The 56,247-nt window shown below is 59.8% G+C and carries 52 protein-coding genes and 3 pseudogenes (2 of these 55 running past the window's edge); 32 read left to right on the top strand and 23 right to left on the bottom strand.

Features of this window, described 5'->3' with window-relative positions; all coding sequences use genetic code 11:
* The 3 genes from JVX98_RS31415 to JVX98_RS31405 all read right to left on the bottom strand — a co-directional run.
* Positions 1-26: the 5' end (the start) of an NUDIX hydrolase gene (locus JVX98_RS31415; protein ID WP_192448571.1), read on the bottom strand. The gene continues 481 nt to the left of window position 1, outside the view; 26 of the gene's 507 nt are visible here — the first part of the coding sequence; it begins with the start codon at positions 24-26; the stop codon falls past the left edge of the window.
* 93 nt (positions 27-119) lie between these two features.
* A complete protein-coding gene (locus tag JVX98_RS31410) occupies positions 120-1,703 on the bottom strand; it encodes a Na+/H+ antiporter (protein ID WP_205239708.1) in 1,584 nt (527 codons plus the stop codon).
* Between the two features lie 641 nt (positions 1,704-2,344).
* Positions 2,345-3,658, bottom strand: coding sequence for an MFS transporter (locus JVX98_RS31405; RefSeq protein WP_205239707.1), 1,314 nt, complete (start codon positions 3,656-3,658; stop codon positions 2,345-2,347).
* 202 nt (positions 3,659-3,860) lie between these two features.
* Between JVX98_RS31405 and JVX98_RS31400 the strand changes: the two genes are divergently transcribed.
* The 5 genes from JVX98_RS31400 to JVX98_RS31380 are packed head-to-tail and all read left to right on the top strand — an operon-like array spanning position 3,861 to position 9,029.
* The gene (locus JVX98_RS31400; RefSeq protein WP_205239706.1) at positions 3,861-4,700 is read left to right on the top strand and encodes an inositol monophosphatase; all 840 of its coding nucleotides are present in this window, start codon (positions 3,861-3,863) and stop codon (positions 4,698-4,700) included.
* A 56-nt stretch (positions 4,701-4,756) separates the two neighbouring features.
* Entirely contained in the window at positions 4,757-5,377 is a 621-nt protein-coding gene (locus JVX98_RS31395; RefSeq protein WP_205239705.1) for a dual specificity protein phosphatase, read from the top strand.
* Positions 5,370-7,070, top strand: a complete 1,701-nt coding sequence (locus JVX98_RS31390) for a metallophosphoesterase (RefSeq protein WP_205239704.1) — start codon at positions 5,370-5,372, stop codon at positions 7,068-7,070. Before JVX98_RS31395 ends, JVX98_RS31390 begins: the two co-directional genes overlap by 8 nt.
* A 1-nt stretch (position 7,071) precedes the next feature.
* Entirely contained in the window at positions 7,072-7,362 is a 291-nt protein-coding gene (locus JVX98_RS31385; RefSeq protein ID WP_205239703.1) for a MurR/RpiR family transcriptional regulator, read from the top strand.
* A gap of 20 nt (positions 7,363-7,382) precedes the next feature.
* Positions 7,383-9,029, top strand: coding sequence for a Na/Pi cotransporter family protein (locus JVX98_RS31380; RefSeq protein WP_205239702.1), 1,647 nt, complete (start codon positions 7,383-7,385; stop codon positions 9,027-9,029).
* A 10-nt stretch (positions 9,030-9,039) separates the two neighbouring features.
* Here the strand turns inward: JVX98_RS31380 and JVX98_RS31375 are convergent, their stop codons facing one another.
* Entirely contained in the window at positions 9,040-10,029 is a 990-nt protein-coding gene (locus JVX98_RS31375) for a LacI family DNA-binding transcriptional regulator (protein WP_192448563.1), read from the bottom strand.
* A gap of 584 nt (positions 10,030-10,613) precedes the next feature.
* Here JVX98_RS31375 and JVX98_RS31370 point away from each other — a divergent pair.
* From JVX98_RS31370 to JVX98_RS31345, 6 genes are all read left to right on the top strand, one after another.
* Positions 10,614-12,464: an iron ABC transporter permease gene (locus tag JVX98_RS31370; RefSeq protein WP_192448562.1), complete on the top strand. Its 1,851-nt coding sequence runs from the start codon at positions 10,614-10,616 to the stop codon at positions 12,462-12,464.
* A complete protein-coding gene (locus tag JVX98_RS31365) occupies positions 12,464-13,597 on the top strand; it encodes an ABC transporter ATP-binding protein (protein ID WP_205239701.1) in 1,134 nt (377 codons plus the stop codon). Before JVX98_RS31370 ends, JVX98_RS31365 begins: the two co-directional genes overlap by 1 nt.
* Before the next feature lie 54 nt (positions 13,598-13,651).
* A complete protein-coding gene (locus tag JVX98_RS31360; protein WP_205239700.1) occupies positions 13,652-14,788 on the top strand; it encodes an ABC transporter substrate-binding protein in 1,137 nt (378 codons plus the stop codon).
* 65 nt (positions 14,789-14,853) lie between these two features.
* The gene (locus JVX98_RS31355) at positions 14,854-15,951 is read left to right on the top strand and encodes an ABC transporter substrate-binding protein (RefSeq protein ID WP_246765140.1); all 1,098 of its coding nucleotides are present in this window, start codon (positions 14,854-14,856) and stop codon (positions 15,949-15,951) included.
* A gap of 119 nt (positions 15,952-16,070) precedes the next feature.
* Entirely contained in the window at positions 16,071-16,913 is an 843-nt protein-coding gene (locus tag JVX98_RS31350; protein WP_371826601.1) for an inositol monophosphatase, read from the top strand.
* 17 nt (positions 16,914-16,930) lie between these two features.
* A complete protein-coding gene (locus JVX98_RS31345; protein WP_205240093.1) occupies positions 16,931-17,563 on the top strand; it encodes a dual specificity protein phosphatase in 633 nt (210 codons plus the stop codon).
* A gap of 266 nt (positions 17,564-17,829) precedes the next feature.
* On the opposite strand, the gene JVX98_RS31340 is transcribed toward JVX98_RS31345, so the two are convergent.
* Complete coding sequence (locus JVX98_RS31340; protein ID WP_192448557.1) at positions 17,830-18,030, bottom strand: hypothetical protein; 201 nt, start codon at positions 18,028-18,030, stop codon at positions 17,830-17,832.
* Positions 18,031-18,418: 388 nt separating this feature from the next.
* On the opposite strand from JVX98_RS31340, the gene JVX98_RS31335 reads away from it, so the two are divergent.
* The 3 genes from JVX98_RS31335 (at position 18,419) to JVX98_RS31325 (ending at position 22,447) form a co-directional block, all read left to right on the top strand.
* Entirely contained in the window at positions 18,419-19,696 is a 1,278-nt protein-coding gene (locus JVX98_RS31335) for a pilus assembly protein TadG-related protein (RefSeq protein ID WP_205239697.1), read from the top strand.
* 247 nt (positions 19,697-19,943) lie between these two features.
* Complete coding sequence (locus JVX98_RS31330) at positions 19,944-20,564, top strand: pentapeptide repeat-containing protein (RefSeq protein WP_205239696.1); 621 nt, start codon at positions 19,944-19,946, stop codon at positions 20,562-20,564.
* Between the two features lie 539 nt (positions 20,565-21,103).
* Positions 21,104-22,447: a hypothetical protein gene (locus JVX98_RS31325; protein ID WP_192448554.1), complete on the top strand. Its 1,344-nt coding sequence runs from the start codon at positions 21,104-21,106 to the stop codon at positions 22,445-22,447.
* Between the two features lie 119 nt (positions 22,448-22,566).
* On the opposite strand, the gene JVX98_RS31320 is transcribed toward JVX98_RS31325, so the two are convergent.
* A complete protein-coding gene (locus JVX98_RS31320; protein WP_205240107.1) occupies positions 22,567-22,713 on the bottom strand; it encodes a hypothetical protein in 147 nt (48 codons plus the stop codon).
* A gap of 178 nt (positions 22,714-22,891) precedes the next feature.
* Between JVX98_RS31320 and JVX98_RS31315 the strand changes: the two genes are divergently transcribed.
* The 4 genes and pseudogenes from JVX98_RS31315 to JVX98_RS31300 form a co-directional block, all read left to right on the top strand.
* Positions 22,892-23,029: a hypothetical protein gene (locus tag JVX98_RS31315; RefSeq protein ID WP_192448553.1), complete on the top strand. Its 138-nt coding sequence runs from the start codon at positions 22,892-22,894 to the stop codon at positions 23,027-23,029.
* A 285-nt stretch (positions 23,030-23,314) separates the two neighbouring features.
* Entirely contained in the window at positions 23,315-23,884 is a 570-nt protein-coding gene (locus JVX98_RS31310; RefSeq protein ID WP_205239695.1) for a helix-turn-helix transcriptional regulator, read from the top strand.
* Between the two features lie 159 nt (positions 23,885-24,043).
* Complete coding sequence (locus JVX98_RS31305; protein WP_205239694.1) at positions 24,044-25,240, top strand: MFS transporter; 1,197 nt, start codon at positions 24,044-24,046, stop codon at positions 25,238-25,240.
* 228 nt (positions 25,241-25,468) lie between these two features.
* Positions 25,469-25,696 (top strand): annotated as a pseudogene (locus JVX98_RS31300) (ATP-binding protein); the annotation flags it as partial.
* Between the two features lie 534 nt (positions 25,697-26,230).
* Here JVX98_RS31300 and JVX98_RS31295 read toward each other — a convergent pair.
* The 6 genes from JVX98_RS31295 to JVX98_RS31270 all read right to left on the bottom strand — a co-directional run bounded on the left by JVX98_RS31295 (position 26,231) and on the right by JVX98_RS31270 (position 30,779).
* Positions 26,231-26,764 carry a hypothetical protein gene (locus JVX98_RS31295; RefSeq protein ID WP_205239693.1) on the bottom strand — a complete coding sequence of 178 codons (534 nt, stop codon included), beginning with the start codon at positions 26,762-26,764 and terminating at the stop codon, positions 26,231-26,233.
* A gap of 43 nt (positions 26,765-26,807) precedes the next feature.
* On the bottom strand, positions 26,808-27,338 hold the full coding sequence (locus JVX98_RS31290) for a hypothetical protein (RefSeq protein WP_205239692.1): 531 nt from the start codon (positions 27,336-27,338) through the stop codon (positions 26,808-26,810).
* A gap of 93 nt (positions 27,339-27,431) precedes the next feature.
* Positions 27,432-28,139, bottom strand: a complete 708-nt coding sequence (locus JVX98_RS32435) for a hypothetical protein (protein ID WP_371826588.1) — start codon at positions 28,137-28,139, stop codon at positions 27,432-27,434.
* Positions 28,140-28,496: 357 nt separating this feature from the next.
* On the bottom strand, positions 28,497-29,069 hold the full coding sequence (locus JVX98_RS31280) for a CYTH domain-containing protein (protein WP_205239691.1): 573 nt from the start codon (positions 29,067-29,069) through the stop codon (positions 28,497-28,499).
* Between the two features lie 34 nt (positions 29,070-29,103).
* A complete protein-coding gene (gene ppk2, locus JVX98_RS31275; protein ID WP_246765138.1) occupies positions 29,104-29,883 on the bottom strand; it encodes a polyphosphate kinase 2 in 780 nt (259 codons plus the stop codon).
* 197 nt (positions 29,884-30,080) lie between these two features.
* A complete protein-coding gene (locus tag JVX98_RS31270) occupies positions 30,081-30,779 on the bottom strand; it encodes a VIT1/CCC1 transporter family protein (RefSeq protein WP_246765087.1) in 699 nt (232 codons plus the stop codon).
* A gap of 311 nt (positions 30,780-31,090) precedes the next feature.
* Between JVX98_RS31270 and JVX98_RS31265 the strand changes: the two genes are divergently transcribed.
* A complete protein-coding gene (locus JVX98_RS31265) occupies positions 31,091-33,196 on the top strand; it encodes a mechanosensitive ion channel family protein (RefSeq protein ID WP_205239689.1) in 2,106 nt (701 codons plus the stop codon).
* Positions 33,197-33,435: 239 nt separating this feature from the next.
* Complete coding sequence (locus JVX98_RS31260; protein WP_371826587.1) at positions 33,436-34,539, top strand: DUF2254 domain-containing protein; 1,104 nt, start codon at positions 33,436-33,438, stop codon at positions 34,537-34,539.
* 36 nt (positions 34,540-34,575) lie between these two features.
* On the opposite strand, the gene JVX98_RS31255 is transcribed toward JVX98_RS31260, so the two are convergent.
* Positions 34,576-35,403 (bottom strand): MarC family protein, encoded by an 828-nt coding sequence (locus JVX98_RS31255; RefSeq protein WP_246765086.1) that lies wholly within the window; start codon positions 35,401-35,403, stop codon positions 34,576-34,578.
* Between the two features lie 540 nt (positions 35,404-35,943).
* On the opposite strand from JVX98_RS31255, the gene JVX98_RS31250 reads away from it, so the two are divergent.
* Positions 35,944-36,303, top strand: coding sequence for a hypothetical protein (locus tag JVX98_RS31250; RefSeq protein ID WP_192448545.1), 360 nt, complete (start codon positions 35,944-35,946; stop codon positions 36,301-36,303).
* A gap of 349 nt (positions 36,304-36,652) precedes the next feature.
* On the opposite strand, the gene JVX98_RS32430 is transcribed toward JVX98_RS31250, so the two are convergent.
* Positions 36,653-36,916 carry a GNAT family N-acetyltransferase gene (locus JVX98_RS32430; protein ID WP_371826600.1) on the bottom strand — a complete coding sequence of 88 codons (264 nt, stop codon included), beginning with the start codon at positions 36,914-36,916 and terminating at the stop codon, positions 36,653-36,655.
* Between the two features lie 321 nt (positions 36,917-37,237).
* Positions 37,238-38,269, bottom strand: a pseudogene (locus JVX98_RS32425) (zinc-dependent alcohol dehydrogenase family protein); the annotation flags it as partial.
* A 335-nt stretch (positions 38,270-38,604) separates the two neighbouring features.
* Here JVX98_RS32425 and JVX98_RS31240 point away from each other — a divergent pair.
* From JVX98_RS31240 to JVX98_RS31225, 4 genes are all read left to right on the top strand, one after another.
* A complete protein-coding gene (locus JVX98_RS31240) occupies positions 38,605-40,545 on the top strand; it encodes a DUF3604 domain-containing protein (protein ID WP_205239687.1) in 1,941 nt (646 codons plus the stop codon).
* Between the two features lie 82 nt (positions 40,546-40,627).
* Positions 40,628-41,479, top strand: coding sequence for a peptidyl-prolyl cis-trans isomerase (locus JVX98_RS31235; protein WP_205239686.1), 852 nt, complete (start codon positions 40,628-40,630; stop codon positions 41,477-41,479).
* Complete coding sequence (locus tag JVX98_RS31230) at positions 41,476-42,471, top strand: HupE/UreJ family protein (RefSeq protein ID WP_205239685.1); 996 nt, start codon at positions 41,476-41,478, stop codon at positions 42,469-42,471. The genes JVX98_RS31235 and JVX98_RS31230 overlap by 4 nt, the downstream gene beginning before the upstream one ends.
* A 100-nt stretch (positions 42,472-42,571) precedes the next feature.
* Positions 42,572-42,895 (top strand): hypothetical protein, encoded by a 324-nt coding sequence (locus tag JVX98_RS31225; RefSeq protein ID WP_205239684.1) that lies wholly within the window; start codon positions 42,572-42,574, stop codon positions 42,893-42,895.
* Positions 42,896-43,012: 117 nt separating this feature from the next.
* On the opposite strand, the gene JVX98_RS31220 is transcribed toward JVX98_RS31225, so the two are convergent.
* From JVX98_RS31220 to JVX98_RS31205, 4 genes are all read right to left on the bottom strand, one after another.
* Entirely contained in the window at positions 43,013-44,047 is a 1,035-nt protein-coding gene (locus tag JVX98_RS31220; RefSeq protein ID WP_192448539.1) for an ABC transporter ATP-binding protein, read from the bottom strand.
* A gap of 521 nt (positions 44,048-44,568) precedes the next feature.
* Entirely contained in the window at positions 44,569-45,072 is a 504-nt protein-coding gene (locus JVX98_RS31215) for a universal stress protein (protein WP_205239683.1), read from the bottom strand.
* 230 nt (positions 45,073-45,302) lie between these two features.
* Positions 45,303-45,557: a cation-transporting P-type ATPase gene (locus JVX98_RS32790; RefSeq protein ID WP_205239682.1), complete on the bottom strand. Its 255-nt coding sequence runs from the start codon at positions 45,555-45,557 to the stop codon at positions 45,303-45,305.
* Positions 45,558-45,588: 31 nt separating this feature from the next.
* Complete coding sequence (locus tag JVX98_RS31205) at positions 45,589-46,245, bottom strand: BON domain-containing protein (RefSeq protein ID WP_192448536.1); 657 nt, start codon at positions 46,243-46,245, stop codon at positions 45,589-45,591.
* A gap of 135 nt (positions 46,246-46,380) precedes the next feature.
* On the opposite strand from JVX98_RS31205, the gene JVX98_RS31200 reads away from it, so the two are divergent.
* Positions 46,381-46,833 carry a pyridoxamine 5'-phosphate oxidase family protein gene (locus JVX98_RS31200; protein ID WP_205239681.1) on the top strand — a complete coding sequence of 151 codons (453 nt, stop codon included), beginning with the start codon at positions 46,381-46,383 and terminating at the stop codon, positions 46,831-46,833.
* Between the two features lie 65 nt (positions 46,834-46,898).
* On the opposite strand, the gene JVX98_RS31195 is transcribed toward JVX98_RS31200, so the two are convergent.
* The 3 genes and pseudogenes from JVX98_RS31195 to JVX98_RS31185 all read right to left on the bottom strand — a co-directional run bounded on the left by JVX98_RS31195 (position 46,899) and on the right by JVX98_RS31185 (position 49,437).
* On the bottom strand, positions 46,899-47,732 hold the full coding sequence (locus JVX98_RS31195; RefSeq protein ID WP_192448534.1) for a universal stress protein: 834 nt from the start codon (positions 47,730-47,732) through the stop codon (positions 46,899-46,901).
* A 247-nt stretch (positions 47,733-47,979) separates the two neighbouring features.
* Positions 47,980-48,375: pseudogene (locus tag JVX98_RS31190) on the bottom strand (response regulator); the annotation flags it as partial.
* A gap of 321 nt (positions 48,376-48,696) precedes the next feature.
* The gene (locus tag JVX98_RS31185; RefSeq protein ID WP_205239679.1) at positions 48,697-49,437 is read right to left on the bottom strand and encodes a helix-turn-helix domain-containing protein; all 741 of its coding nucleotides are present in this window, start codon (positions 49,435-49,437) and stop codon (positions 48,697-48,699) included.
* Positions 49,438-49,574: 137 nt separating this feature from the next.
* Here JVX98_RS31185 and JVX98_RS31180 point away from each other — a divergent pair, with 137 nt between their 5' ends.
* Positions 49,575-50,315, top strand: a complete 741-nt coding sequence (locus JVX98_RS31180) for a response regulator (protein WP_205239678.1) — start codon at positions 49,575-49,577, stop codon at positions 50,313-50,315.
* A gap of 34 nt (positions 50,316-50,349) precedes the next feature.
* Here JVX98_RS31180 and JVX98_RS31175 read toward each other — a convergent pair whose 3' ends face one another.
* Positions 50,350-50,781 carry a hypothetical protein gene (locus tag JVX98_RS31175; protein WP_205239677.1) on the bottom strand — a complete coding sequence of 144 codons (432 nt, stop codon included), beginning with the start codon at positions 50,779-50,781 and terminating at the stop codon, positions 50,350-50,352.
* A 216-nt stretch (positions 50,782-50,997) separates the two neighbouring features.
* On the opposite strand from JVX98_RS31175, the gene argF reads away from it, so the two are divergent.
* From argF to JVX98_RS31150, 5 genes are all read left to right on the top strand, one after another.
* Complete coding sequence (gene argF / locus JVX98_RS31170; RefSeq protein WP_205239676.1) at positions 50,998-52,020, top strand: ornithine carbamoyltransferase; 1,023 nt, start codon at positions 50,998-51,000, stop codon at positions 52,018-52,020.
* A gap of 72 nt (positions 52,021-52,092) precedes the next feature.
* On the top strand, positions 52,093-53,688 hold the full coding sequence (locus tag JVX98_RS31165; RefSeq protein ID WP_205240089.1) for an MBL fold metallo-hydrolase RNA specificity domain-containing protein: 1,596 nt from the start codon (positions 52,093-52,095) through the stop codon (positions 53,686-53,688).
* A 40-nt stretch (positions 53,689-53,728) separates the two neighbouring features.
* Positions 53,729-54,139: a hypothetical protein gene (locus JVX98_RS31160; RefSeq protein ID WP_246765085.1), complete on the top strand. Its 411-nt coding sequence runs from the start codon at positions 53,729-53,731 to the stop codon at positions 54,137-54,139.
* A gap of 215 nt (positions 54,140-54,354) precedes the next feature.
* Positions 54,355-55,677 (top strand): trypsin-like peptidase domain-containing protein, encoded by a 1,323-nt coding sequence (locus JVX98_RS31155; RefSeq protein ID WP_205239675.1) that lies wholly within the window; start codon positions 54,355-54,357, stop codon positions 55,675-55,677.
* A gap of 53 nt (positions 55,678-55,730) precedes the next feature.
* Positions 55,731-56,247, top strand: partial view of a site-2 protease family protein gene (locus tag JVX98_RS31150; protein WP_205239674.1) — the 5' end (the start) only. Its footprint extends 596 nt past the window's final position; 517 of the gene's 1,113 nt are visible here — the first part of the coding sequence; its start codon is at positions 55,731-55,733; the stop codon falls past the right edge of the window.

Raw genomic sequence — 56,247 nt, 5'->3', positions numbered from 1 at the left:
GCCTTTGACTTTTTGATCGCTCTCAAGCTCCTCGATACTTGGCGCCAATTGGCGGACATCTAGGACATCCGCCCGTTAGGTCAAAGGACAAAATGGAAAGAAACGTTCAGGCAAGAGCCTCATGCCTTGGCTGATATTGCGCTCAACTCTTCAAGGTCGAGATCCCGTTCCAGTTCGTGCAGCGTCTCATCGTCGATTTCGCCGGCGCGATGAAGCCGGATGAGTTCGCGCCGCCCGGTCGCGACCGCTTCGAGCACAACATCGAAATGGGCGTGCAGGATCGGCGTGTAATGCTCCGTGCGTGCGGCATAGTCGACGATCGAAACCGCGCGGCGCTGATAGCGGTCGAGTAATTGCGGATGGATGAGATTGCCCGCCGTGTCATAGGCGCGGCTTTGAATCGTGACGAGCTGCGCCTGGGCCATCGCCGCCTCGGCCTGGCTTAAGGTGAGGGGCGCCTTTTCCGACGAAGGCTCGACGAGCTTCGCCCAGGCAATCACCCGCCCGAGCGTCGTTCCCTGGATCAGCACCGTTCCGAGGATCACGGCAAAGGAGGTCACCAGGATGAAGTCCCGGCCGGGGAAGCCCTCGGGCACGCTCAGCGCAAGCGCGAGCGTCACCACGCCGCGGACACCGGTCCAGGAAAGCACGGTCGCACCGCGTGCGCCGACCGGCGTATAACGTTTAAGCCCCAGCCGGTTGCCGAGCCAGATTGCGAAGTCGGACCCGAACACCCAGAGGAAGCGGGCGACGGTGAGCGCGATCAGGACCATGAGGATCGGCCATCCCAGGGTCGCAGCGACGGTCTCGAACCCGCCGCCACGCTCGACCACGCCGCGAAGCGACAGGCCGATCAGGATGAAGACCGCGGCCTCCATCAGGAAGACGATGACGGCCCAGAAGGCGGAGCCGCGCATACGGGTGGCGGCCGAAAGCACGGTATGCTGATGCCAGCTGGCGACGAGGCCGGTGGTGACCGTCGCGATCACGCCGGAAACATTCAGGAACTCACCGAGCAGATAGGACGTCCAGGACAAAAGGGCCGTGGCGGCGATGATCAGGTACTCATCCCCGAGACGGCGGGCAAGCAGGACCCAGGCCGTACCGATGACGACGCCGACGAGGGCGCCGCCGATCGCCAGCAGGAAGAAGTTTCCGACCGCCTCGCTGGCACTGAAAGCGCCTGTGATGCCGGCGGCGATCGCAAAGCGGAACAACACCAGGCCGCTTGCGTCGTTGAGCAGGCTTTCGCCCTCGAGCAGGATCTGCAGCCGTCTCGGCAACTTCACGCGCTGCAGCACGGCCCGTGCCGAGACGGCGTCGGGCGGCGAGACTATTGCCCCGAGTGCGGCGCATGCGGCCCAAGGCAGGGAGGGGAAGATGAGGTGGGTCACGACGGCAACGACGGCCGCGGTAAAAAACACTGCGCCGATCGCTAGCGAGGCGATGCCGATCAGGTGACGGCGCAGACGGCCGAGCGCGATCGTCCAGGCGCCATCGAGGAGCAGCGGCGGCAGGAAGATGACGAGCACCAGTTCCGGATCGACCGCGATGGCCGGCAGCCCCGGCACGAAGGCGAGCATCGCGCCACCGCTAAGAAGCGCTACCGACGGCGGCAGGCCGAGCCGATGCGCGACGTAGTGCAGCGCGATGATCGCGACAAACATGCCGATCACCAGTTCGAACAGATGTGTCGGTTCCACCGGTCCCCCGCCTCCATCGCTCAATGACGCGGCCCATTACAGAACACGTCTTTTCGAAACGCAATTGCGCGTGCAGTAAGAGTGGCGTGGAGCCTTGCCGAAGGTGAAGGGTCGCAGAAAAGAAAAAAGGGCCAGCGGAAGACCGCGGCCCATAAAGGTGTGAAGGTCAAAAACCTCCAGAGGGGAACAGCTGCTGCGGCGGACTGGGAGGAGACCCGCCATGTGCATCAGCTGTGTGCTTTATGCCTGATTTTTGACCAGCTGGAAAACATTTATTGTGCAATGCAGCTATGCATAAACGGAAGACGTGCAGCGCGGTCGTCAGCCTGAACTGCCAAACGGTGCCAAAATGAGCGTTCGGTGGGAGGAGGGGGACGTCGCCAAGGACAGTCGCCCCGGCAGACAATCGGGACCGGCACACGTGCCGGTCCCGATGAGATAGTTGCTACACTAACGGTCGTGAGCTTGACCGCACAGCCATTCTACGACCGCTTTCACGATCGAACAGCGGACGGCAGGACTTCGAGCACTGTCCGCAGCCGGTCCACAGGTTGTTCACAGGCAAGGGAGGGGCTAACGCCTTGAAACGCTGTTCCGTTTTCCGAACTGTGACTAACTGCCCCTGGAAAGAACGCACCGCCTCAGGTCAGCGACACCTCGCGGGTTTCCGCATCGATCAACGCAGCGGCGATCGCCGCCACAAGCAGCAAGCCGGCAAAGGTGCCGATCGCCAGGCCGAAGCCCTTCGCCACCAGCAAGCCGATGAGCGATGGCGCAAGCAGGCCGCCCAGCCGGGCCATGCCGCCGGCCGCCCCCATGCCGGTCGCGCGCGAGGCGGTCGGATAGAGTTCCGGTGTGTAGGCATAGAGTGCACCCCAGGTGCCGAGCAGCGCAAAGCTCATGATCAGCAATGCGGCAGCAACGACCGAGGCCGCGTCCGCGACGACGAACAACAGGCAACTGAGGGCAGACAGCAAGCAAAAGCCGACCAGCGTCGGTCGCCGTCCCCACGTCTCGACGCCGTAGGCGGCAAGCGCATAGCCCGGGATCTGGGCCAGAGCGATGAGAACGAGGAAACCGTAGCCCCGCACGAAGCCGAAGCCTTCGCCGGCTAGCCGCGGCGGCATCCAGGTAAAGACGCCGTAATAGGAGACCGAGACGAGGAACCAGACCGAAAGGATCAGGAGGCTGCGCCGACGCAAGTCCTTCGAAAATATGCCGACAGCGGCGGTCGCCGCGGGCAGGGCGATCGAAACGGTCGGCTCGAGTTGGGGCCGACCGTTGACTGCCAGCATGCGATCGACGATCGCCCTGGCCGCCTCCGCCTTGCCCGTTCGCAACAGGTAAAGCGGCGATTCCGGCACGAGGAAGCGAAGTCCGACGCCAATGACTGCCGGAATGGCCGTGACGGCGAAGATATAGCGCCATCCGTCCGCAAGGCCGGCAAGAGAGATAAGCCATGCCGCCAAAGCGACGATCAGCGTGCCGACAGCCCAGAAGCCTTCGAGCATCACCAGCCATCGCCCGCGGCTGCGCACGGGCAGGAACTCCGACATCATCGCATAATCGACGGGAAGTGTGCCGCCGACAGCAGCGCCAGTGAGGAAGCGCAGGACAAGCAGGACTGCGAAATTCGGCGCAAAGATCGACAGGATGCCAAAGACCGCGTCGCAGGCAACGGTTACGATCAGGACCCGCCGGCGACCGATCCGGTCGGCAAGCCTGCCGAAGCCGACGGCGCCGATCAGCATGCCCAGGAAAAACAGCGTGCCCGTCTGCAGCGCCTGCGGAACCGTCAGCCCGAATGTTGCAGCAATGGAGGCGGCTGTGAACCCGACGGCGAGCACCTGCATGGCATCGGCCGTCCAAACCAGGCCGAATATGCCCATCAGGCGCCGCTGATAGGGGCCCGTGCCCGCCCGGTCGAGCGCTTCCTGTATCGTGATCGTCGTCATTCGACCCTGCCTTGAGATTCGACGCGTGGACACTACGTCGACGGCGCCTGCTTGGATATTGCAGAAATGCCGCAGATGCCCCCCTGAGTGCGGCCGCGACGACCGATCAATCTTCCGGGCGCCTGGCACGAACCGGCAATTTCGACTTGCATGAAATGCACACGCGTGCAAATATGCACGCGTGTGCAATGGAGTTTCGCCGATGAACGATCACAAGCCGCGCTATTCGAACGACCTTTCCGGACGGGCCCTGTTGTGTCGGGATGTCATCCGCTCTGCCGGCGCCCTGGTACTCGACGGTTTCAAGGCAAGCGCCCAGCGCGGTTATTCCTTAAAAGGCCCGCAGGATTTCCTGACGGAAACCGATGCGGCTTCCGAGGCCCATATTCGCGCCGCGATTGCCACCCATTTTCCAGCCGATGCGTTCCTGGGCGAGGAAGGCGGCGGCACCATTGCCGATCGCGTCTGGGTCGTCGATCCCGTCGACGGAACGGCGAATTTTGCGCGCGGGATCCCGCACTTCTGCATTTCCATAACCTATGTCGAGCACGGGCACGCAGAGATCGGCGCAATCTACAATCCGGCCCACGACGAACTTTATTTCTGCCGCCGGGGAGACGGTGCAACGCTGAACGACAAGGCCATCACGGTCTCGTCGACGGCGACCTTCGATGCCGCGTCGGTCGAAATGGGCTGGTCGCGGCGGGTACCGGACGAGACCTATCTGGAGACGATGCGACAGATGCTGGAGAAGGGCGCCAATGTGCGGCGCGGCGCTTCGGGAGCTCTCGCGCTCGCCTATGTCGCCGATGGTCGGTCGGATGCCTATGTCGAACTGCACATGAACTCGTGGGATTGCCTTGCCGGACTGTTGCTCGTTGCCGAGGCGGGCGGCACTGTGTGTCCCTTCATGGAGATCGGCAGCCTGCTCGACGGCGGGCCGGTGCTTGCATCGACACCGGCGATCGCCAGCGGCGTGAGTGTGGCTTCAGGCATCCCGGTGCGGGAAAGCGAACAAGCCGCCGAGCTCCAGCTGGCCTGAAACGGCGATAGCCTGACGACGCCTTCCACCCGTTCGCATAGGAAAGAGGAAATCCAATGGACGCAACGGTCTATACCCGGCCCGCTATCAGCCTGATCGCCAGAGAACTCGGACCGCACAGCGCCGATCTCTATATCGGCGGCAGTGACGGCGCGCGTGACCTCGACCTGCTCAAGCGTCACAGGATCTCCATTGTCGTCAATTGCGCGATCAACCTGGACATCAACCTCGTGCGCGAAGAAGAGGTCAGCATCAATGATGATCTTTGTGCAAGCGGCTATGCGGCCGTCCGCTATTACAAGCTCGGCATGATCGACGGTGATGGCAGCCCCGACACGATGATGCTCGGTGCCTATTACATTCTCGACGGCGCACTGCGCCAGACGATGCCGAAGCGCGCAACCTATCCCTTTGCCGATGGCGGAAACATCCTCGTCAATTGCCGCGGCGGACGCAGCCGCTCCGTATCGCTGGTGGCGCTGTTCCTGCACAAACAGCAGCCGCATCTGTTTCCCACACTCGACGCGGCCATCGCCCATATCCGCGAGCATCGAGAACTGCGGCCGGATGAATGGTTCGAGACGCCGAAGCCGATGCTCTATGAAGCAGCGCGCCGCGCTTCGGCCTGGATCGATCTCGTCGAAGCCTCCCGCCTGGAGGCGAAAGCCGATGTCTGAATTGCCGAAGATCGCCATCATCGCCGACGCGCATTTCCATGATCTTGAAAGCGACTTCGAATTCCCTGGGATAGAGATCGACGGCGATAAACTGGCGGTCAGAAGCTGGACCGACACGCGAGAATCCACCCGCGTCTTCAACGAAAGCGCCAAAGCCCTGGACGAGGCGCTTGGGGAGGTTGCGCGCCGCGGCATCCGCCACGTCGTCCTTTTGGGCGACTACACGGACGACGGGCAAAGACAGACAACGGCGCGCCTGCGCACCATTCTAGATGGGCACGAGAGCACCCATGGCACGCGCTTCTATGCGCTTCCGGGCAACCACGACATCTTCGGGCCCAAGGGGCGGCACCACACCAAGCAATTTCTTGATCGGAACGACGTGAGGGTCCTCGTCACGAGCGACGAAGGAAAGGCAGCCCCCGGCAGCCACGCAACGCCGCGCATGTATTGCGAGGGATATCCGACGGGCCTTGCCCCCGTGGCTACCCATGGGTACTTCCGACGGCCGGACTATCTTCATTGGGAAACCCCGTTCGGGGCGCCTGACCGCGTCGAGGATCGGCTCTACCCGGTCTCGTCTCCGGACGGCCGGAATTGCTACCGGCTGATGGATGCCTCCTATCTGGTCGAGCCCGAGCCGGGTCTCTGGTTGCTGATGATCGACGCCAACGTCTTCGAACCACGCGACGGCCTGTTTGAGGAGGGCGATGAAGCCGCTTTCGTCGACAGCACCGGCGCGGGCTGGAACGCGCTTATCAGGCTGAAACCGTTCATCGTCGACTGGATTGCCGACGTGTCCGCGCGCGCAACGAAGCTCGGAAAAACGCTGCTCGCATTCTCGCATTATCCGGTGCTCGACCCCTTCGATGGCGCAACCGGAGCCGAAAGCGTTCTTTTCGGCGAGACCAACATCGCCCGCCGGACGCCGCAGCAGGCGGTCGCAGATGCACTGATCACCGCCGGCATGACGCTGCATTTTAGCGGGCACCTGCATGTCGAAGGCGTAACGCGCCGCACGCGCGGAGGCCACTCGCTCATCAATGTCGCCGTTCCTTCGCTCGTGGCCTTTCCGCCGGCCTTCAAGATCGTCGAACCGTCTCGATCGACGTCGTCCATTGAGACCGTTGAACTGTCACACATGACCGTCGATCAGCGCGTGCTGCGCGCCTATCGTCGCGAGGTGGCGCGCGCCGGCGATGACGCGGATCCAGCCTTTGCCGCAGCGGACTATGGCTCCTTCCTGAAGGCACACAAGCGCACCCTGGTCCAGCATCGCTATTTTCCGAAGGAATGGCCCGGGGATGTCGTCCACGAGATATCCGGGCTGTCGGTCGCTACCGTCTGCCAGCGGCTGATTGACGCCGGTGAAATGACGTGCGCTTCCGGGCAGGTATCGATCGCTATCCCTGAGGACGCCGCCAGCCTCGACATGATCGAGGTGATCGCCGATTGGTACTGCCTGCGCCAAGCCGGTGTGCTGGCGCTCGACAAGATCGCTCAGCCGCGCCGCGCGCTTTATCGCCTGCTCGCCAAGCACTTTGGCCGTGAGCCCGCGACCGGATGGGACGGATCGACATCAGGCTTTCTCGCCATCTTCTTCGGGGCCTTCGACGCCTTCCTCGATCGTGCCGAAGCGGGAAGCCGGCGCATCCGCATCGAAAGCAATTCCGACACCGAAGAGGCTGCCTGACATGGACCAGTCGCTCTCCACGGCCACTTCCTCCGCGCCGCCGGCGACCTTCATCGAGTTGCGGGAATCTTGCCGTCTGGGCCGGCGCCACCTGAAGGGTGGGCGCCTGGAAGTGGCCAAGTTCGTGCTTGCCCATCCGTACGACGTCGCCTTTGCTAGCGCACGGGAAGTCGCCGTGCGCAGTGGCGTCTCGACGACGACGGTCATGCGGCTCGTCAGCGACCTCGGCTTTGACACCTATGCTTCCTTTCAGCAGCTCTTTCGAGCGGAGTTGCTGCGCGGCCGGCAGTAAGCAGCATTGGGGAGGGAGCCATGAGCACTGCAATCGTCAGCATCAACCTCTTCGGCGCAGTGGCGCTCCTCCTGTTCGGCCTTGGCCAGGTTCGCGACGGCATGCAACGCGCGTTTGGCGGGCGTCTGAAAGCCGGACTGGCGGCCGGGACGCGTGACGGACTTCGTTCGTTTTCAAGTGGCCTCATTGCAACCGTCGCTCTCCAGAGTTCCACCGCTACCGCTCTCATGGTCGCGTCCTTCGTCGAGCGTGATCTCGTCGTGCCGCGCATGGCGCAGATCGTGCTTCTCGGCGCGAACGTCGGCACGGCGATGACGGCCTGGATCGTCGCTCTAGGGCTCGGCTGGCTCTCGCCGCTCTTGCTGCTTTGCGGCTTCGTTGTCGGGCGCGGCAGCTCAAACGCACGCAAGGGATCAGGTGCCGCCCTCGTCGGCATCGGGCTGATGTTGCTGTCGCTACATCTGATTGGCGGCGCGACCGAGCCGTTGCGAACCTCTGCCGCCCTTTCTGCCTTTTTCGGGACGCTCGACAACGCCTGGCCGGTGGCGCTCGTCATTTCGGCAGCACTTGCAGCGCTTGCGTCATCGAGCTTGGCCGTCGTTATGCTGATCCTGTCGCTTGCGACCTCTGCCAGCCTTTCGCCGGGCCTGCTCATCGCGCTCGTCCTCGGCGCCAATCTCGGCGGTGCTGTGCCTCCGGTTCTCGCCACCTTCAAGGCTGCGGCGAGCGCCAGGCGGGTTGCGCTTGGCAACCTGATCGTGCGGGCCGTTGGCTGCCTGGCTGCTCTGGCGCTCGCCGGATACGTCGCCCCACTAATCGACCGGTTGCCTGTCTCACGCGGCAATCTGCCTGTCGATGTGCATCTCGCCTTCAATCTCGCGCTGGCGCTTCTGGCTGCTCCGCTTGCGCGGCCACTATCGCGTCTCACCATGCGCCTGCTGCCGGACGAGCCGAAGGCGACGGACGGCCCGCTTTTCCTGGAACAGAACGATCTCGGCACGCCGGTCGCAGCGCTTGCCGGCGCAAGCCGCGAAGTTCTAGGCGTCGGCGACCTGGTGGAGCGCATGCTGGTCGAAGCAAACGATGCCCTGCAACAGACGGATCCTTCCAGGCTTGCTGCGATCAGCACGCTCGAAGGACGCGTGGATCGCGTGCAACACGAGATCAAGGTCTATGTTTCGCGTGTCGGCCAGTGCGAAATCGCCGAGGAACAGCGCCGCCGCGCCATGGACATCGTCGACTATGCAATCAACCTCGAGCATATCGGCGACATCATCGAGAAGGGACTTCTTGCCGAACTTGCAAAGAAGATCGCCCGCGGCCTGGCTTTCTCCTCCGATGGGCACCAGGAGCTGTCGCGCCTCTTCGCCGTCACGATCAACAATCTGCGCATGGCCCAGGCCGTGTTTGCCACACGCGACAACGCGATGGCACGGCGCCTGGTGGAAGCCAAGGAAGATGTCCGCAGATTGGAGCGGCAGTCGGCTGAGCGGCACCTGCAGCGCCTGCGCGATGGCCGCGCCGAAAGCATCGAAACCAGTTCGCTTCATCTCGACATGCTGCGCGACCTCAAGCGCATCAACGCGCATATCGCAACCGTCGCGCACCCCATTCTTGATCAGAGCGGGCTGTTGATCGACAGCCGCATCCGGCGGGCGGCCTCCTAAGTGTTCCGGCCTAGCGTCGGGCGGTCTTGCGCTCAACCATCGTAACGGGAACGACCTGAAGTCGCGTTTCCATCTCGTCTGCTTCCAGCGCTTCGAGAACATGCTCCGTCAGGGCGGAAAAGGACTGCGCAACCGTGGTGAGCTCGTAACTCTTCCACCCGGCCTGCGGAATATCGTCGAAGCCGACGACGGAAAGGTCGGCCGGCACGCGACGGTGCATTTCGGTGCGGGCCGCGTCGAGAAAGCCGAGAGCCAAGAGATCGGTCACGCAAAACGCGCCGTCGATCGTCTCGTCGACGAGCACTTCGCAGCCGGCCTGGTAACCGCTTTCATAACTCGTCGTTCCGCCCGACCAGGCGACCACTTCGACGCCGGCGGTCGCCATCTTCTTTTGGAAGGCAGTGGTGCGGCGAACCTGCGCCGGGGTCTGGCTGCCGCTCGAAATCACCGCAACCTTCTTGCAGCGCGCTTCGATCAGGCGCAGCGCGGCAAGATCCGCACCGCGGGAATCGTCGCTCAACACCATGCTGGTGTCGGTGCGGTCGATTTTCTGGTTGATCAGGATCAGGCGCACACCGTTGGCAATGCACTGGTCGACGATCGATTCCGGCGGCTCTCCGGAAAGGACGATAATCGCCTGCGCCCGGAACTCGAACAGCAGCTCGATCAGCGGTGCGATATCCTTTCGCGCATCCGCGGCATTCAGCAACAGGCACTGCAGACCGCGACGCAACAGGCCGATGCTCAAGAGATCGAGCTGTTTTGCATGAAAGGGCGCACTGAGATTGGCGCCGACAACTCCAATAAGATTGGAGCGATCGTTGTTCAGCCCCTGCGCCAGCCGGTTGACCCGGTAACCGAGTTCCCGGGCGGCCTTGAGAACCTTGCGGCGCACAGCCTGGGAAACGCTGGCTCCGGGCGTAAAGGTTCGCGAGACCGCCGAGCGTGAGACGCCCGCGCGTTTTGCAACCTCTTCGGCCGTCACAAAGCCCCTTGCCATGCCTTTCTCCTGCAGAATCAGATGCTTTCCATCAGGGCCACAAAAGCAGGTCCATTCCAACGAAAAAGTTCGAGCTTACACGCTCAGTGAACCAATCGATGAGGCTTGCGAACGGGCGCTTTCGCTCCATGCATGTCGGCTCTTCAGCCCTGCTGGAACCATTCGCCCGACCCCAATGATCACGCGTTCGCAAAATAGTGCATTATGATCACAAAATATAGATGAAAAACAATATGTTATGCCATTGCGCACGTGTGCATTTTTTTGTTGACAACAGCGCCCCGTCATTGGATCATACATTCCATAGGCGGAGCCGAATTGGAATATTTGTTCTGTCTATGTTCGTGGTGATGGCGGCGCGGTTGAGGAGCTTGCGCCGACGTCTTGCAGGCGCCTGTGCCTGCCCTGCGAACGGGGAGGAGTGAGTACCCGAAAGCCGCTGCCTTTCGCGTCATTGAGCGGCTTCATGCGTATGTCAGCGCCACGCCCTGGTGCTGATTTCTGTTCCCCGTTGACAGATTGAAAGTTCCGGCCGGCATCGATGCCGGGGCAGGCAGCGCATGTTGAGTTCCAAGGGGAAGAGCATGGCCTTATTGAGTGAAACAACCAAGGCGGCAACATTGCCCGACAGCGCGATGGCGCCCACGGCATGGCAACGCTGGCGTTATCGGATGAAGGTCGCCTCCCGGGAGCCGACGACGCTGATTGGCGTCCTGACGGCGCTTCTCTTTACCTATCTCATCGTCGTGCCGATCATCTCGATCGTGCTTGATTCCGTGCGCGTCCAATTCGGCCACGAGCGGCGGCTCGGCAAGGACTTCGGCGAGCTTACGCTCTATTACCTCGATCGTGCCTTCCTGTCGCCCGTCTCGGTCGACCTCTTCTGGCGGCCGCTCTTCAACACGCTATCGGTGGCGATCGGAGCAATCAGCCTGTCACTGGTTATCGGCACGGTGCTCGCCTGGTTGATCAGCCGGACAGACATGTTCGGACGGCGCTGGTTCGCAACGGCGTTGATCGTGCCCTACATGCTACCGGCCTGGACCTTTGCGCTGGCCTGGACGACGCTCTTCAAGAACCGCACGGTCGGCGGCCAGCCGGGCTGGTTCGAGGCCATGGGGCTGACGCCGCCCGACTGGGTCGCCTATGGCCGTTTCCCGATCATCATCATCCTGGCGCTGCACTATACCCCGTTTGTGATCCTGCTGTTCGGCTCGGCGCTCCGCCGCTTCGACAGCCAGCTCGAAGACTCCGCCCGCATCCTTGGAGCCAAGCGCTACCAGGTGGCGATGCAAATCATCCTGCCGCTGATGCGTCCTGCACTTCTGTCCTCGATGGTGCTGATCTTCGCCAAGTGCCTCGGCGAGTTCGGCGTACCCTATGTGCTCGGCCTGCCGGTCAAATTCGAGGTGCTGTCTACCTCGCTCTTTCGCAGCATCGCGTCGCGCCAGACCGGCGTAGCCGGTGTCGTCGCGGCGTCGATCATGCTGATCGGCATCATCACCCTGATGATCGATGCGCGGCTGGTGCGCGAAGCCCGGCGCTTTGTCACCGTCGGCTCCAAGGGTTCGATGAACCGCCTAAGCCGCCTCGGAAAGTACCGTCTGCCAGCGACCGGTTTTGCAGCGCTCATCTTTCTCTTGAGCGTCGGCCTGCCGCTGCTGACCCTGTTTCTCTCCACCATCATGAAGCTGCCGGCGCAGTTCACGCTCGACAACTTCACGCTCGACTACTGGATCGGTCGTGACCTCCACACGGTGGCGCTGCAGACCGGGGTGCTTTTGAGCCCCGATCTCTGGGCGGCTGCCAAAAACACCTTGATGATCGTCGGCCTTGCGTCCCTGACCTCGGGCATTCTCGGACTGCTCGTCGGCTATGTGGTCATCCGCACGCCGGTGAAGGCCCTGTCGGTCTATCTTCGCCAGGTCACCTTCCTCCCCTATCTGGTGCCGGGCATCGCCTTTGCCGCCGCCTATCTGTCGCTCTTCGCCGTACCACGCGGGCCGATGCCGGCCCTCTATGGCACCGTCACCATCCTCGTGCTGGCGCTCATCGCTGACCAGATGCCCTATGCCTCGCGCGCCGGCATCTCGGCCATGACGCAGCTTGGCAAGGATCCGGAAGAAGCAGCCCAGATCTCAGGCGCCGGCTGGTTCCGCCGGATGATGCTGATCGTCATTCCGATCCAGAAGGGTTCGCTGGTGACAGGCGTGCTGCTGCCCTTCATCTCGGGCATCAAGGGCCTGAGCCTCTTTGTCATCCTCGCTGTGCCGAGCACCGATGTTCTGACCACCTATTCACTTCGGCTCGTCGACTACCACTACACCCAGGCGGCAAACGCGGTCGTGCTGATCATCGCGGCGATCGCCTACCTCGGAACCCTGGCAGCCCAGAAGCTGACCAAGACCAATCTCGCAGAAGGACTCGGAAGCTGATGCCCACCATCAATCTCAGCGGCGCCCAGAAGAACTACGGCGTCAATTCCGCCAATGCCGTCTCCAACCTCGATCTCGAAATCCGCGACGGCGAGTTCATGTGCCTTCTCGGACCCTCCGGCTGCGGCAAGACAACGACGTTGCGCATGATCGCCGGCCTCGAAAACCTCTCGGACGGCGAGATCCGTATCGGGGAACGGGTGGTCGACTCGGTTAGGGCAGGCGTGTTCATCCCACCGGAAAAGCGCGAGATGGGGCTGGTATTCCAGAGCTACGCGCTCTGGCCGCACCTGACGATCGAACGCAACACCGACTTCGGCCTCAGGCTGCGCAAACTGCCGAAGGAAGAGCGCGAAAAGCGCGTCGAGAAGGTCATGCAGGCGCTCGACATCGCCAAGTACCGCGACCGCTATCCGTCGCAGCTTTCGGGCGGCCAGCAGCAGCGCGTGGCGCTTGCCCGCATGCTGGCGGTCAATCCAGGCGTGCTTCTGCTCGACGAACCACTGTCGAACCTCGACGCCCGGCTGCGGCTTGAAATGCGGGCAGAGCTCAAGCGTATCCACAATGAGTTCAAGACGACCATCGTCTTCGTCACCCACGACCAGTGGGAGGCAATGACGCTGGCAACGACGATCGCCGTCATGAACGAGGGCACGCTGCAGCAGATGGGCACGCCCAACGATATCTACGATCGCCCGGCCAATCGCTTCGTCGCGGAATTCGTCGGCAGCCCGCCGATCAACATCCTGACCTTCGGATCGGCCACGGCCTCCGAACTGTCGCGCGCAGCCGAAGCCTATCTTGGCACGCGCCACCCGTCGCTGCGCGGCATCGGCTCGATCGGCATCCGGCCGGAAGCGATCGGCTATTCGGTCAAGACCGACGATGTGTCCGCCGGCAGCTTCTCCGGCGAAATGACGGTGACAGGCGTCCTGCCGACCGGCGGCAGCTGGATCCTGGAGCTCAGGAACGAGAGCGACACGCTGTTCTTGACGACCAACGCCCTGCCGCGCGTCGAGACCGGCGCGAGGGTTTCGTTCTTTGCGCCGCCTGAGGCGCTGCACGTCTTTAACAAGGACGGCCAGCGGATCGCCGAAGCGGACGCGCTGCTGCGCAAGGACACGCTGAACTGAGGCGCTTTAGCGCGACACGACAAACCGAAACATAATCTGAGGGAGCAACAGACGATGGAATTTCTAAGGACTGAAAGGACGTACCGGACAATCAGGCGCGCGCTGCTGGCAACGACCGTCGTCGCCTTCACTGGGCCGGCGCTGGCGCAAGAGCCGTTCGACCTGAACGCGCTGATCGAGGCTGCGCGCAAGGAACCGCCGATCACCGTCTATGACAGCACCGGCAAGATCGTCGAAATGGCCAAGGCCTTCGCGGAGAAATATGGCGTCGGCGCCGAGGGCTCCAAGGTCAAGGCGACGGCCCAGCTCGAGATGATCATTCGCGAAGCCCGCGCCAACAACATCCAGGGCGATGTCTCGATCATCAGCGACGCGCCGGCCGCAATGGCGCAGCTGATCCCGCAGGGCTTTGCTGAAAGCTGGCTGCCGCCGGATCTCGCAGCCAACATTCCCACTGAGTATCAGGACCCGCTGACCGTCGTTACCAGCGCCAACGTCTGGGCCTACAACACCGAGCTCTTCGACAAGTGCCCCGTAAACAACATCTGGCAGCTGACGGGCCCTGAGTGGAAGGGCAAGGTCGCCATGCAGGATCCGCTTGGCAAGCCGTCCTATGTCGACTGGTTCAACCAGATGGCCAAGCACGGCGACGCCCAGGTAGCCGCCGCCTACAAGGCGCTCTACGGCAAGGATCTTGAGACCGATGACGGCAGCGCAACGGCCGCCTGGGTCAAGGCGCTCGCCGCCAATGCTCCCTTGCTGACGGACGCCGATGCGGCAGCCGCCGATGCCGTTGGCGCGCCGGGCCAATCGCAACCCTTCATGGGGCTGATGAGCTCGGCGAAATTCCGCGACAATGCCGAAAAGGGCATGAAGCTCGGCCTTTGCAAGGACCTGAAACCCTGGCTCGGCTGGATGTATCCGGGCGTCGGGTTGATCACCAAGGGCACCAACAGCCCGAATGCCTCGAAGCTCTTCATCCACTATGTGATGACCGCCGAAGGCATTGCGCCGCAGGCAGAAGACGGAAAAATGTCGACGAACAAGGACGTTTCGCTGCCCGCCGACGAGCCGTCGGGCATCGGCGCCGTTCTCGATCAGGTCATGCCCTACCAGATGGCAACGAGCCTCGACGACTGGGACGCACGCGAGACCTGGCAGGACCTCTGGCGGCTCAGCTACCAGAAGTAATCGCCTGAACATATGAAACGGTCTCCTTGGGAAGGGAAGCCATGAGCAAGAACAAGGTTTTGATCATGGGGGCGGCGTTTGCCGCCCTTACGGCCGCATTCACGGTCGAGGCCAGCGCCGAAGAGGCGTTCGATCTCAATGCGCTGGTGGAGGCGGCCAGGAAAGAAAAGCCGATCAATGTCTATGACAGCACCGGCAAGATCGTCGAGATGGCCGAGGCCTTCACCGCCAAATACGGCGTGAAGGCGACCGGTGTCAAAGTCTCGGCCAACAGCCAGCTGGAGATGATCATCCGCGAAGCCCAGGCAGGCAACGTCCAGGGCGATGTCGCCCTGATCACCGACGCGCCGGCGGCACTCGCCCAGCTTCTGCCGCAGGGCTTCGTCGAGAGCTATCTGCCCGGCGATATGAAGTCGAAGATACCGGCCGCTTTCCAGAACCCGCTGGCGATTTCGACCAATGCCAACGTCTGGGCCTACAACACCGAGGCCTATGACAAATGCCCGGTCGGCAACATCTGGGAGCTGACCGAGGCAAAGTGGAAAGGCAAGATCGCACTCGTCGATCCCCTGACCAAGAGCACCTACACCGACTGGTTCAACCAGCTGGAAAAGCATGCCGATGCCAAGGTGAAGGAGGCTTACAAGGTCCACTTCGGCAAGGATCTCGAAACCACTGAAAAAAGTGCGGCGGCCGCCTGGATCAAGGCTCTGGCACAAAACGGCCCGCTTGTGACGGACGGCGACGATCCGGTTGCCGAAGCTGTCGGCGCGGCCGGCCAGAAAGAGCCCTTCTTCGGGCTCCTGAGCTCCGCCAAGTTCCGCGACAACGAAGGCAAGGGCTACAAGCTTGGGCTCTGCACGGAACTTACCCCCTGGGTCGGCTGGACCTACACCAAACTCGGCCTGATCGCCTCGAAATCGGCGAGCCCGAATGCCGCGAAGCTCTTCATTCACTACGTGATGACGGAAGAGGGTATCGCCCCGCAGATGAAGGACGGCAAGCTGCCGACCAATGTTGACATCAAGATGCCTGAAGACGAGCCGTCGGGGATCATGGAGGTAGCGGATCGCCTCTTTCCCTATGACGCCGCCACCGGACTTGACGATTTCGACCGGCGCGAGGAGTGGCAGGATTTCTGGCGTGTGAACTACAGCAAGTAAAAGCCCGACCGGCGCGACCTCACGAGGACAGGTCGCGCCGGCCGTTTCGCTATGAACAGGAAGAGAGAATGACCGACGCCAATCCCGCCACGAGCCGCAGCCAATGCGATAGAGACGCCATGCGCAAGCACTCGCGGCGACTGATGACGATCGCCGAAGGGGCGGCACGTTCGGCCGCCGGCCCCTTGCTTGCCGCCTTTCGCTCGGAAATGGCCGTCGATTACAAGCGCGATCTCCACGACGTCGTGACGATCTACGACAAGCAAGCCGAGGCATGCATCCGCGACTACATCTTCGCGCACGAGCCGAACTCGGCCATGCTTGGTGAAGAGGGCGGCCAGGTCGGCGAGGGCGAGATCCAATGGTATGTCGATCCGATCGACGGGACCGCCAACTTCGCGCGAGGACTTGCCTTCTGGTGCATATCGATCGCGGCGGTCGAAGGCGCATCGGTCGTGGCCGGGGTCGTTTACGACCCGGTGGCCGATCTGCTGTTTTCGAGCGACCTTGAACGCGCCTATCTCAATGGAAAGGTGATTGCCTCGAAAGCCATTGATGACGAAAGCCGGGCAACGCTGATCACCGGCTACCCGGTTTCGCGCGACTTTCGCCTCGATGGCCGCCACGAGGCACTTGCCCGCCTCGGCGATCTGGTCGAGACCTTCTCGACCGTGCGCCGTCCCGGAAGTGCGGCTTTGAGCATAGCCCATGTGGCGGCCGGTTTCGTCGATGCCGCCGCCGGTTTCGGTGTCAACGCCTGGGATGTGGCAGCAGCGACTTTAATCCTGAAGAACGCAGGCGGGCGTTATGCGCCGCTGTCGCTTGGCAAAGTGCCTGAAGGGTCAGCCGACTACCTTTGCCCGGGCTATGTCGCCTATGGCCGCGGCGGCGATTATCCGACCTTGAACCGGGTCGCCGCCGAAATCTCGGCCGGCCGCAGCGCGAAAGCGCCGTCGCCATGAAAGCACACGAGGAAACCATGCTCGACAATCTCACAGACGCCCCCGCTACCGGACAGACCAGCAGCGAATTGCCAAGGCTCAGTCTCATCTATCCGAGGCATCCGACCTATGGCGTCGACATCTTCATTTCCGGGAAGGAAGGTGCGAGCGACCTCGATCTCCTGCGCAAGAGTGGGATCACGACGGTCGTCAATTGCGCGGTCAATCTGGACTTCAATTTCGTCGACCAGCCAAAGCTCGTCTCGGATCACCGCAACAGCATCCATGGCCCGGGGGAAATCCGCTATTACAAGATCGGGCTCATCGACGGCGACGGGAACCCGGGCACGCAAATGCTGGCCGCGCACTATATCCTGCGAGCAGCCCTAGAGCAGATCCTGCCCGAAAAGCCGTCCTATCCCAGACGCGAGCGTGGCGGCGTGCTCGTCAACTGCCGCGGCGGCCGCTCGCGCTCCGTCGTCGTCGTGTCGCTGTTTCTGCATTTGACGCTGCCTGACCAATTCCCGACATTGGAGCGCGCCATCGTGTTCGTCCGCGAGAAACGCGATATCCCTAAGGACGAGTGGTACAAGGCGCCGAAGCCGGTCCTCGCGGCCTCGGCCGAGCGAGCCGCGGGATGGGCCCGTGCGATTGAGAGCGGGAAGGCCTGAGCGGGGAACGTAGTTCGGAGACCATCCGCAACATAGGCCAACGGAAACCGGTGCTCAAAGCCGACAAGGATGTCAACCTGTCGACGCAAACCGGCCGCCGCTGCATTCTCGGCGTTCCCTGGTTGCGGCCAATCGACTCCTGCGCAAGCTGACGCGATCGAAGCCCAAGCGAAGGCAAAATGACTTCGTTGGGCAGCGCGCCGTGACACGTGCGGCCGGCGCCATCGCCGGCGCCGGCAGATCGTGATTGCGTGGAATGAAAGGCTCTACTGCTTGGGCATCACACCCTTGTTCGCGAGCCATGTTTCGAAGGTGCCGGGACACCCTTCGCTGGTCCATCGTCCCCGATAGGAAAAGCCGGGTGCTGCGCGCGCCGCCCCGACGAAGCCGTCATAAACGCTTCTGTCGGCCCCGCCCATTTTGAATGCTTTACCGGGATGTTTCCTCTTTGCTTTTGAGAATTTCATCGTCCGCCCCTTACGCAGTACAACCATGAAGCCGCAAGCGTCGCACAGCGCACGGTCCAGTCAAGGATTAGGCAGATGCGCAAAAGGGGTTAGTGCTTAGCGCCGATATCAAAAGATCGACAACCTGTGAGTGAGGATCGCGAGCGCGCGGCCCGTCAATTACATGCAAGTCGCTCTGAACCGACGATCGCAGCAAATGGCCGATTTTGCCCGCGCACGACGCGCAAAGTGCAAAATCTCGTCGAAACCCCTCACCTCGTACCTTTGTCGGCGCCCTGACGAGTGCCTGAGAGGCTGCATACCGTTAACTCGGCTCGAAATTAAAGGATTGGCAAGGCCCCCTGCACGATGAGGCAGATACTCTCCATCTAGTTGCAAAGAAACTGCCATGAACATACTGAACCTGCCACTGATCAGGCGTTGCGCCTCGGCCCTGCTGAAATGTCGGTCCGGGAACTTCGGCCTCTTGGCAGCGCTTGTCGCTATCCCCCTCATTGCCGCCCTTGGCGTTGCGATCGATTTCGCAGCCGCGGTCAACCGCAAGGCCGCGATGCAAAGCGCTGCCGATGCCGCGGCACTTGCAGGAGCAGCAGCAAGCGCCGGTTCGGAAAAGGAGATCGCGGCTGGGTTTCTCGGCGCCCATCTAAGCAGCAACGAAAAGCAGGATCTGAAGGAGCCTGCCAGCTGGGACCATCAGGTCACCGTCGAGCGTGACACGGTGGCGGTGGCCGTCAATGAGGACTACGAAACCGCCATCATGCATATGTTCGGCTTCCGGACGGTTCCGATCTCGGTCGTCGCAAAAGCCGCCCGAGGATCCGGCAGCTCGGCCTGCATCCTGATCCTCGATCCGAGCAGGGCCGATGCGCTGAAGATTATCAATTCGAACTCGGTCACCAGCGAATGCGGCTTCCAGGTGAACTCGTCCCATTCGCAACGTGCGTTCTACGCCGAAAACCAGGGGAAGTTCGCAGCACCGCTGATCGCAGTCACCGGCCAGTCGAAACTCTCCGGCCGGTTGATTTCGCCGCCGCCTGTCGACGGATCGCCCGTCGTGCCGGACCCCCTGGCCGGCATGCCCGAACCGGTGTCGCCCAACGCCCCCTGTACTTCCCAAAGCCTGAAGACGATCAACAGCCAGGGCAAGTCGTCGCTCGAGCCAGGCGTCTATTGCGGCGGGTTGACCGTGAACTCCACGGACGAGTTGACGCTGAAGCCTGGCATCTACGCGTTCCGCCGTGGCGCATTGACCTTGAACACATCGGCCAAGGTTATCGGCAAGGACGTGCTTTTCTACTTCGAAGACGCGCAATCGCCGTTCTTTCTGAACGGCGCGGCGATCCTGCAGGTATCGGCACCGACCAGCGGCACGCATGCCGGCATCCTGATGTTCCAGGGCCGGCAGGCGAAGGACAGCAACGTCCAGTTCCGCATCAACACGTCTGCCGGAAGCTTCTATAATGGGGCGATCTACTTGCCTCATGCCGTGATCGACTGGAACGTCAGCGGCAGCCTCAATTCGGAATCGAAATTCACCGCACTGATTACCAGGGTTCTGAACCTCTACGTGTCAGGAACAGCCTTCTTCAAGAAGCCGGCGGAAGATGGCAAGGATTTCATCCCCAACAGCTTCGGCAGGGGAGGCGGCGTGCGGCTGGTGGAATAGCGTCGCCCGGCCGCAGGCGTTAGATCGCTGGCGCCCTCGCAATCGACGCGGATCGGCAAAAGGGTGGAAACGCGCATGTCTCCCCCTTTTCTCAGCGACCGAAACCAAAACCAGCCTCCGAAATTGTGCGCCACGGTGACTCCGTTCCCGTTCGTTTTCGCATTGCCAAACATGGCTAAGACCGAAATGCTCGGCGGCGACGCAACGAAAGGCGGCTCGCTTCGTGCAGGGCCCCAGATGGATGGATATGGCTGAACGACGATACGGCGAAGCGCCGCCCAAGACCGACAGCACGATCGCGAGCGCCGACTGGTATGGTCGCCAGATCGAGCGGGAGCGGTACGACAACACGCTGTTCGTCGACCTCGACCTGACAGAGGCGCAAACCGTCGGCGTGGTGTTTCACGAATGCACCTTCCGGCGCGCCCGGTTCAACGCCTCATCACACCAGGCGAGCGCCTTCGTGAATTGCACGTTCGTCTCCTGCAAGTTCTTCGACAGCCGCTTTAAGGAGTGCAAGTTCGTCGGCAGCATGTTCGACGCCTGCGAGTTCGACCAGATGCAGGTGACCGGCGGCGACTGGTCCTTTACCGGCTTGCCAGGTGCCGCACTCGGCCGGGCATCCTTTAAGGAAACGCGACTGCGGGAAGCGGACCTGACCGGCGCCTCCTGCAAAGGCGGCTCGCTCAGGGACGTCGATCTCTCCGGCGCCTGGCTGCATGGGGCCGATTTCACCACATGTGACCTCAGGGGCAGCGACCTCACCGCCTTCGATCCCGAAAACGTCCTCCTCAAGGACGCCATCATCACGATCGACCAGACGATCGTCATCGCCGAAGCATTGGGCCTCGACGTCAGGCGAAAGTGAGAGTCGCACCTGTGTGTGACCACCTGCTCACCGGTTGCGGCTTCGCTTCGGCGGCCTTCCGCCTTCCATCTCGGCTTGAACGTAAATGCCGTCGTACTGTCAACGGCGCACAGCAAGCTGGTCACGGTGGCGCAAGGGCAAGATCGGGTCGAGGGTGTCGAATTCTTCGGCACGATGAGAATCACTCCGGCCGCAAGGTCGCGGTTCGGCAAAACGATCTGTGGCGCTAGCGGCTCTGAGCCCCTGCCGCCTTGGCCAAGCGAGGTGGAATACCCGGTCCGCTTGCCGCATTTTGAGGCAAGCCAAGCCTGCTCATCACCCGGCAGAAATCGCGTCAAAACGCTGAAAAGCCAGGCGGAAGGATCGATCGTTCCAGGCTGCTCAGGGGCTGGAATGGAAGCCGCTGCCGTTCCGCTCCGCTCACGGTTTGAATTGTAACGACACTTAATGTCACTTCCCACTTGCCGCCAATCAGTGCAGTGGTTCATCACGTAGTTTTTTTGGTTGCTCCGCGACCCAGCCTTGTGAGAACCGGCAATATGAAAAAACCGACCCCTCTGACGCACTTCCCGCGGACGAACATTTTCCGTGCAGGCGATGTTTTCGTTCTGTTTGGTGAGCTGTTCGATCGGGGCTATGCCACGCATCTGGTTGACCAAGCCAAGAAGGCCGGCATGGAAATTGTCGGGATCACGGTTGGCAGACGAGACGAAGCCAATGTCCTGCGGCCCCTGAACGCCGAGGAACTTGCGGCGGCCGAAGCCCGGCTCGGCGGCAAGATCATCAACGTGCCGATCATGGCCGGCTTCGATCTTGACGCGCCTGAAGGCGAGCCCACTCCAACCGACCTTCTCGCGAAGATGACGCTCGAGACCTGGGAAGACGAGAAGCTCGACTGGTCGCACATCGAGAAATGCCGTGACGCCGGCGTCGAGCGCTTCAAGAACGCCCTTTCTGAGGTCATGAGTGTCCTCGACGGCATGATCGCTGATGGCAAGAATGTCTTCTTCGCACATACCATGGCCGGCGGCATCCCGAAGGCCAAGGTGTTCATGGTCATCGCCAATCGCGTCTACAAGGGACGTGGCGCGCGGCACATGTCGTCGCAAACGCTCCTCGACAGCGATTTGGGCAAGCTCATCCTGCAGAATTTCGACGAAGTATCGGCCAACACGTTCCGACACCTGATCGACCTGAGTGCAGCCATCCGGGCGCGCATCGAGGCTTCCGGAGGCCAGGTGCGTTATTCGGCATTCGGCTATCACGGCACGGGTATTCTCGTCGCCAACGAATATCGCTGGCAGACCTACACCAACTACACCCAAGGCTACGCCAAGATGCGCCTTGAGCGCATCGCCGAGGATGCCTGGAACAACGGCATCAAGGCGACGGTCTACAATTGCCCTGAAATCCGCACCAATTCGTCCGACGTGTTTGCCGGTATCGAGCTGCCCCTCATTCCGCTTCTGCTCGCGCTGAAAAAAGAGGGCGGGGGCGAATGGGTCGCCAAGCAATGGCAGGCCTGCCAGGATCTCCTGGCAGATGGCTTCACCGTCGAGGACGTCTTGCAGAAGATTTCCGATATGCAGACGAGCGAAGTGATGCGGCCGTTCTACGACTTTTCGTCCTGGCCGATGCCCAACAACCCGGGTCAGTCCGACCTGACGATCGGGACCTCGAGCGAGATCACGGCGATGCACAGGGATGGCAAGACGCTGATCTCCGATCTCCTGAGCCGTCTGGTCGTCGAGGCTGTTGGGCAGCTCATCTTTGGTGAGAGCTCGGCGCCATCGGCTCCTGTTCTGTGGCTCAACCACGATATCGTCGCGCGCACGCTGATCCAGAACAAAGGATCAGCTAACGACGCTCTCGAAGCGGCCTGAGCGCGACGAAGCGGGCGGCCCACTGCCTGTCTTCTTAAGTCGTATTCGGTTGCGCGTCTGATCAGGCGCGCAACGCTATCGCTGTCCGTGACATCAGGTAGTATTGGCGGTGTCGATCGTCAGTTGAGCGATACGACGCGCGACGATTGCAACCGCTTGGCCAGCGCCTTGGTACGACCCTCGTTGTCCAGGGCAACCAGCGTCTTACGTGCCAGCCGATCCAATTTAGCGAGCGCTTCGGTCTTCGTCGTGCCGGCTGCGGACACTTCTCTCGTAAATATTGGCAGTCAAGAAGTAGGGCGCGCCGAGAGCCAGAATGTGCGCCTTTGTCTCGATATCGTGATCGTTCGGATACAGGGTTTGGTTGAAAGTCGTGTCGTCGCCGGGTTGTCCGGGCGTTTGCCTGTGACTATGTGTGTGACAACCAAGAAAGGATCAAACCCAATGCGTATCGCCACAGTCTTGCTCGTACTCTCCGCGCTTGCCGGATGCTCCCAGACCGGCGGCGGTGCGAGCAGTGTCAGACAGGATTACTACGGTGGCGACGGCGGTTTTTATGCGGGCGCGGTTGCACCGCGCTGAAGCAGCGCTGGCGGCAGCTGTCTGACCCCTGACAGCAGATGACGGCCGATCAGGCGATTTGCCTAGCACGAAGCATCGCCTGATCTTCAGCCGTAGTGGCGCCGAACATCTCCGGGCTGCCAAGAAAATCGATCGAGATCCAGCTTACCCCCTGGAGACCCCGTTGGCACCCCGTCCTTCCCGTTAAGTCAGCTCTCTGTCCTTCAGAGCCTCAGGTCGCTGTTGACATCCGACCAAGCGTCCTTGCTATTCGAGAGGCGAGGGGGCCATTGTCGCGAGGAAGATATGGAGCTCGATCTGAAGATTTGCGCTTTGCCGCTCGGATGCCGGCTTCGACGCTTCCGCAGGCTAAGGCAGATCAAGCAGGAGACGCTGGCGGCGGATCTTGGCGTGTCGCAGGGTCTGCTGTCGCGGTGGGAAGCGGGCCGGCATGAGCCTTCGGCAAAGGCCCGGACTCGGGTCGAAAAGCTGCTGGAGCGGCACGAAAGCGTCGGGATAGACCTGACCTTGCGGCGGCTCATCGAAACAGCGCCGTTTCCGGTTCATCTTGTTTGCGACGATACGCATGCGCTTTTGAGCGCGTCACCGGCGAGACAAGCCCAGTGGCGGATCTCCGCGGCGTCCTTCTTCGGCGTCTCGCTCTGGCGATACGCGACGGCGGAAATCATCGAGAGAGAGCTTCAACTGCAGGGACTCGGCTGGTTTGAAGAAGTCTGGTCGGGCGCCATCCAGTTCACGACCGATGGCAGCGACGACCCCGATATGCCGATCCCCCCAAGCATCATCCGGTGGGAACGAGTAGGGATTTCCGACGGGCGTGTCGGTCGCCTCGTAACCAGCGTCGGTCCTGTCTGAGACGCGAATATTTCATTCGTTGTCCAAGCTGTGCAGCCCTTGTTAGCCTGACGTGACCACGAGTTGCCCTGAACCACCGTCTCGCAAAACCCTGCGGGCAGGGCACCTGCACTCCAGATCCCATCGGTCACGATCAAACGGCCAAGAGCACCCCGGACAATGACAAATTCGCGTCGCGCCATCACGTTTTCCCTTCTCATCCTCTGCGCAACGTTGTCGCTGGCAGGGACTGACCTCATCTTGCCGGCTGTCCCGCAATTGCCTGAAATCTTCGGCACCGACAGGGCGACCGCGCAGCTGGTGCTTGCCGCCTATGTCGGCGGTGGCGGTCTCGGCCTGCTTCTTTATGGGCGCTTGGCGGATCATTTTTCGCGCAAGGCGCTGCTCTTGTCTTCGCTTGGCGCATTTGCGGCCGCCTCGCTCGCCTGCGCCTTCTCGCCGGACATCACGGCACTGATCGCGCTGAGGTTCATTCAGGGTGTGGCGTCTGCGGCAGCTCCTGTCTTTGGCCCGGGGTTGATCCGCCAGCTGTTCACCGACAAGGCGGCGGTGCGCGCAATCGGGTTCCTTGGCAGCGTGGAATCGCTGGTGCCGGCGCTTGCGCCCATCTTCGGCGTGCTGCTGCTCTCGCATTTCGGATGGCAATCGTCGTTCGAACTGTTGGGTGTTTTGACACTGCTCGCCGCGGTGCTCATCCTCGTGCTCGGGCTGCCCCAGGAGGAAAAGACCTCCGATACGCGCGGCAGCTATGGGCAACTGCTTACCGATCGCATCTTCATGCGCTACGCGCTCAGCCAGGCCCTGACGCTCGGCGGGCTTCTCACCTTCGTCTTCGGCGCGCCGACGGTCATCGTCGCGTCGATGGGCGGCTCGCTCAACGACTTCATCATCATGCAGGTGATCAACATTTCCGGGTTCATCATCGTCGCCAATCTCACCGCCCGGATCGCCGAACGTTTTGGCGCTGAAAACGTCATCCTGACCGGCACCGTCATGGCAGCCTTGAGTGCCCTTGCGCTCCTCGCCTATGGGCTCACGGGCGGCACCAACACGCTGATTTTGCCTCTATTGTTTACGCCCATGGCGATCGGCTTGGGCCTTCGTGGCCCCATCGGCTTCTATCGCGGCATCCTTGCCTCGGGCGCCAACAATGCGCGCGGATCGGCGCTGATCGTCTTTTTCATCTTCATGATCACGACGCTCGGAACCGTCATCGCCGCCCCCATCATCGCAGCCGGACTCGCGGCCCTCGCGTTCGTCGCCACGGCCATCCACCTTCTATCGGTGGTCCTCCTACTCCTTCTTCCGGCGATGCCGGATCCCACACGCGAGGCCGCCGACGCATCCAGGCTATAGGCAGTGTCGATCGCAACGGTCATTGAGAGGAGACTGCAAGTCGACGGGTCCCAGACCGCGGGCAGCTTTCCGAACCAGATGAGCGCTCCCTTGAACGGCTAAATCGGCGAATCTCCAAGGACGTGCCGGTATACGCCGTAGCGCATGCCACTGATATCCACGTGTCGCTCAAGCGCGGCCCCAAGTTTTCGCGCGACCGCTTGGGAAGCCAAATTGTCATCAGTGATCAGGCTTATTGCCGTCCTCACGACAAACCTCAGTTTCAGCGAATGGGCCATCGTCTTCGGCGATGCCAAGATGACTACGGCGCTGCTGGACCGGCTCACGCACCACTGCCACATCCTGGAAACCGGAAACAACAGCTTCCGCTTCAAAAACAGCTCCGCGCACGAGCCCAAAACGACAAAGGAGAAACCGAGGAACTTGACCACTACCACAGACCCGAAACATACCTAACAGGTGGGTCAATTCTCGGTGGAAACGCCTCAGTTCTCAGTGGCAATCAACAGGCTGTGTATAAAACGCTGCCTGTGTTGCGAGTGCACCTTTGAGACTGCTCTAAATTCCAACGCACTAATGTGCTAGATGTTCCGAGCGTGTTGCCCCTTTACGGTCAGCCATCTCCCCGCCGTAGGCATGATGCGCGAAACTCACAAAGCACAATGCGACGCACTTCCACCGGCCAATCCATCACGTCTGCAAGTTCGCGCCCGGTCCAGCCAGCAGCTTTCCCATATGGACACATTGTTGAAACATCTGAGATCGCGATCGATATGTCGTGAGAAAGTAAGGAACCGAGCCCCCCTCGGCGGCTACCAGCCGCAACGAACCGGACGTGGGCCAGCCGTAGCGAACGCGAAGGCCGCTTAAGACCGAATGGAGGTTGCGCTTTACGGCGCGAAGCGCTTCAACGCCAAGGACAGGCTGCTGGGATTGAATATCGAAGGGAGATGTCGCTCGGGCCCGGAAGAACACAGAGCCGGACGCGTCCTAGTTTGCGCTGAACCGCTCAAGCATCTGCAAAAGCAAGGCATTTTCCTGCCTAAGTCGCCGAGCCAGAAGCTCTTTCAATCTGCGATTTTCTTCTTCGAGCGCAGCGAGTGGGTCGGCGGCAACTGGTACGGCCGTCGCCACCATCTTGCTTCGTGCACGGCGCACTATCCGCGCCGCACGCGGTCGTTTCGCAAGCTGAGACACCTCGGCCCGAGGATCTACGTTGACTTGCGAGCGTGAAGCGGCTTCAGAGTGAGCCGGCAGAACGGCGACTTCTTCCGATCCGGCAAGGCCGGCGATTGCCAAACCACCGCCGGCTGAGCCGCCATCATGATCAGAGCCCTCGGCACTCAGTGGCGCTGGTGCGGCGTCGGCTTGACCGACCGTTTCAAAGAGATGCGGCGCTTGGCTCTCGGCCTCGCGCGCCAACGCTTTCAAGTCGGTATCGCCCCATATCGAGGCGGGTCGGACTGCCGAGCGCCGGCGAGACGGCTTCACTTCGACGATAAACTTTCGCTGCTGTGGTTTCATCGGAATCCAAGGTCGGGAGCGCGGCAGGCCTGGGCGGAACCCGTCAAAACCGCTCAAGCATTTTCTTGAGCTGAGCGTTCTGCAAAGCCAGTTTTTGTCCCAGTTGCCGCCTTAGTTGTCTGATGTCCTCGTCCAGCGCTGTAACCTCATCGGCAAAAGCGATCGGCACGCGGGGCTTGGAGTTCCCGACCTCATACGCGACACCGTCAGCGGACGCAACGTTTTGAGCCTTCGATTTGCTCGGTTTGTGCCGTCTGGAGAGTTTTCGGCGAGGTGGGACCACTGCTTCAGTGGCGCGAGCCGGCTCAGACGCAACAGACGCGATTGCTTTATCGTCACGGATTTTAACAGCGAGGCTGACCGTTTCTCCGGCAACGGGATCGGTTTCGACCGCAACCAGTGCCGTCTCGACAATCGCTGCCGTCCCATCGGACGTTGAAGCGGCGATTGGGTCTTCCATCGGCATAGGGGGCTCAGTCGGCCTTTCGGGCGCAGCTTCCGGCATGCGCTCCGGCTGTTCGACGGCTCTGCCTCTCGATGCCAGGTCAACCAAGAACTTCCATGGTGATTTCATGATGCCTCGTCACCCGGACCTATTCCAAGCTCGTATCTAAACGACGCGATGACAAAGGCCGACCGCATGAACGATAGGCCTTTCACCGCGTGATCAGTTAAGCCCGAGCCGCTTCTTCAGATCGGCGTTTTCGGCACGCAGTTTATCTGCGAGTGCCTTGCGCAGCCGTGCATTTTCTTCCTCCAGCTGAAGAAGGTCTGCAATCTCGTCGAGGACCGCACCCGTCGATCCTGCCGACGGCTTCGACGCGGGCCCCTTTCCACTGCCTTTGATGGCAGCCTTTGCCCTTGTTTTGACGGTAGGCGCCGCCTGGTTTGCCGCCTTCGCCTCAACCGGGGCTTCCTTGCGCTTGCGGCCCCTCTTGGCGGCCGGTGCAATACTTGCCTCTGCCGTCGTTGCATCCAGAGCTACTTTTTTTGCCCGCGGTCCGCGCTTCTTGGGCACGGGCACGTCTGCCGGCGTAGTCGCTTCCACGGCCGCGACCGTTCCAACCGGGTTGATTTCTTCTGCCATGATTTTTCCCTCTCCAGCTCTAAGGCGACTTTTCCGACGAGCGAAGCCAGGTGTCAATGAGTACTTCGGCAAACGCGCTCGAGGCTCTGCCAATACTGATGCAAAATTGCGCGAAGCCGTCCATTCGTCTGCAGCACAGACCGCTTGCCAGAAGCGAGTTTCTTTACAACGCGAGACCTTGGCGCGCAGCACCGCCAGATCGATTTTATCGCGGCGCAGTGGCAATATTCCGTTCTTGCCTACCTCATGTTCCTGTTTTTCATTCCCCGCGATCGACATGGTGGCCAATGGGGCGACTTCTCGTCCCGTGTCGGCGGCATCCGCATTGTGTACCGCGAGGGCGTCGAGGCCCCGTGCGGCGCTATTCGATGCATTCCAGGAGATGCGAGCGGATCCGATTTCAAACTCGGCGACATCGCTTGGTTCGGATACACAGCCTTGGCGAGGCAAGCGCTGGGAAATTGGAAAAGCGCTCAACGGAGCGGGGAAACGGATTTTCGACGCCCGCGGCATCGAGTTGCCGTTCCCTGGCCAGACGATCTAATTCGGCGCTGACAGCAATGGGGAGGCGTCTCCTGCGATTTTCGCTATGGAAGCCCCGAAACCTGAACGGGCGTGTTGATAAATAACGCGCGAGTTCCCTTCTTATGTGACTTTCAGGCACGTCTCAGCGCTTATCCCTACAGCAATTTGGCGACCCAACATTGGATCCACTTTATGTCTGTAAAGTCCTGACTTCATCGCGCAGGGCGGGGTCAGGCCTGATGCGTGCGGCCGCCCCTTTATGAGTCTCCGGCTTGAATAGAGCTCATTCCCGGTGATCTCAGGACCAAGCCATTCTGGCAAAGAGGGAGTATCCTTGACGTCGTCGAGTTCGACTTCTGCAACAACAAGCCCACGATTTTGACCTGAATAGACGTCGACTTCCCGGATGTAGCCATTTACCTCGTAACGCGTCTTTCGAAGAAAGTCGCGGGTAAGCCCAAACATCTCCTGCGCGTCGCAATAGGGTATATCGTATTCGTATTCTTCACGCCGATTGCGGCTGGTTCGGATCTTGACTGTGAGCCTAGCGTGTCGGCCCTCGATCGCGCGAATACGCACAGTTTGCCGTCGCGTTGCCACCAGATAGATTTGTTGCAGAAAAGAACCCTCGGAGGCATGTTGCCGCCAGCCATCGTTGGCGACAAGAGATATTCTCTCAATCTCCGCTGTCATTTCTTAATCTCCGGCAAACGATTGGCGCGCTTGCTTACAAGACGCTAGGCACATAATGGCGCACATGCGGGCTTTCAGCATAGTCATTGGGTCGCTTCTGACGTTTTCCCAAGTCTGGTTCATCGAACTTCACCTTCTCGTAGGGGATGACGGAAAGGATGTGAGAAATACAGTTTATGCGCGCCCGCTTCTTGTCGTCGGATCGAACAATCCACCAGGGGGCGTATTCCGTGTCGGTCATCCGGATCATCTCATCGTAAGCAATACTGTAGTCCCACCAGCGCTGATAGGATTCGACGTCCATTGGACTGAGCTTCCATTGGCGAAGCGGATCGCCGATGCGCTGACGGAAGCGGCGCTCCTGTTCGTCCTCGCTGACATCGAGGAAGTACTTGAGCAGTATGATACCGCTCTCGACGATGGCAGCTTCGAAACGTGGCGCGAGCTCGAGAAAGCGCCGTGCCATCTCGTCGCTGCAGAAGCCCATGACACGTTCAACCCCTGGCCGGTTGTACCAGGAACGATCGAATATGACGATTTCGCCAGCCGCGGGCAGATGCGGTATATAGCGCTGGATATAGATCTGGCTTTTCTCCCGATCGGTCGGCGCCGGCAGGGCAACCACGCGGAACACGCGCGGACTGACGCGCTCGGTTATGCGTTTGATCACCCCTCCTTTTCCCGCGGCATCGCGCCCCTCGAAGATGATAACAATGCGTGCCTTTGACTTCTTCACCCAAGCCTGCAGATGTGCGATCTCCACCTGTAGCCGACGCAACTCCTTTCCATAGTCAGCAACCGCTGCGGAGCTCATCCGCTCGCCGGAATTTGCGTTCTCAAGCGCTTTGCGCACATCCCTGCCATGTTTCGCCGTTTTGTCCTTGTTCTTTCCTTTACCGTTCTTTGACATGGGGCCATTCCTCCCTTGAAAGCCGTATGCAGGACCATCGAATACTTGGTGGCCGGCGGCGGATTGCGGCGCTGAATCCTAAAGACTGGCGCAGCGGAGCCTCATCCGCCCAGCACCAAGGCTATCGCCACCATCCCCAGACCCACCGCAACCATCAAAAGCCCAATGCGCAGCGGCGCTCCCGCATGACGCCCCAGGGTATAGCCGGTGATGAATAGCAGTCCGATCGCGATCCCATTGGAAACGCGCAGAGCGCTTGTGACATCGCCTATGAAAAAGAAGGGGGCGACGACTGGAAAGGTGAGCGAAAAAACGAGCACGAAGACAGCAAGGGCGCCGACGAAGTCTTGCGCCTGAATTCCAACGCGCGTTTTGTCGGCAGGCAGACTATTCAGATGCAGCCGGATCCGCTCGAAGTCGCTAGCACAGAGCGCTGGCAGGACCAGAGGCGGTAGGGCGCCTTCTATGACCGATCGCGCGATCGATGGGCTGGCTGCCGTTTGAACTGCCTCAACGGTTTTTTTCGAAAGTCGGCGCTCAGCTGTCGAACTCATCAAAAACATCACCGCGTCAATAATCCCCCATGCCAGGTTACAGCTGAGTGCCCCTACGATCATCGCCTTGACATCCGCGCTGCCAGCTTGAGCGACACCAAGCGAGCCTGTGAATGTCATCACCATGATCAGGCCGAAAAGAATCTCAGCTGCGCGGTCGACAGGATCTAGAACGCGTCGGAACGGCGACGTGCTCTTGGGTGTTGCAATGGTATCGCTGACCGTTTGTCTGCCGCCGTCCTTCATCGCGAGCCTCGACCGTCAAAACAGAGCTAATGCCACCAGAGTTTTAGTTATCTCTACTATGCCAGCGCCGCTTCGCGCTTGAATTGATCCGCGTCAATGTCCGATCTCGGTTTTCGAAATATCTTTTTAGAGAACACTTGCGGTGCGGCCGTCGGTCCCCGTGTTTTGGCCGTGACGCTGATCGCTACGACCGAACACGGTCGAAGTAAACGCCGCCCACCTCGAATGTCGACGCCCCGTCCAACGGTTTCAGTTCACGAACCATCCAAGTCCTGCCGCTGGGGCGCGACAACAATTCAGGTACGTTGAATATGAAGGCGATTGTGTCCAGTTTTTCGTGTCCGTGGCGTCTCTGGATCACCCCTATTGCATTGGTCGCCCTTTCAGTTGCACCCGACATCTCGTTTGCAGCAACCAGTCCATCAGCGGGGGTAACGGACCTGCCGCCTGAGAAAGTCCGACAGTTTCTCGATCTTGCAAACAACCCGGAGGTCAAGTCGTGGCTGGAGGGTAAGGTCGCTGTGCAGGCTCCAGCCGCAGAAACTTCGATTGCGGACGCGATCTCCGATTGGGGAGCAGCCGTTAGGGGCAGAGTTGCCGCTGTCGTCGGTGCAATCGATCGAGTGCCAGACGAGATCGCGAATTCTTCTGCAGTATTTGTGCGTGACGTAAACGCAGGCAAACCCGGACTCGTCCTAATCATCTTTGGGGCCTTGCTTGCGGTAGGCTTTGGCGCCGAACGGCTAATTTTGCGTGTGCTCGCTAGGCGCAACACAGACTGGTCGAGCGTGGACCCGGTACGGGCGACCATGTTGCACGCCGTCGCTCTGGTCACCTTCTCCCTGGCGCCCACTGGTCTTTACCTGTTGTTCGATTGGCCCCCTCTACTTGGCAAGACGATCCTGCTGCTGCTTGTCGCGTTGATACTGTTTCGATTGATCCACGGCATCGGCCGATTGCTGCTGGCTTTTGACGGCGTTAGCGAAGATCCCGAAAATCTTTCATCCATCTCTCAAGTCGATACAGTCGCTCAGTTCTGGCTTTGCCGTATCGATCTCGTCGCCGGTCTTACATTGGCCGGATGGGTCGCGGTGAACGTGATGTCCTCATTGGGCTTTTCCGCGGAGATTACAAAGCTCGCCGCATTCGTGCTCGGCTTAGGCATCCTTGGAATCGGGACTGAGACGGTTTGGCGGCGGCCAAGGGTGGCCACCTCCGTCATCGTACGATCGCTGCTGTCTGTGTACATGGTACTTCTCTGGCTTGCTTGGGTCGGCGGACTTCTCGGCCTGCTGTTTGTCGGTATCTATTCCCTGGTCCTACCTGGTGTTATCCGCAGCGTCGGCCGCTTGGCCCAAACCCTGGCAAGCCGAGCGCAATTGCGTGGAGCTCTCGGGATCCTGTTGAACGTGGTGATCGTCAGAGGCGCTCGTGCGCTGGTGATCGCCGCAGCTGTCGCGTGGCTTGCCTATATGTGGCGATTCAGTGCAGCGGCTCTGGCCGGTAGCGAAGTCGGCCAGGTCGTGGTCAATGGCGCGTCGAACGCGATCGTCATCCTGCTTGTGGCAGACTTGATTTGGCAGTCGTCCAAGGCGCTTATCGCCTATCGTATGGAGCTTGCGGAACAATCAAACGATGCAGGAAACAATCCGGCCCGAACCGACAGATTGCGGACCTTGCTTCCTATCTTTCGCAACACGTTGGCGGTCCTGATCGGTGTGATCTCCATTTTGACGATCTTGTCTGGATTGGGCGTCCAGATTGCACCCTTGCTTGCCGGTGCCGGCATATTTGGTGTTGCCATCGGATTCGGCTCGCAGACCCTGGTAAAGGACGTCCTAAGTGGCGTCTTCTACATGCTGGACGACGCATTTCGCGTTGGCGAGTACATCCAAAGCGGCAGCTACAAGGGAACTGTCGAATCGTTCAGTCTGCGGTCCGTACGTTTGAGGCATCACCGCGGACCTATCTTCACCGTCCCGTTCGGAGAACTTGGCGCCATTGAGAACATGAGCAGAGACTGGGTGATCGACAAAATGACAATCAACGTCACTTACGATTCCGACATAGAGCTGGCTCGCAAGCTCATAAAGAAGGTCGGTCAGGAATTGGCCGCGGACCCTGAGTTCGCGGCAGACACATTGCAGCCCTTGAAAATGCAGGGCGTCGATAGCTTCGGCGACTTCGCGATCGTGCTCAGGCTCAAGCTCATGACCAAACCCAACGCGCAGTTTGCCATCAAGCGGCGCGCCTTCATGATGATCAAGAAGGTGTTCGATGAAAATGGCATCAAGATCGCTGTGCCGACAGTCCATGTGGAAGGAAGTGGTGAATCTGCGGCTGCTGCCGCTCATCAGATTCAGCAATCGGCAAAAGCGGCAAAGGTTGCCGAAGCGGCGGGCCAACCCATGTCCTGAGGAATCCCTCAAGACCTTGCGTAGCCGCCGCACGCTCGTCGGTCCAAGGGAGGGCATGACAAAAGATGAGCTGGAACAAGCTGTATTCACTCAAGAGCTACGTGCGCGCCTCTTTGTGGATTATCCCATTTTTTGCGCTCATTGCGCAGCAGGCATTTTTTCGTGCTGTTCTTAGCTCCGAGGAATGGATACGGTGGATCCCGGCTTAGCCCTTGGGAATCGATGGCACGGTTGCTGCAATGCAGGCGATCATAAGCCTGGCGCTTTCGTTTCTCGTTTTCACATTCGGCTCACTGCTTGTGGCGATACAGATCGCCAGTGGGCAGCTAACGCCGCGGATCATCGCGACCACGCTGCTGCGAGACAATGTTATCCGGTTTACCGTCGGCTTGTTTATTTTCACGCTGCTGTTCGCCATAGGCGCGATAAGTCGCGTGAACTCATCGGCCCCAGCCGCCATAGTGTGGATCTCGGCCGCCCTCGGCGTCCTCTCGCTGGCGGCATTTCTCTACTTGATTGATCATTCAGCTCGATTGCTGCGTCCAGTCAGCATCATTCACAGTGTCGCCGAGCAAGGCTTCACCGTCATCAAAAGCGTTTATCCTGAACGCTGGAGGGAGAGTGTGGGGCCACTGCAGGTGCGAGATGTTCCCGGAAAGGCGGATGAGGTCGTCTTACACGCCGGCTCATCAGACATCATTCTTGCGGTGGACGTAAAATCCCTGCTGAGCCAGGCCTCGCGGACAGACGGTGTCGTCGAGCTTGCCGCACGCGTCGGCGACTTCGTAGCCTGTGGCCAGCCGTTGTTCCGGCTATATGGCGGCGCCAGGACAATCTCCCCCAGCGAACTTAGCAGCAGCGTTGCGTTTGGGCGTGAGCGAACCATCGAGCAGGACCCGACTTTCGCTTTCTGGGTCATTGTCGATATTGCCACGAAGGCGCTCTCCAAAGCGATCAACGACGCTACGACAGCCGTGATGGCAATCGACCAACTGCATCGCCTACTGACCACGGTTGGTGGACGCGATCTGCGCAATGAGTATCTGCGTGACGGAGCCGGACGCCTGCGGGTGATATTTCCGACACCGGACTGGGAAGACTTCGTCCAGCTCACGTGTCGCGAGATCAGGATCTATGGAGCAGACAACCTTCAGATCGCGAGGAGGCTTCATGCCATGATCGACATCCTTGAAAACGTACTGCCCGAGAGCCGGAGACAGGCGTTGCGGGCTGAGCGCGATCTGCTCGATCGAATGATCGACAAGGCCTACCTCCTGCCTGAGGACGCCGCTTTGGCGCGCATCGCCGATATGCAGGGTTTGGGAGGATCGGTGAACGAGTAACTGCAGTGAAGCATCAGGCAGATCAGCGAGAAATGTTCACCATTCAATCATGTTGAAGCTATGGAGGATGATTTGAAGTCCGAGCGCTGCTTGGGTGACACCGAGCACCACTGCCAAAACCTGAAGCGAGGTCCCGACCCATTTTAGTAGGGCATCGGCGAAGAGCATCGCAAGCCAATCGAGCGCAAGGATCAACAATACGATAGCAGCCACGGTCAGGCCTTCAGCTTGGCGATTGCCTGCAAGCGTTGAAAAGACGATGACCGCGGCGATCCCGTAAGGTGTGACGATCGTTGGAAAAGCTAGAGGCGAGAAGGCCAGTTTCATGTCCGGCGCGCGGTCTGGTGCAAGAGCGTGATCCGTTGGACTTGCTGATTGCTGTAGAATGGTTCGCAGCGCCACCAGGAAAAGAATGACACCACCGGTCATGGCTAGAACCGGCAACGAAATCTCAAAGTTCTCAAGCATGGTGCGCCCAAGAAGGCCGGCAACCGCCAGTGCGCCGGCGGAGAAGAATATTGCTCTTTGGGTGGCTCTGCGTCGAAATGCGGGCTCCCATGTCTTGGTTATCGTCACAAACGGTACCAGGATCTTGATCGGGCCAAGCATAAGAAAAAGCATCAAGAAAACTTTTCGCGCACCAAATTCGACCTCCGGCAACGCTACGTTATATGTCGCTTGCGCAAAAGAATGAGCTGGAAAGCAAGCAAGAATTACCAACAGTGCGGTGAAAAACTTGGAACAGTGCAAATAGCGCCGTCGCAATGTCTCAGCCACGCGAGTATCCTGTCTGCTTGATGCTGCAAGAATGGCTATGTATTCGTGCAGGCACATCATTTTTGGCCATTCCACAGTCAAGGGCATCGCCATTCTCCCGGAAGCGGACCCGATAGATCCGCAGCTTTCACCGATGGATCAGACGGCGCTGGAGCCGGCGGCACGAAGGCTGAACCGGTTCGTCTTACCGCTCGCGGCCTGGATCTTTGTACCTCCGTCAGAAAGGTTGCAGCAAATCGTCGCAATACGCATTGATTTCCAACAAACTTGCCGCCCGGCGGTCCTGCGATGATCCCCGACGACAGGCTCTGTCCATTCAAAGTCTGCCCCAGGTGGCGTGCGCTACGGCGATGACAAGCAACCGTGCCTCGGGAATGCCGCGGTTGGTTGACCCCGGCGAACACCGAAAGTTGTTGTATCCGAGACAGCTACTTGCACTTGACATCATGCTTATCGACCGCTGTCGGAAGAGCCATTGCACATCCTGACTGAGTATTGACGCAGCGCAAGGACGCCGTCTCATTCTGGAGGTAACTTGAGATTTATTGATACGATTGCGGTGAGCCCAACACGCGAAGCAAATCTGCGTCTTGCGCCGCAAACATCCAACAATTGATGGAGGATCCCATGGACACGGCGAAATGCGCATATGCAGCAATTACGGCGGTGCTCTTATCAACCAGTCCGACCCTGTCCCTCGCTCAACAGCCTCCGGCCGAGAACCGAGATGAACAACCCGCCTACGAAATGATGCCCGGGGCGATGATGGGCGGAGGGTGGAACCGCTTCAGGGGCTACATGCGGCCGGGCATGATGCACGGTCCTATGATGAAAATCATGTTTGCCGTTGCCGACGTCAATGGCGACGGCGCGCTGTCCTTCGACGAAATCACCGCGATCCATAAGCGGATCTTCGACGCTGTCGATGTGAACAAAGACGGAAAGGTAACATCCGAGGAAATACAGGGCTTCATGCGCGATCAATAAAGTCAGACGATGTCCATTCGAATGCCGCCGGGCATGCATTGTCATGCCAAAGTAGCAGCCGTGGGCGAAAATCCGCACAACCTGGCGTTTGGACACGCTAACGTGATCCGCTATCGTCTCGAACTTTACTCCATGCACCAGAGCGCGGCCAGGATATGGCAGTCCGCTGTGAACTGCACTCGCGATGGGGGGGCGGGCTCTGATGGCCCGCCCTCTCTCCGCAATTCGGGTTGAAGTTTGCATAGCGATGTAGGTTCGCATAGCGACTGCGCTCCGGCCGCAAGCCATTTTGCCTACCCGCTGAGACCCACAATTTCGAAGGCGCCGCCGACTAACAGGCTGCTGCGCACTAGCCTTGTCGCAAATCTTTGCGAATGAGGACGAGGGTCGGATCATCCTCATAGGGAATTGCCACGAAACCTTGTTCCTGTTCGAGTTCGATCGCCTCATGGTTTGCTCGACTTTCGAGCGATTCTAGGGACTTGGCGCCCGACGCTTCCGCAAATCGAGCGACATGGCGCAGCAACTCCCAAGCGACGCCCATATGTTTGTGTTCAGCACGAACGGAGATCGCAACTTCTGCCCTTTCCGTCGAAGCGTCGCGGGCTACCATGGCGGTGGCGATGATCTTCTCACTATCATCACCGAATGCGAGGAAATTTTCGGTCAGGCGGTGATCGACATTTGTCATCGAAAGGAGACGCTCGCGGCTGACCTCCCTGACCCCACCGAGAAAGCGGAAGCGCAAATCTTGCGGCGTTAGATGGGTGAAAAACTCGGCCAAACGTACGTCGTCTTCAGGACGAACAGGACGGACATGGAGGACAAGACCGCTCCGCGTGATGAGATTGCAGCTCCAAACGTCTGTTGCAGTCGAGTTCTTGGTCTGCTGTTCTGTCGTAACGACTGCCTGCAGACTTTGAGCAAAATCCGTCTCGATTATCACCTTAAGCGCTTTCGTGCGCGCGGCATTCCCGAAGGTCTCATATGCCTCGCTAATCTGTCTGAGATTGAAGCGATGTGTAATGAGGTCCTTGGGATCGATTTTTCCAGATTGTACGGTTCTTAAAAGCAATGAAGTTGTTGCCGCATCGACTAGTCGCGTCGTGATCTTGACGTTTCTCGACCAGAGCGTCTCCAGATGCAAATCGGCCTTGGCGCCGTGGACGCCTATATTCGCGATTACGCCCCCGGGTGCGACGATGTCCTGGCAGAGTTGGAATGTGGCGGGGATCCCAACCGCCTCGATCGCAGTATCGACACCCTTTCCCTGTGTCAGCCTCATCACTTCTCGCGAGGCAACGTCACCACTCGCCTGTATTGTCTGTGTCGCACCGAAACGGCGTGCAACTGTGAGGCGGTTCTCGTCAACGTCGATCATAATGAGTTCGGCTGGTGAGTAGAGTTGCGCCGTTATCAACGCCGCCAATCCGATCGGCCCGCAACCGACTATGGCAACCGTCGCACCCGGCTCCACCTTGCCGTTGAGCACGCCGCATTCGAAGCCGGTTGGAAGAACATCGCTGAGCATAACGAGCGCCTCTTCGTCAGCACCTCTTGGAATCGGGTAAAGGCTGGTGTCGGCATGCGGAATGCGGACGTACTCGGCTTGGGTACCGTCGATGGTGTTCCCGAGAATCCATCCGCCAGAGGTACAGTGGGAGTACATTCCGCGGCGGCAGTAGTCGCATTTGCCGCAAGACGATATGCAGGAGATCAGGACGTGGTCGCCCTTCTTGAACTGGCTCACCGCGCCCCCTGTTTCTTCCACGATACCCACACCCTCATGACCGAGAATACGGCCGGCTGCGCAACTCGGCACGTGTCCTTTGAGAATATGCAGATCCGTCCCGCATATCGTCGTCCTCGTGATTTTCACAATGGCGTCGGTTCCAGCAACGATCGTCGGTATCGGCCGCTCCATGAGCGACTTGCGTCCCGGTCCTTCATAGACGAGCGCCTTCATCAATTTCTCCTTCGCAAGCTGGGGTCGAAAACATCTACAATTGTGCGCGCGCCGCCGGAAACCTGCTTTGACGCCAGTCAAAGTTCAAACGAACGGCGCACATGGCGCGGGAATTGGAACCGACATTTCCTTTAGCCGGGCAGTGGACCGCGGCCTTGCAAGTTATGGACGCTCCCTCGAGTACTAAGGTGGCATTAGCGCGCAACAAGGCGTCGCCAGCGATCCGGCCAGCGTGATTTTGATCGGCGTCAAAGTCGTGATTGCCCCTGTGTGAGATCGTTGAAGGCGGAGAGCCGGGCTTTCGCGATACGATCGTGCCGGCATGGAGGGTAACAATGAAAAACACCTCTGCGAAATTCATCCTCGCAAGTGTGCTGAGCCTTGGTCCAGCACTCCCGGCGATAGCGCAGGAACATGGAGACACCGGTACGTTGGATGTGGCCAAAGCCGAAAAGGCTTTCGCCAGAAAACCCCTCTATTCGCCGTATGCGGGTCGCAGTTTTCCGACCCGCCCCCTGTTCGGCGACACGCATCTTCACACCGGAGCCTCGTTCGACGCCGGAGCCTTTGGCGCGCGGTTGACCCCTCGCGATGCCTATCGTTTTGCCCGCGGCGAGGAGATCATGGCGTCGAGTGGTCAGCCGGCGAAGCTGTCACGTCCACTGGACTTCCTTGTGGTCGCCGATCATTCTGACAATATGGGCATGTTCCCAGACCTCTTTGCCGGCAAGCCGGACGTCATCGCCGACCCTCAGGCCAAGAGCTGGTACGAGATGATCACGTCCGGCCAGGGCGCAAAAGCCGCGCTGGAGATCATCTTCAGCTTCGGCAAGGGGACCTTGCCGCCGTCGATGATCTATGGACCCGACACGCGCCCTTACAAGAATGCCTGGCAGGATACGATCAAGGCGGCCGAAGAATACAACGAGCCCGGCCACTTTACCGCTTTCATCGGCTACGAATGGACCTCGAACACGGCCGGCAACAACCTGCACCGCAACGTCATCTTCCGCGACAACGCCGACAAGGCGAGCCAGGTCGTACCCTATACGACGCTAAAACCACTCGGTAGCGACAACCCGCGCGACCTGTGGAAGTGGATGCAGGCTTACGAGGACAAGACCGGCGGCAATGTGCTGGCGATCGCACACAACGGTAACTTGTCCAACGGGCGCATGTTCCGAATGATCGAATCCTTCACGGGCAAACCGGTGGACAAGGACTACGTCGAGCAACGCTCCCGCTGGGAGCGCCTCTATGAGACGACCCAAACCAAAGGCACCGGCGAGGCGCACCCGGCGCTTTCGCCCAATGATGAGTTCGCCAGCTTCGAGATCTGGGACTTCGGCAATCTCGATGCCAGCGAGCGCAAGACACCCGAGATGCTCGAATTCGAATATGCGCGCTCCGCCCTCAAGAATGGCCTGAAGCTGGAAGCTCAGCTTGGCACCAACCCATACAAGTTCGGACTGGTGGGCAGCTCGGACTCCCATACAGGTCTGGCGGCTATGGAAGAAGACAACTTCTTCGGCAAGACGACCCCGCAGGAACCTAGCCCTGAACGGCTGACAGCGACCTTCGTTAAGGACGCCAAGACCAACATCACAGTGATGGACTGGGAAGTCGGGGCATCCGGTTACGCGGCCGTATGGGCACAAGAGAATACCCGCGAATCTATTTGGGACGCCATGCAACGCAAGGAGACTTATGCGACGACTGGGCCGCGTATGCTCGTGCGCTTCTTCGCCGGCTGGGACTTCGATCCGGCCGATGCCGAAGGCCGCAATCCCGGGGCTATCGGCTATGCCAAGGGCGTGCCGATGGGTGGCGACCTGACGAAGGCGCCCGAGGGCAAGGCACCCACATTCCTCGTCGCCGCGCTTCGGGACCCGATCGGCGCCAATCTCGACCGCTACCAGATCGTCAAAGGCTGGCTCGACGGCAATGGCGAGACACATGAACAGGTCTATGACGTCGCCTGGAGTGCGGGCCGCAAGCCGGGCGCGGACGGCAAGGTCCCACCGGTCGGTGATACGGTCGACGTCGCAAACGCCACATGGACCAATACGATCGGCGCGCCCGAACTGATCGCGGTCTGGAAGGATCCCAAGTTCGACCCGAACCAGAAGGCGTTCTACTATGGCCGCGTCCTTGAGATCCCGACCCCCCGCTGGACGGCCTATGATGGCAAGCGTTTCGGAACGAAGGCGCTCGAAGGCACGCGCATGACTGTGACAGAGCGCGCCTACACCTCGCCGATCTGGTACACGCCGTGAGCCGGAAAATGGACCACGACCCGTGGGCGGGTGCACGAGGTTCGTGCACCCATCGCCATGCGTCAAGCGAACGGAGAACGGCATGCTGAAGCGCATCCGCCGAGAGCCCCTGTTCCATTTCCTGGTGGTGGCGCTTTTGATTTTCGCGGCCCACGACCTTTTGCGCCGCGGTGCGGATGCGCCGGACAAAATAGTCGTAAGTGTCGCGAAGATCGAGCAGATGGCGACGGTTTTTGCCAAGACCTGGCAGCGTCCGCCCAATAAAGACGAGCTGAAAGGCATGATCGACGATTATGTGAAGGAGGAGATCCTGGTGCGCCAGGCGCTACAGCTAGGTCTCGACCGAGGCGACACGGTCGTGCGCCGCCGTCTGCGCCAGAAGATGGAATTCCTCAGCGCCGCCGACTCCGCCCCGCTGACAGCCACAGATCCGGAGTTGGAAGCCTATCTCGCGGCCAATCCCTCAGCCTTTACCACCTCTGCGACGCTGGCATTTGAACAGGTCTTCCTCAATCCGTCCCGCCATGGCGATACGATCGCCAAAGACGCCGAGGCCCTCCTTGCGGAACTCCGCACCAACGACACGGCCGATCCGGCCCTCCTTGGCGATACCTCGCTGCTGCCTGCCACTGTCGAACTCACAAACAGGGCGGCGATCGACCAGATGTTTGGTGGCGCGCTTGCCGATGGGCTCGAAACGGTACCCATCGGCAAGTGGACGGGGCCGATCGCCAGCAGCTTCGGTCTCCATCTGGTCAGGGTCACGGAGCGCACGCCGGGTCAGGTGCAGCAACTCGCGGGCATCCGCGACGAAGTCACACGGGAATGGGAAAACGCGAGACGCACCGAACTCGAGCGGCAACGCTTCGGCGCGTTGCTGGCGCACTATGAGATCAGCATCGAAGCCCCCACGGCTGCGGGAGAGAGCCGTTGAGAAAGTCTGGCGCCCTTCTCGCTTTTCCTCTCCTGTTGCTCTTTGGCGCCCCAGCCCTGGCTCATGAGGTTCGCCCTGCTTTTCTCGACATCCGCGAAACCGCGCCCGATGCCTTTGCGGTGCTCTGGAAGGTACCGGCGCAGGGCCGGATGCGGCTGGCGCTTGACGCGCGCCTGCCGAGGCAATGCATCGAAAGGGCCAGGCCGGTCCGGTCATTCGAAGGCAGCGCCTATCTGGAGCGCTGGACCGTCGACTGCGCGGGAGGATTGCGCAACAGTCAGATCGCCATCGACGGGCTCAAGACGACGTTGACCGAGGCGCTGGTGCGCATTGGCTATCAGAACGGTGGCTCCGAGGTCGGGCGCCTGATGCCAGATGCGCCCTCTTTCACGGTGGCCGGCGCGCAGACCAGCCTCGAAGTCGCCCGGACCTATTTCCTGCTCGGCGTTGAACACATCATGCTCGGCTTCGATCATCTGATCTTCGTCCTTGCGCTGATGCTGCTGATCCGTGATCGCTTTATGCTGTTCAAGACGATCACGGCCTTCACCGTCGCCCACAGCATCACACTCGCCGGCGCATCGCTCGGTTATTTCAGCCTTCCCCAGAAGCCGGTCGAAGCGACCGTCGCCCTCAGCATCGCCTTCGTCGCAAGCGAACTGCTGAAGGCAAGACCGAACGAGGTGCGTCTCTCCGAAGCCTATCCCTGGGTGGTTGCCTTCGCCTTCGGCCTGCTGCACGGCTTCGGCTTCTCCGGCGCGCTGAAGGAGATCGGCTTGCCGCAATCGGATGTGCCGATCAGCCTTTTGACTTTCAACCTGGGCGTCGAGGCCGGACAGATCATCTTCGTCGTCACGGCGCTGGCGATTGCCTGGGTTGCCCGCGCGTTGCTCGTTCTCAATACGAGCTTGGCGCGCCAGGCAATAGCCTACGGCATCGGCACCAGCGCGATGCTCTGGTTCATTCCCCGGGTCGCCACTATGGCGATTTGATTGTCGGAATGTTGGGTCGAAGGCATGGCACGCGGCAGGAAAGCGCCCCCTTTTGAACGAGGTTCAATTCACGTTTGGCGGATAAATCGGAGAGGAAAGAATGAGCGAGTTTCAGAACAAGGCTGTTCGGCTGACGGTGGCATGCAGTGGTGCCACATCGGTGACCAACCTTGGCGAATGTCAAAAGAGGTTCCTGGCCGCCGCACTGGAACTCAACCGGGCACTTGATCAGGAAGCTGATCATGATGTTGACGTGTCGTCGGTGGGACCAGGGGCCACGAGGCGGATCGACCTCATTATTGGTGATCTGATGAAAGAATTGGCGGTCGTCGGTCACCTGTTCGACATTGATATCATGCAAGCTGGACATAATACCCTCGATCGGCGGATGGGCGAGATCAAGAGTGCACTTATCAGGCCGTGATCATTCGGAAGTGGTGGGCGGCCAACCCTGTGACCTTTACGGAGTGTCTTCACGGAGTGTCTTCGATCGAAGGGCGCGAGCTGCGGGCGGCCACCGAAACAGGCTTCCAGCGTTCGATCACGCCTGAGAGGCGCTCGGTTCAGCTACCCATTCCACGATCATTCGATACTGAACCTTGGCTTGCGAATAGGTTCGATAGAACTCGAGCAAATCCCCTGTCGGATCGGACAGGCGTTGGAACCCGGAAACGAAAGCCATCACTGTGCCGATCGTCGTCTGTCCCGTGATCACCAAATAACCGCCGGCGAGAAGCACCATCAGGGAGCCGAGCGAATTTGCGATGTTGAGAACGGTCTTCAGTCCGAATTTCAAGAGGTAGAGTTGCATCCGGTTTTGAAAGATCGTCCGAATGGTCCTATGCGTAGCATGGAGCACTGCTGCCCTCCTCGACGAGCGGTCCACAGCCTGATCACCAAGCCTTCGTACCAAGCCGATTTGTCGCTCGACCCGCTTGTTAAGGCTCTGCTGCAGGTATTTGGCGAGCAGAAACTGAGGAATCACGGCTGCGACGCTGAACAGAGCAATCACCGGCTCCATATATGCCATATAGGCCAGGACCGAGAGCATCATGCTAATGTTTACAACGAACTCGGAGATACTGGTTCCGACAAACCCGCCGACAGTGTCAACTTCATTGCCCAGGACATTCGCAGTCTGCCCGCTTGCTTCAGTCGGCTGTCTCGCTCGTTTGCAAGCAATTGGTGCCAGTTGGTCGCGCGCGGTTTTGATCGCGCTTTCGGCAATCCAACTCTGGTAGATAAATAGTACATACTTCAGGCAGGAATAGGCGCCCAAAACCGCGAGGTAGACCAGACCTAGTTCAGCAAGGTGCCTGAAATCCTTTGTGGCGACGGCATCGTCTACAATCCGGCGCTGCAACTCGATCGGTATGAAGTTGAAGAGCGTCACGCCGATGGCGACCGCGCCGACATAAAATTGGTGTAGGCCGGTAACACTCCAGATGAATTTCCCAAAGGTCTCGTTCAGTTGCACGGGCACAGCGGGGGCCAGCGGCCGTATACGGCGCGCCATGGTCTTCGAAAAGCTCCACCGCGAACGCGTCATGGATGGATTTTCTGTTGCTGTTGCCATGTCAGACCCCGATCACGTCGAACTTGCACACTGCTGTTGCCTTGCCGCCTCTTGTCGGCTGATATCGCGCAGGCGCGAGCAACCTCAGTAGACGGTCTTCCTCTCGGCAAAGTGCAGTCTCACAACCGCCTCGGACAGATACTTCATCCGTCTGGTCGTGGCCTACCCGCCTGACTTCGTCGGGCAAAAGGAATGCGCCTGCAACGATGCGATCCTCGGCGACAGAGACTGCAATTGTTCCCTCTGTCCTCATCCAGATCCCGCGCGAGAGATGGTTGTCGTCAATCAGAAGGCGGACGAACTCCCGCCCGTTGATCCGGCCCGTGATGCCGGAGTCAGAAATTTCTGGCAGTTCGGGCGGCGAGAGGAGGGCGAGCCTACGCTCGCGGGCAGCGGCGCCTTCTCGCCACCGCAGGACATTTGTGTGATGAGCGCTCAAGAGCCGGGTTCCCTAGATCGTCAACGTGGTCAGTCTCGCAGACACCTTAGCGCGGCAAGCCAACCGTTCTTCTTCGCAAACCTCAACGCACGATAAGGACCGAACATTGCGCATCCTGAGCCACCTTCTTCGACACACTCCCGAGAAGTATGCCCTTCAGTCGCCCAAGGCCCCGGCTGCCAACGACGATCAAGCTTGCGCTGATCTCCGCTGCAGTCTCAAGAATCGTCTCGGCGCAGTCGCCCACTTCCAGTCGCACGGAGACGTTCTCGACGCCGAGCCCACGTGCCACATTTCGAGCTTCGTCCGCAATTGTCTTGCCGAGCATCATGGCACTCTCATCGATTCCATCGCCGGGCGTACGTGAAAGTTCCCCTGCCGGCCTCGACATGCCAGGGATCATGTTGCCGACTGGGAGAACGTGTCCGAATCCGGGAAGGCTCTGTGTTGCGCTTGCAAAATTTGGTGGGGCAACGTGGAGAACGGTCAGGGGAGCGTCGATCGCCTTGGCAAACTTTGCGGCCATCGCCACGGCGTCGCGCGCTTCATCGGATCCATCGCTTGCAACCAGGATATGGTTATCCATGGAAAACTCCTCTCAGGACAGCCTCATACATTTCCAAACCGCAAGCATTGATCATCGTCAAAGACATGATCGAAGTTAGCTGAGCACAAATGCGATGGTTTGATCTCAGCACGTATGCCGCCTTGGAGAGTGCAAATCGAACCGCTTTTCCTTCGTTTCGGGCTCGCACTTGCAATTGGCCTTCTCGGCGGGTTGGAGGCGGGGGTGGTGCGAGAGGGAGAGGCCGGAAGTCAGCCGGACAGCCGGCATACGAACCTTCGGAATTTCCGGACTTGGCGGTATCGTTGCGTACGTGTCGGAGGTTGAAAACAGTCCGTTCCTGTTTGCGGCTGGTCTTCGGCCACCGACCCTGCCCGTGGTTCGGGCAGGGCGTTTGGACCACACTTGGCCAACCGGCTGCGGGCCTCCCCGCTCGTGAGCCCCGTAGAGCCATTGTCTTCCTTTTGACGCCGGGTGAGGCTGAGTGGGATAGTGTCGGCTATCATGAGCCCTCGGAGGAACGCTGACCAAAAGTGCCTACTTGTCGGACACCGTCAGATAGTCGGTTACCCCACTCACCCCTTTTGCGGACCAGGCAGCCTGCTCGGCGGTGATACGCTCTCGGGCGCTTTGGACTTTCCCGCGCAGGGTCACGTGGTTGCCCGAGACTTCAACCTCGATGTCCTCTGCCTCGATTTCGGCATTCCGTCGCAAGGCCTGCTTGATGCCGTGACGAATATCGACGACATCCATCCTTGGCCGGATCCTCAACTGGTTATCGATCCCCGTTACACCGGAGAGCTGGCGAACGGAATGTTCGGCCGCCGAACGTTGAAAATAGAAGTCGACAGCGCCGGCGAGTGTGACGAACCCGTTTTCAACCTTCACCTGAATATCGCTCAGATCGGAAATAGCCGCACCCCAGTCGAGGATCTTCAGAACACGGCTTGCGATCTCGTCATCGGCAGTTTTCTTGTGCTCGGGCAACCGCACCGCGATTTCCTCCGCGATCGCCCGAACACCCCTTATCCGTCGAGCAACCTGTTCGGCGGCGTGTTTTTCGGCGAAGCTGTGGACGTGACCAGTCAGGGTCACTATTCCATTCTCAACGGTGACGCCGATGTTTGCGGCGTCGAGGCTGGGCTCATAATCGAGTTCGTCGAGAATATCCTGTCGTAAACTGTTATCGTTCATGACGGCCTCCGAAGGTTTCTTCATCCAGTCTGCAACGAAGTATGCGCCTCCGCCGGATACGGGTCTTTGAGGGGCGTCAAAGCGGGATGAAGTTTATGGATCTAATCTTGAGACATTCGCCCAAGGAGGTGGATCATGATCATCAAGGAAATGTCCCGTCACGATTGCAGCAGCCTTGTTCAGGAGAGCCGCGTGGGGCGCCTTGCCTGTTGCGAGAACAACAAGCCCTATGTCGTACCGATCACCTATGCTTACGCCGGAAATTGCCTTTATGCATTTTCCATGCCTGGTCGGAAGATCGATTGGATGCGTAAAAATCCCAATGTTTGCCTGCAGATAGACGCAGTTTCAGGAAACGAGTGGAAAAGCGTCGTGATATACGGGCGCTATCAGGAACTTGCCCCGACAGGTCAGTGGCACCGCGAGTACCTGCACGCCTGGTCGCTTCTCGAAAAGAGAGCAAATTGGTGGGAACCGGGCGGCCTGAAGCCCGCTCCGCAGGAAATATCCGGTCATTATCCGCACCTGTTCTTCAGTATTGATGTCCTTGAAATGACCGGGCGGGCGTGCTGTGAGAGTGAGACTTGAAGCTTGAAAACTGAAAGGTGTGCCGCTCCCAGGCGGCGCACCTGTTGTTTCTTGTGTTCGATGGTTCAATGGACCATCAACACCGGCACTGCGGGTGCCTCGATCATGGCTTTCGTCACACCACCGAACATGCGTTCGCGAACCCGCGAATGGCCATAGGCACCCATAACGATCAGGTCGACCGAGGTGTCGAGCGCATGCTGCATCAACACCTCATGGATCTGACGGCCTGAGCTCGGGAGCCTGTCAACGGTGACCCTAATGCCGTGTCTGGCGAGGTAAGTCGCAACATCGGCTCCCGGTTCCTCTCCGTTTCTTGCCGGCGCCGCCGTGGGATCGACCAGTACCACGTTGACGCTGTCAGCGGCCTTCATCATCTCAAGCGCTTCGCGTGCGGCTCTGGCGGCTTCGATGGTGGAGTTCCATGCAAGCAGGATCTTTTTCGGTGCTAACGTCACCGACTGGCGGTTGCCCGACAGAAGGACTGGGTGGGCCGAACGAAAAAGCGCACCTTCAATTGCGTGCGAACGAAGCCGGGAGCTCGCTTCGAGGCTTGATCCAATCAGTGTCATGTCGGCGTAACGTGCGCGCTCGCCGATGTCATCCTCGACCCACGCTTCCTCCGGGTAGCAGCCCTCGACTTCAAACGAGATACCAAGGCCTTCCAGCGTTGCGCGGGAATTCGTAACGGCATCGCCGAGTTTCTCGGCATCCTGTGCGCGCACGTCAAGCCACGCAACCGACATCGCGGCATAGTCGCCAAGTGGCACGGGGGCAGCAAGTCTGACCAGAAGAACAGACAGATGTGCGCTTCCGGCCATGCAAAGGTCTGCCGCGGTTCTCAGATCGAGATCATAATTATCGGCATCGACCACCAATAGTACGGTTTTGTATGTCATAGCTCCAATCTCCCGAATTCACGTTTGAGCTACCAGCCAATCTACGCACCTCTTGGCAAACGGCATTGACGGCAATCAAAGAGTGTTCGGGATGCTCAGCTGGAAGGCCCGAATGGGAGAGCGGACATCGAAGATGTTGTCGTAGGAAAAGCTTAACCGGCACAATTTCGCCGCTTTGTGGCTTGCAGGGTTGTACCCGCACCGATCCGCTTGACGTACCGCAATGTTGTCCGTTGAAGTGACGGTATCAATCGAGCAGTTCTCGCAGACGTTTTGAGAGTTTTCTCGCCGTGTAGGGTTTGAGCAGCCAAGAGGCGCCTTCCGGTAGCCTCTCTTTGGCAAGGCTCGGAGCGGCGTCACCCGATGTCACGAGTATCTTCATCTCAGGGCGGAATCTTCGAACGTGGTGTGCAAGCTCGTTGCCTGTCATCCCGCCGGGCATCACCATGTCCGTAAACACAAGAGAAATCTCCGGGTGGTCGGCGAGACGCTGAAGCGCTTCAGCCCCGGACCCGGCCTCCACAACGCCATAGCCCGCGTCCAAAAGCCGCGCGACCACAATACGGCGTACACGGGCGTCGTCCTCGACAACGAGAATAGTCTCGTGTCCTTGCGCGACCCGCTCCGGCGGTGGATCCTTTGCCACGCCTATGGAGGCCGATCCAGAGGCTGGCAACGAAGACCTTGCTCTCATCCTTGCGCTTTTGTGCCAGTTCGCCGGACCATGACCCGTGTCGTTGAACTTTTGCGTGGATGTCCTCGATGGGCTCGGGGAATGAGGTTTCAAGCAGGTGGTGAACTACCTCACCTTGCGCGTCAGCCTCGCGCCAACCGTAAAGTCGCTCGCAGCCCTTGCTCCAGTGACCGACGTGCCCGCCGGTCCCATGGACGATCAGATTCGCGTCCTCAAGAAGACCAACGATTTTCCCGACCACAGTTTGCGCTATCATCAACCGCCACGTTCTCAGGCGAGATCAGTTCGCCTAACTCTATTCGACATCGCATCTGGGCGAAGATCGCAACCGTCGCCATCCGCGATGGATTGAAGCATATGTCTTTTCAAGACGATGATCGAGCGCCGGTCGGGCGCAGCGATGATGCCCATGCCTGCAAATTTCGTTATGGTTCGAGATACCGTTTCGATTGTCATGTTCAAGTAGTCCGCAATATCGAGCCGCGTCATCGGTAGATCGACGAGATCCGTGGCTGCGCCGTCCCGGTTTTTCGCCATAAGAAGCAGGAAGTTGGCAACCTTCTCGTCGGCGCTACGTCGCGACAGCAGCACCGCCTGGTCCTGGGCCGCTGTCATTTCATCGCATAGCTTGGAAAACAGCTGGTTTCGAAGGTGCGGCTGACGAGCCACTTCGTCTTCAAAGCGACGGCGGGGATATCGCCGCAATCTCACCTCGGTTATCGCTTCGACAGTATAGAGATAGCGGTCCTTGAGAGAAACGCCGAGGAGATCACCGGGATGCAGGAAGCCGACAATGACCCGGCGACCATCGGTTAGCAGCCGCAATGCGCGCAGCATGCCGTCTTCGACCTGAAAAACATAACCGGCATCGTCCCCTTCCCAAAACACCGCCTGACCCGGCGCAGCTTCGACGATCGGCTGGAAGCTGAAGACCGACGATAGATCCGGGACAGCAGGAGAGCACTCCAACGCTCCAAGACCGCCATTGATAGCAACTGATTGAAGGGTCATTCGCGCATCCTCCATCTGGCGCTGAGTAGAGGATTTCAACATCCGAGCGTGAACCGGCATCGACGCATCTGCCACAAATAGTGCTATAGTGTAACGGAATGTAACAGCATGTCGGTGGACCAACTTCGGGGAAAGGTATGGCAAACGCTAGAAGCGAGCCGGAACTCGTTCTGGTTGTGGACGACGATCCACGCATAAGGCAGATGTTGTCACGCTACTTCGAAGGGGAAGGCTATCGGGTTAGCCTTGCCGGTGATGGCCGCGAAATGCGAGACAGGCTCGATAAGGCCCATGTGGACATCGTTTTGCTCGATCTGGGGCTCCCTGGAGAGGATGGGCTGTCGCTCGCCCGTGAGCTTCGCGCCCATTCCGATATTCCCATCATCATGCTGACCGGCCGGGACGACGTGGTTGATCGTGTGGTTGGCCTGGAAATCGGGGCCGACGACTATGTCACGAAGCCATTCCACCTTCGTGAGGTTCTGGCACGCGTAAGAGGTGCACTTCGCCGTCATCGACCTAGAGTCGTGTCGATTCAGGAGAATGAAACAAGCGAAACCTTCTGTTTCGAAGGCTTGCGCCTCGACGTTTCCCGTCGTCGGTTGACATCTGAAGACGGTCGCGAGATCGCCTTGACAACGGCCGAGTTCGACATGCTGTGCACTCTCGTGAGACATGCCGGCCGCGTCCTCAATAGGGATATGTTGATGGATTTGACGCGCGGCAGATCGCTGGAGGCCTTCGACCGCGTAATCGACGCCCAGATAGCGCGGTTACGCAGGAAGATCGAGAGAGACCCCCGCCGTCCCGAGTTCATCAAGTCCGTCCGCGGAGTGGGCTATGTATTCAGTGCGCGCACCGTGAAACAGAACGCTTAGGGCTGTCGCCTATCGATGACGCTCACTGGAGATTTCAACGCAGCGGTATGATTATTCCGTCGACCTCTCCGTCCGCACCCGGCCACCTGTCCGGCGCAAGACTTGCGACATGAATGGCGCGGCAATGCCTGTTGAATGCCGCTAGTCTCAAATATTCGAGCAGGGCGTCGCAGACACCGCGCGGATCGCCGGCGCTGGCTACGACAAAGACGGGCACCGAGAGGTGGCGGCCCAGTCTTTCATGATGCCTCACGCGCAATATGGCGATCCCCCTGATGTAGCCGAGCGAATCCTCGACAACCGCAATCTCCTTGACAAAGGGGGAGGGGTGTCTGCGCATGAGCGCCGCTGCACAGACCTGCCGCCATGCACAAGGGTCGACGTCGTAGCCCACCGCGCCGATCAGGAAATAGGCCCGTTCGACCTGTGATGCTTTGATTGGGGCGACGGCATAGGCGCAAGCCATGATATCCTTCCCGATGAGTCAGTCGGAATTAAAGAGCCGGCCGGGTCCAGAGCTTTGTGCCGCACGACTGTAGGCTCTCCCCGATTATGGCGGCATGGCATTATGAAGTGAGTTTTCCCGTCGGCAGGCGAGCCGTCATTGACGAGCATCAATGCCGGTAGCGGATATCTGTCTTTTATTTATCTTAAGGAGCGCGCCCAAAAAGGAGAATGCGCCATGTCGATCGATCTTCGTGGTCGTAGCGTGCTTTCCCTTGACGACCTGACTGCCGATGAAATCCACTATCTGCTTCGGCTTGCCGGCACCCTCAAGGAAGAAAGGCGGAGTGGAACCGAGCTCAAGCAACTGAGCACCAGGAACGTCGTTCTGTTATGCGAACAGGATTCGATCCATACGCGCGCGGCCTTTGAAGTCGCTGCCTACGACCAAGGTGCCAACGTGACCTTGATCGGACCATCAGCCGGTCACACGCGCTATCGGGAATCGATCAAGGACACGGCCCGTTTTCTCGACCGGCTTTATGATGCAATCGGATATATTGGGCGTTCCCAATCCGTCGTCGAAGAGGTCGCCAAATGGGCGTGTGTGCCCGTCTTGAATGGAGGGACCGACACGTCACACCCCACCCAGACTTTGGCCGACCTCGTGACGATGCAGGAATGCAGTGAGAAGCCTCTCGATGGCATGATCGTGGCCTTCCTTGGGGATGGACGCAGCAACGTCGCTCGATCACTGGCCGTGGCTTCCTCAAAACTCGGCATCGACCTTCGCATCGTTTCACCGCCGAGTTTCTGGCCGGAGGCGTCCTTCATTGAAAATGTGACTTCGGCTGCAAGGGATAGCGGCGGCAGGATAGCGGTACTTGAGCACGTCGGCACCGGTATTCTCGGGGCAGACTTTATCTGCACGGCGCCGTGGTTTGGCGACACGGACGTGCGTTGGGCCGAACGGGTGAGACAGCTTGCGCCCTTTGCCGTCAGAGAGAATGTTATGGAGGCGACCGATAACCCACAAACGAAGCTGATGCACAGTCTTCCCGCCTGGCATTGCCGGGAAGACGAGGCGGGCGCCCGTATCGCCAAGCGTTTCGGCGTCGAATGCATGGAAGTGTGCGACGGTGTGTTTGAATCCAAATCCTCGATCGTCTTCGATCAGGCTGAAAATCGCATGCATGCAGCCAAGGCGCTTCTTGTGGCGACACTTGCCGACCGACGGGGCCCATCAGAGCCGCCGGCCTAATCTACAGACTTGCGACTGAACGGAAGACCTTTCATGGCACATGACCCCGCAATCAGAACAAGGCACATGTCGATGAATACTCAACCGCTCCTTCATTTTCACGGGGCCGCAGGCACCGTCACCGGTTCCTGCCACCTGCTTGAGTTCGGCGAAACGAAGGTTCTGATCGATTGCGGGCTGTTTCAAGGGTCGAAGACCGAAAAAGAACTCAACTATCGTCCGTTGCCCTTCGATGTCGACAGCATCGACGCTGTGATCCTGACGCATGCGCACATCGACCACTCCGGCCTCTTGCCGAAGCTCGCCAAACTTGGGTACGGCGGCCCGATTTTCGCAACGCCGGGCACGGCCGATCTGTGTTCCGTCATGCTGCCAGACTCCGCGCATATTCAGGAAAGTGAAGTCGATCAGCTCAACCGCCGAAACCTCAGACGCGGGCGGCAACCTGTGACGCCAATTTACGATGCCCATGATGCAGCAGCGGCGGTCACGCTCTTCAGGCAAGTTCTGCTTGGCAAATGGGAGACGGCGGCCGAGGGAATACGGTTTCGGTTCTGGAATGCGGGTCACCTGCTCGGTTCGGCGTCCGTCGAAGTCGAGCTCGACACGGCACCGACGCCTCTCCGATTGCTCTTTTCCGGAGACATCGGCCCACGTCACAAGCTTCTGCAATACGACGCGGCCGCGCCGACCGGCTGGGACTATATCGTTTGCGAGAGCACCTACGGCGACGTCGAGCGCGAAGATGCAACCGACGAAACCAGACGGCGCATTTTGCGTACGGTGGTCATGGAGGCGACCCATCCAAACGGCGCCTTGATCGTTCCATCCTTCGCGGTGGAACGAACTCAGGAGCTTCTCACAGATCTCGTTTATCTAATGGATACCGGCAAAATCGAGAGATGTCCGATCGTCATCGACTCGCCTCTGGCGACACGCGCGAGCGAAATTTTTCGACGGCATGCGCGGGAACTGGAGAACGGGGAGCTGCTTGCCAAGGCCCTTCAAGCGAAGAACGTGCGTTTCACCGAGACCCCGGAGCAATCGAAAGCAATCGATTTCATGAAAGGCTTTCACATCGTGATTGCCGCCAGCGGAATGTGTGAGGCCGGTCGCATAAGGCATCGCCTGAAGAACTGGCTTTGGCGAGACGAGGGGACCGTGCTCCTTGTCGGTTACCAGGCCGCCGGTACCTTGGGACGCATTCTTGAGGACGGGGCCTCGGTGGTGCGCATCCAAGGCGAGGACATACGCGTCCGTGCACGCATCAGGAAGCTGGATATTTATAGCGGGCATGCCGATGGCAGGGAGCTGGCAGAATGGGTGCAGGCGCGCGAGCCGATCGGCGCCGGGGTCTTTCTTGTGCATGGGGAGGATGCGGCTCTGGAGGGAATGAGACAGCGGCTTCAGACGTTCCTTCGACCGGACAAGGTGGTTCGTCCCCGTTTGGATGCCTCGTTCCGACTGGAAGCGAAGGGAGCCGTCGAGATAGTTGAAGGCGTCGCCCCGCCACGCATCGATCCACTTCGCGCGGGGCGGATGGACTGGAACAACGATCTGCAATCGCTGGTACTCGACTTGCAAGCGGAATTGGCAAAAGCAGCCGACGACAAAGCCCGGGCCGTGGTCATTCGCCGCGTGCGGCGGGCACTAAACGAGGACGCTTGACCCCTTCCGCATGCCAGCGGCGAAGTGTGGAGCACGTACGTTGGACACGAGATCATCAACCGGCGGACGCCATACGATCCCGATCCGCATCGACCAACTTGCTCGGCTCTTCAATTCGCTCGATCCCACACCGTTTCATGAGCGCGATTTGGACGAGGACGCCGAGCGTTTCATTGTCGATTGGCGGAGGACGCCCCCCAATGATCAAGCAATTGCGATCGTCGTGCAGTTGCCGTCGGGAGAAGCTGACATGGCTTCGACGCGTATTGTCCAGGACGCGATGCGCTATAATTTTGAAAGCCGTGACAAGCAAGCCAGTCGCGAGTTGCGGCAGCTCTTAAGGGAGGGGCGGCGCGCCTTATTCATCGGCGTGCCGATCCTCGCGTTCAGCTTGATCGCAAGCCAGCTCGTGGCCAATCTGTCGGGTGAGGGCACGCTCTGTCGCCAGTGAAAGCCTGGTCATCTTCGGTTTGGGTGGCAAACTAGAGGGCGCTTGAGATTTTTCTCTACGACTGGTGGCCAATCAGGCGACGCGGCCGGCTCTATCGCCGTCTGGCTGCAGCTGACGTCAAGGTGATCGCCTACTGACATTCGATATTCCTTGACGCGCGTCAATGCGCGCGCGCGCACAGATGAGATCCTGACTTCTTTTCAGGAGTGCAGGATATGCAGAATCTACCATGTTTCCTGCTTGCCACCGCGATCTATGCGTTCGCCGCTTCGCCAGCCGCCCCGGCAAGTGGTGGCACAGGGTTCTCTGATGCCCTGTCTCGGGTCCGGCCCGCGGTCGTTGGCATTAGCAGTACCGCCAGCCGTATATTGACGAACGATTTGCTGGACGATGCGAACGTTCGAAAGATCCTGGGCCTGCCCGATAATGTCCTCATCGTTCAGAGCGGTTCTACCATTGCGGGATCCGGCATCATCATCGACGCCGAACAGGGTTACATCGTCACAAACAGCCACGTGATCGCCGATGCCGATGACATCGCCGTCACGCTTAACGATGGCCGCGTTCTGCCGGCCGAAATTGTCGGCAGCGATCAGCCCACCGATCTTGCCGTGATCAGGATCGCGGCGCGGGGCCTCGTTGCACTTGGCTGGGGGCGATCGTCCGTTCTGAACGTTGGCGATTTCGTGGTGGCGGTGGGAAGTCCTCTTGGCTTGGAGCAAACAGCAAGTTTCGGTATCATAAGCGGCCTCAGCCGATCCGGACTTGGGATCGACGACTATGAGGACTACATCCAGACAGATGCCGCACTTAACCCGGGAAACTCCGGCGGCGCGCTTGTCAATGCGGCAGGCGAGCTTTTGGGAGTGGTGCGCGGTGCGCCGCCGCCGAACGAAGCAGCTCAGGGCGTCGGTTTTGTTATCCCTTCCGACTTCGCGTCCAAGATCGTTCGCGCTCTCATAAAGGACGGCGTCATAAAGCGCGGATGGCTCGGCGTGTCCGTCACCCTTTCACAGGCAGACGATAAGACCAGGGACCTGGTCGTCCACCGGCTCTCCTGCAACTCGGCTGCCGAGCGCCAGGGGGTAAGGCTCGGCGATGCCGTGACCGCGCTTAACGGTCACGCGGTCTCGACCGAGGCTGCCTTCAAGAATGCAGTCAGTCTGCTTGCGCCCGATGCGCAGGTTACTCTCGATATCCGCCGGGAGGGCAGGTCACAACGGCTGGAGCTGAAGCTTCTAGATCCCGTAGACGTGCAGGGCTCTCCGGGCCAGGGCGCGCTGGACACCGTGACCCTTGCCCTGCCGGGTTCATCGGCTTCGCGCGCATGTACGCCCAAAGGGCCGGTACTAATGGAAGTACCATCCGATAGCGTCGCCTATGCAGCTGGGCTGAGATCGGGTGACTACCTGACATCGATCAACGGCGAGCCCCCCGTCTCGGCGTCGCGGATTCAGGACCTGTTGGACGCCGCCGATGGCAAAGTTTCGTTCGATATCCTGCGCGCAGGCACAGCATATCGATTTGTGGTTCCGTAGACGGAACTCTTCGACGTTCGGCTTTGGGAAAAGAGTATCGGAGCGACAACATCATGAAATGGTCCTTGAAACTGGGCACCATCGGAGGGACCGAAGTCCGCGTGCACGTAACTTTCGCCCTTCTTCTCATTTGGATCTGGGTGATGCATTACCGGATCGGCGGTCCGACTGCCGCCTATGAAGGCGTCGCCTTTATCATCTGCGTCTTCCTCTGCGTGGTGCTTCATGAATTCGGGCACATCGCGGCCGCTCGGCATTTCGGTATCCAGACACCGGATATCACTCTTTTGCCAATCGGCGGCATAGCACGGTTGGAACGCAACCCCACCAGACCGCTTGAGGAGTTGGTGATCGCCATCGCAGGGCCCTTTGTAAACGTCGTGATTGCTGGCCTCATCGTCATGGTGCTTGGAAGCGCCCTGGGCTGGGAAAAACTGCTGGCACCGCAGGATCCCCGCGTAGATTTCCTGGCGCGGCTCGCGGGGGTCAACATTTTCCTTGTCGTGTTCAACATGATCCCAGCCTTCCCGATGGATGGCGGGCGTGTCCTTAGGGCAGTCCTTGCCTGGC

The sequence above is a fragment of the Ensifer sp. PDNC004 genome (genome assembly GCF_016919405.1).
Classification (GTDB): Bacteria; Pseudomonadota; Alphaproteobacteria; order Rhizobiales; family Rhizobiaceae; genus Ensifer.
Note: the sequence above shows the minus strand (reverse complement) of the source record. Positions and strands in the feature narration are given on the sequence as shown.

Excerpts from the sequence above, each read along its gene's own strand:
- JVX98_RS31365 (WP_205239701.1), top strand. The coding sequence starts at position 12,464 with ATGCCCACCATCAATCTCAGCGGCGCCCAGAAGAACTACGGCGTCAAT.
- JVX98_RS31270 (WP_246765087.1), bottom strand. The coding sequence starts at position 30,779 with ATGAAGGACGGCGGCAGACAAACGGTCAGCGATACCATTGCAACACCC.
- JVX98_RS31325 (WP_192448554.1), top strand. The coding sequence starts at position 21,104 with ATGAAAAAACCGACCCCTCTGACGCACTTCCCGCGGACGAACATTTTC.
- JVX98_RS31395 (WP_205239705.1), top strand. The coding sequence starts at position 4,757 with ATGGACGCAACGGTCTATACCCGGCCCGCTATCAGCCTGATCGCCAGA.
- JVX98_RS31355 (WP_246765140.1), top strand. The coding sequence starts at position 14,854 with ATGGGGGCGGCGTTTGCCGCCCTTACGGCCGCATTCACGGTCGAGGCC.
- JVX98_RS32430 (WP_371826600.1), bottom strand. The coding sequence starts at position 36,916 with ATGGTAGCCCGCGACGCTTCGACGGAAAGGGCAGAAGTTGCGATCTCC.
- JVX98_RS31280 (WP_205239691.1), bottom strand. The coding sequence starts at position 29,069 with ATGACAGCGGAGATTGAGAGAATATCTCTTGTCGCCAACGATGGCTGG.
- JVX98_RS31350 (WP_371826601.1), top strand. The coding sequence starts at position 16,071 with ATGCGCAAGCACTCGCGGCGACTGATGACGATCGCCGAAGGGGCGGCA.
- JVX98_RS31250 (WP_192448545.1), top strand. The coding sequence starts at position 35,944 with ATGGACACGGCGAAATGCGCATATGCAGCAATTACGGCGGTGCTCTTA.
- JVX98_RS31180 (WP_205239678.1), top strand. The coding sequence starts at position 49,575 with ATGGCAAACGCTAGAAGCGAGCCGGAACTCGTTCTGGTTGTGGACGAC.
- JVX98_RS31255 (WP_246765086.1), bottom strand. The coding sequence starts at position 35,403 with ATGCCCTTGACTGTGGAATGGCCAAAAATGATGTGCCTGCACGAATAC.
- JVX98_RS31345 (WP_205240093.1), top strand. The coding sequence starts at position 16,931 with ATGCTCGACAATCTCACAGACGCCCCCGCTACCGGACAGACCAGCAGC.
- JVX98_RS32790 (WP_205239682.1), bottom strand. The coding sequence starts at position 45,557 with ATGATAGCCGACACTATCCCACTCAGCCTCACCCGGCGTCAAAAGGAA.
- JVX98_RS31165 (WP_205240089.1), top strand. The coding sequence starts at position 52,093 with ATGAATACTCAACCGCTCCTTCATTTTCACGGGGCCGCAGGCACCGTC.
- JVX98_RS31220 (WP_192448539.1), bottom strand. The coding sequence starts at position 44,047 with ATGGCAACAGCAACAGAAAATCCATCCATGACGCGTTCGCGGTGGAGC.
- JVX98_RS31260 (WP_371826587.1), top strand. The coding sequence starts at position 33,436 with ATGCAGGCGATCATAAGCCTGGCGCTTTCGTTTCTCGTTTTCACATTC.
- JVX98_RS31225 (WP_205239684.1), top strand. The coding sequence starts at position 42,572 with ATGAGCGAGTTTCAGAACAAGGCTGTTCGGCTGACGGTGGCATGCAGT.
- JVX98_RS31385 (WP_205239703.1), top strand. The coding sequence starts at position 7,072 with ATGGACCAGTCGCTCTCCACGGCCACTTCCTCCGCGCCGCCGGCGACC.
- JVX98_RS31340 (WP_192448557.1), bottom strand. The coding sequence starts at position 18,030 with ATGAAATTCTCAAAAGCAAAGAGGAAACATCCCGGTAAAGCATTCAAA.
- JVX98_RS31175 (WP_205239677.1), bottom strand. The coding sequence starts at position 50,781 with ATGGCTTGCGCCTATGCCGTCGCCCCAATCAAAGCATCACAGGTCGAA.
- JVX98_RS31155 (WP_205239675.1), top strand. The coding sequence starts at position 54,355 with ATGCAGAATCTACCATGTTTCCTGCTTGCCACCGCGATCTATGCGTTC.
- JVX98_RS31360 (WP_205239700.1), top strand. The coding sequence starts at position 13,652 with ATGGAATTTCTAAGGACTGAAAGGACGTACCGGACAATCAGGCGCGCG.
- JVX98_RS31370 (WP_192448562.1), top strand. The coding sequence starts at position 10,614 with ATGGCCTTATTGAGTGAAACAACCAAGGCGGCAACATTGCCCGACAGC.
- JVX98_RS31375 (WP_192448563.1), bottom strand. The coding sequence starts at position 10,029 with ATGGCAAGGGGCTTTGTGACGGCCGAAGAGGTTGCAAAACGCGCGGGC.
- JVX98_RS31295 (WP_205239693.1), bottom strand. The coding sequence starts at position 26,764 with ATGAAACCACAGCAGCGAAAGTTTATCGTCGAAGTGAAGCCGTCTCGC.
- JVX98_RS31310 (WP_205239695.1), top strand. The coding sequence starts at position 23,315 with ATGGAGCTCGATCTGAAGATTTGCGCTTTGCCGCTCGGATGCCGGCTT.
- JVX98_RS31290 (WP_205239692.1), bottom strand. The coding sequence starts at position 27,338 with ATGAAATCACCATGGAAGTTCTTGGTTGACCTGGCATCGAGAGGCAGA.
- JVX98_RS31240 (WP_205239687.1), top strand. The coding sequence starts at position 38,605 with ATGAAAAACACCTCTGCGAAATTCATCCTCGCAAGTGTGCTGAGCCTT.
- ppk2 (WP_246765138.1), bottom strand. The coding sequence starts at position 29,883 with ATGAGCTCCGCAGCGGTTGCTGACTATGGAAAGGAGTTGCGTCGGCTA.
- JVX98_RS31335 (WP_205239697.1), top strand. The coding sequence starts at position 18,419 with ATGAACATACTGAACCTGCCACTGATCAGGCGTTGCGCCTCGGCCCTG.
- JVX98_RS31195 (WP_192448534.1), bottom strand. The coding sequence starts at position 47,732 with ATGACATACAAAACCGTACTATTGGTGGTCGATGCCGATAATTATGAT.
- JVX98_RS31405 (WP_205239707.1), bottom strand. The coding sequence starts at position 3,658 with ATGACGACGATCACGATACAGGAAGCGCTCGACCGGGCGGGCACGGGC.
- JVX98_RS31205 (WP_192448536.1), bottom strand. The coding sequence starts at position 46,245 with ATGAACGATAACAGTTTACGACAGGATATTCTCGACGAACTCGATTAT.
- JVX98_RS31305 (WP_205239694.1), top strand. The coding sequence starts at position 24,044 with ATGACAAATTCGCGTCGCGCCATCACGTTTTCCCTTCTCATCCTCTGC.
- JVX98_RS31265 (WP_205239689.1), top strand. The coding sequence starts at position 31,091 with ATGAAGGCGATTGTGTCCAGTTTTTCGTGTCCGTGGCGTCTCTGGATC.
- JVX98_RS31330 (WP_205239696.1), top strand. The coding sequence starts at position 19,944 with ATGGCTGAACGACGATACGGCGAAGCGCCGCCCAAGACCGACAGCACG.
- JVX98_RS31380 (WP_205239702.1), top strand. The coding sequence starts at position 7,383 with ATGAGCACTGCAATCGTCAGCATCAACCTCTTCGGCGCAGTGGCGCTC.
- JVX98_RS31235 (WP_205239686.1), top strand. The coding sequence starts at position 40,628 with ATGCTGAAGCGCATCCGCCGAGAGCCCCTGTTCCATTTCCTGGTGGTG.
- JVX98_RS31215 (WP_205239683.1), bottom strand. The coding sequence starts at position 45,072 with ATGGATAACCATATCCTGGTTGCAAGCGATGGATCCGATGAAGCGCGC.
- JVX98_RS31400 (WP_205239706.1), top strand. The coding sequence starts at position 3,861 with ATGAACGATCACAAGCCGCGCTATTCGAACGACCTTTCCGGACGGGCC.
- JVX98_RS31390 (WP_205239704.1), top strand. The coding sequence starts at position 5,370 with ATGTCTGAATTGCCGAAGATCGCCATCATCGCCGACGCGCATTTCCAT.
- argF (WP_205239676.1), top strand. The coding sequence starts at position 50,998 with ATGTCGATCGATCTTCGTGGTCGTAGCGTGCTTTCCCTTGACGACCTG.
- JVX98_RS31200 (WP_205239681.1), top strand. The coding sequence starts at position 46,381 with ATGATCATCAAGGAAATGTCCCGTCACGATTGCAGCAGCCTTGTTCAG.
- JVX98_RS31315 (WP_192448553.1), top strand. The coding sequence starts at position 22,892 with ATGCGTATCGCCACAGTCTTGCTCGTACTCTCCGCGCTTGCCGGATGC.
- JVX98_RS31185 (WP_205239679.1), bottom strand. The coding sequence starts at position 49,437 with ATGACCCTTCAATCAGTTGCTATCAATGGCGGTCTTGGAGCGTTGGAG.